This is a genomic window from Curtobacterium sp. CFBP9011, assembly GCF_034045095.1.
Lineage (GTDB): Bacteria > Actinomycetota > Actinomycetes > Actinomycetales > Microbacteriaceae > Curtobacterium.
The window spans coordinates 1-57,671 of the sequence record NZ_JAXCWN010000007.1 but is presented as its reverse complement, the minus strand read 5'-3'; the positions used below and the strand labels follow the sequence as shown (position 1 = coordinate 57,671).

The window sequence follows — 57,671 nt, the reverse complement described above, 5'->3', positions numbered from 1 at the left end:
AGACCGCGAAGGCCGGCGGCGTCAAGCCGATCATCGGGACCGAGGCGTACATCACGCCCCGAACGCACCGCACCGACAAGACCCGTGTGCGCTGGGGCGACGGCGGTGGCGACGACGTGTCCGGCTCCGGCGCGTACACGCACATGACGATGTTCGCCGAGAACACGACCGGCATGCACAACCTGTTCCGGTTGTCGTCGCGGGCGTCGATCGAGGGCTACTACTTCAAGCCCCGCATGGACATCGAACTGCTGCAGGAGTACCACCAGGGCATCATCGCGACGACGGGCTGCCCCTCGGGCGAGATCCAGACGCGCCTGCGCCTGGGGCAGTACGACGAAGCCGTGCAGGCCGCCGCCGACTACCGCGACATCTTCGGCAAGGAGAACTACTTCGCCGAGGTGATGGACCACGGGCTCGAGATCGAGCGGCGCATCATGAGCGACCTGATCCGGCTCGCGAAGGACCTCGACATCCCGCTCGTCGGCACGAACGACCTGCACTACACGCACGCCCACGACGCCACCTCGCACGCGGCCCTGCTCTGCGTGCAGTCCGGTTCGACGCTGAACGACCCGAACCGCTTCAAGTTCGACGCCGACGAGTTCTACCTGAAGACGCCGGCGCAGATGCGGCACGTCTTCCGCGACAACCTCGACGCGTGCGACAACACGCTGCTCATCGCCGAGCGGTGCAACGTTGAGTTCGACACCGCCGCCAACTACATGCCGAAGTTCCCGGTCCCCGAGGGCGAGACCGAGCACTCCTGGTTCGAGAAGGAGGTCGCGAAGGGGCTGGACTACCGGTACCCGGACGGCATCTCGCAAGAGGTCCAGGAGCGCGCCGACTACGAGGTCGGCATCATCAACCAGATGGGGTTCCCGGGCTACTTCCTGGTCGTCGCGGACTTCATCAACTGGTCCAAGAACAACGGCATCCGGGTCGGACCCGGCCGTGGTTCCGGTGCCGGTTCGATGGTCGCGTACGCGATGCGCATCACCGACCTCGACCCGATCCGGCACGGCCTGATCTTCGAGCGCTTCCTCAACCCGGACCGCGTCTCGATGCCGGACTTCGACGTCGACTTCGACGACCGGCGCCGCGGTGAGGCGATCAAGTACGTCACCGAGAAGTACGGCTCCGAGCGCGTCGCCCAGATCGTCACCTACGGCACGATCAAGGCGAAGCAGGCGCTGAAGGACTCCTCGCGCGTCCTCGGCTTCCCCTTCGGCATGGGCGAGAAGCTCACCAAGGCGATGCCGCCACCCGTGATGGGCAAGGACATCCCGCTCACCGGGATCTTCGACAAGGACCACCCGCGGTACAAGGAAGCCGTCGACGTCCGTACCGTCGTCGAGACCGACCCCGAGGCGAAGACGGTCTTCGACACCGCCCTGGGGCTCGAGGGGCTGAAGCGCCAGTGGGGCGTCCACGCCGCCGGCGTCATCATGTCGAGCGACCCGCTGATCGACATCATCCCGATCATGAAGCGGGAGCAGGACGGCCAGATCGTCACGCAGTTCGACTACCCGGCAGCGGAGTCGCTCGGCCTGATCAAGATGGACTTCCTGGGGCTCCGCAACCTCACGATCATCAGTGACGCGCTCGACAACATCAAGACCAACCGCGGCATCGACCTGGACCTCGAGCACATGGGGCTCGAGGACCCCGAGGCGTACGCGCTGCTGCAGCGCGGTGACACCCTCGGCGTCTTCCAGCTCGACGGTGGGCCGATGCGCGGGCTGCTCCGCCTGATGAAGCCCGACAACTTCGAGGACATCTCGGCGCTCATCGCCCTGTACCGCCCGGGGCCCATGGGTGCGAACTCGCACACGAACTACGCGCTGCGCAAGAACGGCGAGCAGGCGATCACGCCGATCCACCCGCAGCTCGAAGAGCCCCTGGCGGAGATCCTCGGCGGCACCTACGGCCTGATCATCTACCAGGAGCAGGTGATGGCGATCGCGCAGAAGGTCGCCGGCTTCTCGCTCGGCCAGGCGGACATCCTCCGCCGCGCGATGGGCAAGAAGAAGAAGTCCGAGCTGGACAAGCAGTACGCGGGCTTCCACCAGGGCATGATCGACAACGGCTACGGCGAAGCGGCGATCAAGACGCTCTGGGACATCCTGCTGCCGTTCTCCGACTACGCGTTCAACAAGGCGCACTCCGCCGCGTACGGCGTGGTGTCGTTCTGGACCGCGTACCTGAAGGCGCACTACCCGGCCGAGTACATGGCCGCACTGCTCACCAGCGTCGGCGACGCCCGCGACAAGCTGGCGCTGTACCTCAACGAGTGTCGCCGGATGGGCATCAAGGTCATGCCGCCGGACGTCAACGAGTCGATCGGGTTCTTCGCGGCCGTCGGCGACGACATCCGCTTCGGCATGGGTGCGATCCGCAACGTCGGCTTCAACGTCGTCGACGACATCGTCGCCGCCCGCAAGGAGAAGGGCGCGTTCGAGTCGTTCCACGACTTCCTCCGCAAGATCCCGATCTCGTCGGCGAACAAGCGCACCGTCGAGTCGCTCATCAAGGCCGGTGCCTTCGACGAGTTCGGCGACAGCCGCCGGGCGCTCGTCGAGATCCACGAGGGCTCGGTCGAAGCGGCCGTCAAGGTGAAGCGTGACGAGGCCCACGGCAACGTCGGCTTCGACTTCGACTCGCTGTTCGCCGAGGTCGCCGAGGAGCACCCCGCGTCCCTGACGGTGTCGCAGGTGCCGGAGCGCCCGGAGTGGTCCAAGCGCGACAAGCTGGCGTTCGAGCGGGACATGCTCGGGCTCTACGTCTCCGACCACCCGCTCGCCGGGCTCGAGATCGAACTCGCGAAGCACCAGTCGGTCACCATCGCGGACCTGCTCGCCGCCGACGACTCGATCGAGGGCGAGACCGTCACGGTCGCCGGGCTGCTGACCAGCGTGCAGCACCGGGTGGCGAAGACGAGCGGAAACCCGTACGGCATCGTCGACATCGAGGACTTCGGCGGCCAGATCGGCGTGATGTTCCTCGGCAAGACGTACCAGGAGTTCGGGCCGTCACTGGTGCCGGACTCGATCGTCGTCCTGCGCGGCCGGGTCAACGTCCGCGACGACGGCAAGGCGCTGCACGCGGTGAGCATGTTCCAGCCGAACGTCGGCGACGCGATGGGCTCCGGCCCGCTGACGCTGTCACTGCCCGAACGACAGGCGACCACGCAGACGGTGACCGAGCTGGCGGCCGTCCTCGGTCGGCACCAGGGGGACACCGAGGTGCGGTTGAAGCTCCTCAAGGACGACGTCGCCCGCACGTTCGAGCTGCCGTTCCCGGTGAACCTGACGCCGGACCTGTTCGGCGAGCTGAAGAGCCTGCTCGGGCCGCGCTGCCTGGTGTAGCGGGGTCCGGGCGGGTCGGCGGTCCTCGGTACGATGGACGCCTCATGATGCAGCGAATCGACCTCCGTGGCGGGCTCCCCGGCCGCGCCGAACTCCTCCGACTCATGCCGCGTGCCGAGGGCGACGTCGGGCACGCGGTGGACGCCGCCCGGGTGCTCGTCGACGACGTCCGCAACCGTGGGGCCGAGGCACTCCGCGAGCAGGCCGAACGGTTCGACGGGGGAGCACCGGAGCACATCCGGGTGCCCGCTGCCGAGATCGACGCCGCGGTCGCCGGTCTCACCCCCGAACTCCGCGCCGCGCTCGACGAGGCGATCCGCCGCGTCCGTGCCGCGAGCGCCGCGCAGGTGCCGTCGCCGTCCGTGACCACGCTCGCCGACGGCGCCGAGGTCCACCAGCGGTGGCAGCCGATGCGCCGCGTCGGGCTCTACGTGCCCGGCGGCAAGGCCGTGTACCCGTCGAGCGTCGTCATGAACGTCGTCCCCGCGCAGGTCGCTGGCGTCGGGTCGATCGCCCTCGTGTCCCCGCCGCAGCGCGACCACGGCGGCGCGGTCCACCCGACGATCCTCGCCGCGGCCGGGCTCCTCGGCGTGCAGGAGGTCTACGCGATGGGCGGTGCCGGCGCGGTCGGTGCCCTGGCCCACGGCGTGGCGGAGATCGGCCTCGAGCCCGTCGACCTGGTGACCGGTCCGGGCAACAACTACGTCGCCGCCGCCAAGCGCCTGGTGCGCGGCATCGTCGGCATCGACTCCGAAGCGGGTGCCTCGGAGATCCTCGTGATCGCCGATGACACCGCGGACGCCGGCAACGTCGCGGCCGACCTCATCAGCCAGGCCGAGCACGACGAGCAGGCCGGCAGCGTCCTCGTCACCACGTCGGAGGCGTTCGCCGATGCGGTGGAGGCCGCGATCCCGGAACGGACGGCGGTGCTCGGGACGGCTGCGCGCCTCCAGACCGCCCTGGACGGGCCGCAGTCCGCGATCGTCCTGGTGGACTCGCTGACCGACGCCGCGACCGTCAGCAACGCCTACGGGCCGGAGCACCTCGAGATCCAGACGGTCGACGACGACGCGGTGCTCGCCGACATCGACGCCGCGGGTGCGGTGTTCGTCGGTCCGAGCACGCCGGTCAGCCTGGGGGACTACCTCGCGGGGTCCAACCACGTCCTGCCGACCGGCGGCCAGGCGCGGTTCGGGTCCGGGCTGTCCGCGTCGACGTTCCTGCGGCCGCAGCAGGTGATCCGCTACACCGCGGCCGCCCTGGCCGAGGTCGCCCCGCACATCGTCGCGCTCTCCACGGAAGAGCAGCTGCCGGCGCACGGTGCCGCCGTGTCCGAGCGCACGAACCGCTAGCCTGAGGGCGCCATGTTCTGCCCCTTCTGCCGCCACCCGGACTCCCGTGTCGTCGACTCCCGGACGAGCGACGACGGAACCTCCATCCGCCGACGCCGCCAGTGCCCGAACTGTGGACGGCGGTTCTCGACGACCGAGACGGCGTCGTTGAACGTGGTGAAGCGCAACGGCGTCCTCGAGCCGTTCAGCCGCGAGAAGATCATCTCCGGCGTGCGGAAGGCCTGCCAGGGCCGGCCCGTCACCGACTCCGACCTGGCGGTGCTCGCGCAGCGGGTGGAGGAGATCGTCCGGTCCTCCGGCGCGAGCCAGATCGAGGCGAACGACATCGGCCTGGCGATCCTCAGCCCGCTCCGCGAACTCGACGAGGTCGCCTACCTGCGCTACGCCAGCGTCTACCAGGCCTTCGACTCACTCGAGGACTTCGAGGACGCCATCGGCCAGCTCCGCATCGACCACCACGGGGTCTCCGGGGCCGACCGGACCGCGGACGGCGCGAGCGCGTGAGCGGCGTCGAGTCCCTGGTCCGCGCCGGGTACGGAGTCGTCTTCCGGAACGTCTTCGCGAAGATGGACCCGGAGCGCGCCCACCACCTGGCGTTCAGCGTGATCCGGCTCCTACCGCACGTGCCCTTCCTCGGCGGTGTCGTCGAGCGGTACGCCCGCCCCTCGGCCGAGGACGGCATCACCACGATGGGGATCCACTTCCCGTCCCGCTTCGGCCTGGCTGCCGGGTTCGACAAGGACGCCCGCGGCATCGCCGGGCTCGGGGTCCTGGGCTTCGGCCACGTCGAGGTCGGCACCATCACGGCACGCGCGCAACCGGGCAACGAACGGCCCCGGCTGTTCCGGCTCATCGCCGACCGGGCGCTCGTCAACCGGATGGGCTTCAACAACCACGGCGCCGTCAAGGCCGCCGGGCGCCTCGAACGCGCCCGCCGGAACCCGGGCCGCCCGGTCATCGGCGTGAACATCGGCAAGAGCCGCGTCGTGTCCGTCGAGGACGCGGTCGAGGACTACCTCGAGTCCACCCGGCTGCTCGCCCCCTTCGCCGACTACCTGGCCGTCAACGTCAGCTCGCCGAACACGCCGGGCCTCCGTGGCCTGCAGGAACTCGACCAGCTCCGCCCGCTGCTCTCGGCCGTGCACGACGCCGCGGGCCGCACCCCGGTCCTCGTGAAGATCGCGCCGGACCTGACCGACGAGCAGATCGACGCCATCGCCGGACTGGCGGTCGACCTCGGGCTCGCCGGCGTCATCGCGACGAACACGACGATCGAGCGCACCGGACTGACGACGCCCGACGCCGAGGTGCAGGCGATGGGTGCCGGCGGGCTCTCCGGCGCACCGCTCGGCGCCCGGTCGCTCGAGGTCCTGCGTCGTGTCCGTGCCGCCGTCCCCGCGGGGTTCTGCGTCATCGCGGTCGGCGGGGTCACGTCCGAGGCCGACGTCCAGGCTCGGATCGCCGCCGGCGCCACGCTGGTGCAGGGCTACACGGCGTTCCTCTACGAGGGACCGACCTGGGCGATGCGCATCAACCGGCTGCGGCGGAAGCGCCTGCGGCGTCGCTGAGGCCGCGCCTGGCAAGTGTCCCGACGGCGGCGCGTCGGAGGTCCGGCGCGCGGTCGGCGAGACGCCTCGTCGTGCCCGGGACACCGCGGTGTGGATGAGACGCCGCCGGATCCGGCGGCGTCGTGCGCACTCGGCGGCGTACCGACGGGGAGGTCCGTGGCGGGGCCGACACGTTCCTCCCGTCCGGCAGTGGGCGGCGAGACGTGGCCCACCCCGCACACACGACGAAGCGCCGCCGACCCGGAGGTCGACGGCGCTCGTGTCGGACGAGGTCAGAGAGTCGGGTGCTGCCCGCGCTTGACCTGCGGCTTCGGCAGGCGGAGGAACCGCAGCTGCCACGCCCGCGTCAGGATGTAGAGGAAGTTGCCGCGCTGGAAGTCCTGTCCGGCCGCCGTGAGCTTGCGACGCAGCATGAACCAGAGGACCGCACAGTCGAGGACGAACAGCAGCACGAACGCCCAGACGAACAGCAGGGAGTACGAGGCGGCAGCGGTCTGTGCGGCGAGGAACCCGACGAGCAGGAACAGGATGAGCACCGGCATCATGACCTCTCCCACGTTCCAGCGGGCGTCGATGGTGTTGCGGATGAACCGGCGCTGTTCACCGCGGTCCTTCGCCGGCAGGTAGCGCTCTTCGCCGTTCGCCATGCCGACGCGGGCACGCTCGCGGTCGCTGTTGAGACGGGTCCGCGCGGCCTTCTTGTCCGCCGGGGTGTTGCCGACGATGGGACGCTTGTTGGCGGCTTCGCGTTCGCGGCGCGACGGCGTGGGGCGACCCTTGCCGTGCGCGACGAGCTCGTCGTCGGCCGGGTTCACGGTCACGTTGGTCTTGGGGGTTGCCTTCGCCACGGTCGTTCCTAACGGCGCTCTGCGTGCTGGACGTCCTCTAGATTACCGGCCATGACCGACACCGAGAAGCACGCCTCCGCAGCCGGGCCCCAGGCACCCGCGACCGACCCCGCTCTGCTGGACGCGCTGCGCGAGCACGTGCAGGGCGCGTTGCCCGCCACGATCGCCGACCTGTCCGCGCTCGTGCGCATCCCGTCGGTGTCCTGGTCGGCCTTCGACCCGGCGCACGTGCGTCGGAACGCGGAGGCCGTGGCCGAGCTGGTGCGCTCCACCGAGGTGTTCGACGAGGTCCGGATCCTGCGGTCCGCGGTCGAGGGCGACACGCCCGCCGACGCCGACACGGTCGTGCCGGGGGAGGAGACCGTCGAGCTCGGACAGCCGGCCGTCCTGGCGGTCCGTCCGGCGCGGAACGGCAAGCCGACCGTCATGCTCTACGCGCACCACGACGTGCAGCCCCAGGGCGACGACGCCCTGTGGGAGACGCCGCCGTTCGAGCCGACACTCCGCGGTGACCGCCTGTACGGGCGCGGCGCCTCCGACGACAAGGCCGGCGTGATGACGCACGTCGCCGCGCTCCGGGCCGTGCACGCGCAGTTCGGCGACGACCTGGACGTCGGCATCGTCCTGTTCATCGAGGGCGAGGAGGAGTTCGGCTCCCGCTCGTTCCGCACCTTCCTGCGCGAGCAGCGCGAGCACCTGGCCGCCGACGTCATCGTCGTCGCGGACAGCGACAACTGGTCGACCGAGGTCCCGGCGATCACCGTCTCACTCCGCGGCAACACCACGTTCAAGCTCACGGTGACGACGCTCGAGCACGCCAGCCACAGCGGCATGTACGGCGGTGCGGCCCCGGACGCGATGATGCCGATGGTCCGCCTCCTGGCCTCCCTGCACGACGACGACGGTGCGGTCGCAGTGGCCGGGCTGACGGCACACGACGCCCCGGTGCCCGAACGGTCCGAGGCGGACTTCGCGAGCGAGGCCGCCCTGGTCGCGGGTGCCCGCCCGGTCGGCAACGGTCCGGTCCTGTCGCGGATGTGGTTCCAGCCGTCGATCACGGTCACGGGCCTCGACGTCCCGAGCGTCGCGAACGCCTCGAACACCCTGATCCCGACGGTCGCCGCGCGGGTGTCGGTCCGGGTCGCCCCGGGTCAGGCCGCGACGGACGCCTTCGCCGCGGTGGAGGCCCACCTGCGTCAGCACGTCCCCTTCGGTGCGCGCATGGAGATCACCGAGGTCGACGCGGGCGACGGCTTCCTGGTCGACGCCACCGGCTGGGCCGTCCAGGAGGCCCGCACGGCGATGTCCGAGGGCTGGGGTGCCGACCCCGTGGAGCAGGGCATCGGCGGCTCGATCCCGTTCGTGTCGGACCTGGCCGCCGAGTTCCCCGAGGCGCAGATCCTGGTCACCGGCGTCGAGGACCCCGACACGCGGGCGCACAGCCCGAACGAGTCCCAGCACCTGGGCGTGCTGCACCGCGCGATCGTCTCGGAGGCGATCCTCCTGGCGCGTCTGCAGGGCCGGGCGTGACGGTCGTCCTCCGGGGCCCGTCCTCCACAGGTCCTGGATCCGGACCCCGTCGGTCGGTGCACGTGCTTAGAATCGACGCGACGGCCGGTGAACGACACCGCCAGCAAGGGAGACGTCGATGAGCGACACCATCACGACCGAAGCAGCGACCGATGCCGAGTCGCACGGTGTGCTGCTGAGCGACGCGGCCTCGGCGAAGGTCGCCAGCCTGCTCGAGCAGGAAGGGCGCGACGACCTGCGTCTCCGCCTCGCCGTCCAGCCCGGCGGGTGCTCGGGCCTCATCTACCAGCTCTACTTCGATGAGCGCCTGCTCGACGGTGACGCCACGGCCGAGTTCGACGGGGTCGAGGTCGTCGTCGACAAGATGAGCGTGCCGTACCTCGACGGCGCCACGATCGACTTCGAGGACACGATCCAGAAGCAGGGCTTCACCATCGACAACCCGAACGCGCAGGGCTCCTGCGCGTGTGGCGACAGCTTCCACTGAGCGCCCGACCAACCGCTCGCCGGTCCTCCGCACACGCGGGGGAGCGGCGACACGCGAACGGGGAGTGACCGACATGGTCGCTCCCCGTTCGCGTTCTCGCATCTCGGTCCCGACGCAGATCGTCGTGGACATCCTCGAGGACGCGGATGACCAGGGGAAACCGCCGCTCGCAGTGCCGTTTCCGTCCACAACGCGTGTCGGTTGTGCGCTCGGTGTCGATGGCTGCGAGTAGGCTAGGAGTGTTCCAACCAAGCTGGGAGTCACCCACGCGTCAGCCCCACGGCTGACCTCGGTGCTCGTCGACGGGGTCACCGTCGGCGCCGGTCGCACGACGACCGGTTCCCGGGCCACGTCTTTCCGAGAGGTAACAGTGCGTTCGAATCGCCGTATACGTTGGGCGGCCGTGCCGGTGGCCGTCGGTCTGGTCATCGCACTGGCTGGCTGCACGCAGCAGCAGATGAACGGATGGCTCCCGGGCACGGAGCAGACGAAGGACGTCACCAACCACACGAGCCGCATCGTCGGCCTGTGGACGACGAGCTGGATCGTGCTGCTCGCCGTGGGTCTGATCGTCTGGGGCCTGATCATCTGGGCCGCGATCGTCTACCGCCGCCGGAAGGGCCAGACCGGCCTGCCCGTGCAGATGCGGTACAACATGCCGCTCGAGATCTTCTACACGATCGTGCCGCTGATCCTCGTCCTCGGCTTCTTCGCCTTCACCGCGAAGGACCAGGAAGCGATCGAGAAGCCGTTCGCACAGCCCGATGCCACCGTGCACGTCTACGGCAAGCGCTGGGGCTGGGACTTCAACTACATCGACAAGAGCAACCCGAAGGAAAGCGTCTACTACCAGGGCATCCAGGCCCAGGAAGAAGAGAACGGTGGCGGCGCCATCGACGAGTCGCTCCTCCCGACGCTGTACCTGCCGGTGGGCAAGAAGGTCGAGATCGAGCTCAGCTCTCGCGACGTCAACCACTCCTTCTGGGTCATCGACTTCCTCTACAAGAAGGACATGCTCCCGGGCCGGACGAACTACGAGTACTTCATCCCGGAGAAGGAAGGCACCTACCAGGGCAAGTGCGCCGAGCTCTGCGGTGAGTACCACTCCCTCATGCTCTTCCAGGTGAAGGTCGTGTCGCAGGCGAAGTACGACGACTACCTCGCGTCCCTCAAGGACCAGGGCAAGGTCGGTCTGCTCGGCAACGAGTACGACACCAACACGAACCAGCCGAACAACGAGACGCCTGCCGAGGCGTCCAGCGAGAAGAAGTAAGGGCGCGTCTCAATGACAACGTCATTCGTCGGCCAGGCGACAACCAGGCCTTCGACGCCGGACTTCCAGGCATCGAGGGTCGGTCGCAAGGGCAACATCATCGTCCGGTGGGCGACCTCCACCGACCACAAGACGATCGGGTACATGTACCTGATCACCTCGTTCCTCTACTTCCTGCTCGCCGGCATCATGGCGCTCGTCATCCGTGCGCAGCTGTTCGAGCCGGGGCTCCAGGTCGTCGCGACCAAGGAGCAGTACAACCAGCTCTTCACGATGCACGGCACGATCATGCTGCTGATGTTCGCGACGCCGCTGTTCTCGGGCTTCGCGAACGCGATCATGCCGCTGCAGATCGGTGCACCGGACGTGGCCTTCCCGCGTCTGAACGGCCTGGCCTTCTGGATGTACTTCTTCGGTAGCGCGATCGCGGTCGGTGGCTTCCTCACCCCGCAGGGTGCGGCCTCGTTCGGGTGGTTCGCCTACGCGCCACTGAGTGACACGACGTTCACACCAGGGCTCGGCGGCACGTTGTGGGTCTTCGGGCTCGGCATGACGGGCTTCTCGACGATCCTCGGTGCGGTCAACTTCATCACCACGATCATCACGATGCGTGCCCCGGGCATGACGATGTTCCGCATGTCGATCTTCACGTGGAACGTGCTCGTCACGAGCCTCCTCGTGCTGATGGCCTTCCCGGTCCTCGCCGCCGCACTGTTCGGCCTCGGTCTCGACCGCGTGTTCGACGCACAGATATTCAACCCAGCCAACGGCGGTGCCCTGCTCTGGCAGCACCTGTTCTGGTTCTTCGGGCACCCCGAGGTCTACATCATCGCCCTGCCGTTCTTCGGCATCGTGTCCGAGGTCTTCCCGGTGTTCAGCCGCAAGCCGATCTTCGGCTACAAGACCCTCGTCTACGCGACCATCACCATCGCGGCCCTCTCGGTCACCGTGTGGGCGCACCACATGTACGTCACCGGCGGCGTCCTGCTGCCCTGGTTCTCGCTGATGACGATGCTCATCGCGGTCCCGACCGGCGTGAAGATCTTCAACTGGGTCGGCACGATGTGGCGCGGGTCGGTCACCTTCGAGACCCCGATCCTCTGGGCCATCGGGTTCCTCGTGACCTTCACCTTCGGTGGTCTCACCGGCGTGATCCTGGCGTCGCCGCCGCTCGACTTCCACGTGTCCGACACGTACTTCGTCGTCGCGCACTTCCACTACGTGGTCTTCGGCACCGTCGTGTTCGCGATGTTCTCCGGCTTCTACTTCTGGTGGCCGAAGTTCACCGGCAAGATGCTCAACGAGCGTCTCGGCAAGATCCACTTCTGGCTGCTGTTCGTCGGCTTCCACACCACGTTCCTCATCCAGCACTGGCTGGGCGTCGTGGGCATGCCCCGTCGGTACGCGACCTACCTGCCGAACGACGGCTTCACCTGGATGAACCAGGTGTCGACGATCGGCTCGATGATCCTCGGCATCTCGTTCCTGCCGTTCATCTTCAACGTCTACGTCACCGCGCGGAACGCCCCGAAGGTGGCCGTCAACGACCCGTGGGGCTACGGCCGCTCGCTCGAGTGGGCGACCTCCTGCCCGCCGCCGCGGCACAACTTCACCTCGATCCCGCGGATCCGTTCCGAGTCCCCGGCGTTCGACCTGAACCACCCCGAGGCCGGCGTGCCGGTCGGTGTGGGTCCGGCGAAGGACGCACCTGACGCTCCGACCTACGACGCCGCGAAGGGCCAGGTGAAGTAGCAGCCATGCGCGCCAACACCAATCTGTTCTGGATCCTGTTCGTCTTCTTCGTGCTCGCGGACGCCGCGTACACGATCTGGTCGATGATCTACTACGGCTCCGTCGAGTGGGTCGGCACCCTGTCGATCGGCCTGACCGGCATCATGTCCGCCTTCATCGCCTTCTACCTGGGCCGCGTCATGTCGGCGCAGGGCGGGGTGCTGCCGGAGGACCGTCAGGACGCCAACATCGAGGACGGCGACGCCGAGCTCGGGCACTTCAGCCCGTGGTCCTGGTGGCCGCTGTTCCTCGCCGCGGCGATCGCGCTCGTGTTCCTCGGGGTCGCAGCCGGTCTCTGGATCGTGCCGATCGGCCTCGTGCTCGTCGCGATCACGCTCGTGGGCTGGGTCTACGAGTACTACCGCGGCAACTTCGGGCACTGACCCACGCCACACACGCTTCGGGCGGCACCATCTCGGTGCCGCCCGAACTGCGTCCGGGGCAGGCGGATAGCCGCCACCGGACGCGTGCATCGAACAACATCTGGAACGGTCCGGGAATCTCCCGGGCACGATGGACCTTGGCTCCTGAGGACCGCATGACCGCGGCCGCAGGTCCTGCGGACCGTCCACAAGCGAAAGGAGTCACCTCCGGTGACTGACAAGCGCACGCTCATCATCTTCGGCGCGACCGGCGACCTCGCCTCACGCCTCCTCCTGCCGGGTCTCGGGACCTTCCTGCAGAGCGGCCGTTCCGTCCCGGTCCAGCTCATCGGCACGGGCCGCAGCGCCCGCAGCGAGGAGCAGTGGAAGGACGTCGTCACGAAGTCGTTCGCGTCGCAGGACGTCGCGGGCCCGGAGGTCGACGCGACCATCGAGTCGACGAAGTTCATCCAGGGCGACCCGACCGACCCGGAACACCTGAAGGCCCTGCTCGACGCGGCCGAGGCCGAGCCGATCCTCTACTTCGCGCTGCCGCCGCAGATCGCGTCCGACATCTGCGAGGCACTCCAGCACGTCGAGCTGCCCGAGGGCACCACCCTGGCGTTCGAGAAGCCCTTCGGCACCGACGTCGCCAGCGCCGAGGCACTCAACAAGACGGTCCTCGAGCTCGTCCCGGAAGAGCGCGTGCACCGCACCGACCACTTCCTCGGTCGCACCACGGTCCTCAACATCATCGGTCTGCGCTTCGCGAACCGCATGTTCGAGCCGATCTGGAACGCCGACAACATCGAGAAGGTCGACGTCTTCTACGACGAGACCCTGGGCCTGGAGAACCGCGCGCAGTACTACGACGAGGCCGGCGCCCTGGTCGACATGATCCAGTCGCACCTGCTCCAGATCCTGGCGCTCGTGACGATGGACGCCCCGGCAGCGATCGACTCGGTCGAGTTCCGTTCGTCGCTGGCGCGTGTGCTCCGCTCGACGCGCCTCAAGGGCGACGATGCGACCATCGCCTCCCGCCGGGCGGTCTACACGGCCGGCACGATCGACGGCAAGGACCTGCCGTCGTACCAGCAGGAGGACGGGGTGGACCCGTCGCGCGAGACCGAGACCCTGGCCGAGATCGAGGTCGAGGTCGACACCGCCCGTTGGGCCGGCGTCCCCTTCACCCTCCGCTCCGGCAAGGCGCTCGGCGCCAGCCGCAAGGAGGTCCTGATCACCTTCAAGCCCGTGACGCGCCTGCCCTCCGGCCTGTCCGGTCGGCCCAAGGCGGACACGCTGCGCATCGTCCTCAACCCGGACGAGATCGAGCTGTCGGTCTCGGCCAACGGCGGCGGCAACCCGTTCGAGATGGGCCAGGTCACCCTGTCGTCCTCGTTCGACGACGGCGAGCTCACCCCCTACGGCGAGGTCCTCAACGGCATCTTCCACGACGACCCGCTGCTCTCCATCCGCGGCGACGTCGCGGAGCGCTGCTGGGAGATCGTCGAGCCGGTCGTGAACGCCTGGAAGTCCGGTGCGGTCCCGCTCGAGGAGTACCGCGCGGGTTCGCGCGGCCCGGCCGAGTGGGTCAGCTCGTCCTGACCGACGCGACCACCGCATGACGGGAGGCCCGGTACCAGCTGGTACCGGGCCTCCCGTCCGTCGTGGCGCACCACGTGCGTGACCGCGCCGGCGTCAGGCCGGTCCGCCGGCCCGCTCGCCGGCACCGCTGACGCTCCAGGTGCCGCCGCCGTGTTGTGCCGCCCGGGTCCGGTGCCCGGCCGCTGCCCCCTTCGCCCGTGCGATCGCGTCGGCCGCGGTGACGAGCGTCAGGTGCGAGAGCGCCTGCGGGGTGTTGCCGATGTGGTGGCCGGTCGCGACGTCGATCTCCTCGGACAGCATCCCGACGTCGTTCGCGAACCCGACGAGCACGTCCATCAGCCGTTCCGCGTCGTCGACCCGGCCCGAGCCGGCGTACTGCTCGACCAACCAGAACGAGCAGGCCAGGAACGGGTGTTCCGCGCCGCTGAGGCCGTCGAATCCGGACGACGTCCGGTACCGCAGCAGCAGCCCGTCGTCGCCGACCCGCAGGTCCTGCTCGATGGCGGCCACCGTGCCGAGCATCCGCGGGTCGTCCGGCGTGCAGTAGCCGATCTGGGGGAGCACGAGCAGGCTCGCGTCGACCTCGTCGGTGTCGTAGTGCTGGCGGTAGGCGCCCCGCTCGGCGTTCCAGCCGTGCTCCTCGATCTCGGCCCGGACCTGGTCGCGCAGGGTGCGCCAGCGCTCCACCGGCCCCTCCAGGCCGAACTCCTCGCAGGCGGCGACCCCGCGGTCGAAGGCGGCCCAGATCATCGCGCGCGAGTGGGTGAAGTGCCGTCGCGGTCCGCGCATCTCCCAGATGCCGTTGTCGGGCTCCTGCCAGTGCGCCTCGACGTGGCTGAGGAGGGCGCGCTGCAGCGACCAGGAGGCGCCGCTCTCCTCGACGCCGAGTTCGCGGGCGTCGTGCAGGGCCGCAAGGACCTCGCCGAACACGTCGCCCTGGTACTGCGTGTACGCCCCGTTGCCGACGCGCACCGGCTTCGATTCGGCGTACCCGGCCAGGTGGTCGAGCGTGCGTTCCGGCAACTCCCGCTCACCGGCGATGCCGTACATGATCTGCACGTCGTCGGGGTCGCCGGCGATCGCCCGGAGCAGCCAGGCCCGCCAGTGCGACGCCTCGTCGCGGTACCCGTGGGCGATGAGGGACGCGAGCGCCATCGACGCGTCACGCAGCCACACGAAGCGGTAGTCCCAGTTGCGTTCGCCGCCGGGGTCCTCCGGGAGGCTCGTGGTCGCGGCCGCCACCACGCCGCCGGTCTCGGCGTGGGTCATCGCCCGCAGGTACATCAGGGAGCTGCGGACGGCGGGGGCGTACTTCCCCTCGGCGCGGGTGCGGGAGGTCCAGTCGTGCCACCAGTCGCGGGTGTGGTGCAGGGCCGCGTCGACGTCGAACGGCTCCGGCGGTTCGCGGTGCGACGGGTACCAGGTGAGGACGGTGTCGAGCACGTCGCCGTCAGCGATCGTCGTGGTGGCGGTGTGCCGGTGGTCGTCGGCCCGGAAACGCGGGCCCCGCACGACGACGGCGTCCGGACCGGCGGTCGCGACGAGGACCGGCTCGTCCGCGTTGCCGACCTGGCGGATCCAGGGCAGGACGGAGCCGTACCCGAACCGGATGCGGAGCACCTGCCGCATCTCGACCGTGCCGGTGAGGCCGCGGACCCGGCGGACGATGGACGCGCGGTGGGCGTCGACGGGCATGAAGTCGGTGACCTCGACGACGCCGGTCGTGGTGGTCCACACGGTCGAGAGGACCAGGGAGTCGCCGTCGTGGCGGCGCACCGGGGTCGCGTCGGGGTCGGCGGGGCGGAGCGACCACTGCCCGTCGTGTTCGTCGCCGAGCAGGGACGCGAACGTCGATGCGCTGTCGAACCGGGGGAGGCACGCCCAGTCGACGTCACCGTCCCGGGTCACGAGTGCGGCGGTGTGACAGTCCCCGATGAGGGCGTGGTCCTCGATGCGCTGAGCCATGCCCTGATCGAACCACCCGGAGGCTGCGGCGCACCTGCGCTGAAGGTGCGTTCAGATCGCTCTCGGCAGCACTTCGGGCGCCGCTCAGTCGAGTTCGGCGATCCCGACGCGTCCGAGTTCGGTCCAGAGACCGGCGCCGTCCGGGGCGTAGACCCACGGCACGGTGGAGTCGCGGGTGCGCTCCTGGGCACGGGAGCGACCACCGGCCAGGACCGCCTCGCTGGTGGACAGCTGCCGGATCGCGACCGCGGCGACGTTCTCCGGGTGCTCCCTGGCGAACTCGCCGTAGAGGTGCTCGTCGTGCTGCCCGTCGTCGCCGACGAGCAACCACTGGATGTCCGGGAAGTCCCGGGCGAGGCGGCGCAGGTTGTCCTGCTTGTGCTGCTGCCCGCTGCGGAAGAACCGGTCGTGGGTGGGGCCCCAGTCGGTGAGCAGCAGGGTGCCGGACGGGTACATGTTCCGGGTCAGGAAGCGCTGCAGCGTCGGTGCCACGTTCCAGGCGCCGGTGGACAGGTACACGGTGGGCGCGCCCGGATGCTGCGCCAGGACGCGTTCGTAGAGGACCGACATGCCCGGCACCGGACGTCGGGCGTGCTCGGTGAGCACGAACGAGTTCCAGGCGGCCAGCATCGGACGGGGCAGGCTCGTCACCATCACGGTGTCGTCGATGTCCGACAGCAGGCCGAAGCGGGTGTCCGGGTGCACCACGAAGACGTCCGCGTCGACGTCGCGCATGCCGCCGGCGGACAGGCGGATCGTCTGCCAGCCGGGTTCGAGGTCGATCGGGACGATGGCGTCGACGACCCCGCCACGGTCGCTCTGCACGGTGTGGGTGCTGCCGCCGGCGGTGATGGTGACCTCGGCGTGGTCGACGGCCACGCTGGTGAAGCTGCGCCAGCCGCGGACGCCCGCGTACGAGACGTCGGAGGCCAGGCCGCGGCGGGTGAGCAGCACCCGGCAGAGCACGCGGACCCACCCCGGTGCGCCGTAGCCCGTGTAGGGGATGACCGTCGGGACCTGACCGCGCTTCCGGGCGTGCTGTTCGCGGTACTCCTGCACGGCGTCCTCGATGCGGGCGGCCCGGTGCAGGATCGGTTCGGGGATCGCGGTCTCCCACTGCTGGATGCCCCAGGGGGACTGTTCGCGCCGGTCGTGCTCGCGTTCCACGGACCGGGCGTCACGGCCCGGAGCTGCGCTGCCCTCGGGCGTCGGGACGGTGTCCCGGGGCGCGGCAGGGTCGGGAGGCGTCGACTCGGGCATCGCACCATCATCCCATGCGGGGTGCTCGCCGGACGGGGCCGGGGACCCGACACCCCGGGAATCGCAGCCAAGACCAAGCCGTCGTCTGCGAGAGTTGCGGTCTCAGCCAGTCAGCCCGCGGTCACCGCGAGAAGGAGTTCACGTGCTCGTCACCGAGGTTTCGAACGCACTGCCGGGGGGATCATCACTGCTCAGGAACGAGCCGGTCCAGGCCCGCAGCTCGGCGCGCCTCGCGGGCCTGCTCGACGCCGCTGCTGCGGTCATCGACGAGATCGGCTTCGAGCGCCTGACGACCGCCATGGTCGCCGAGCGTGCCGGCGCGTCCATCGGCACGGTCTACCGGTACTTCCCGGACCGCATCGCCGTGGTCGAGGCCCTGGCCATCCGCTGCACCCAGCGCCTCGCCGCCCGCTTCGTCGAGACGCTCGACGCCTCGGGTGCCACGACGTGGCAGGAAGGCTGCGACGCGCTCGTCGACATGACGGCGGAGATGTACCGCACCGAGCCCGGCTTCCGGGCCATCCGGTTCGCCGACATCGACACCACCTCCGGTGACGAGGACGCCGACCGGCTCGCCGCGCTCGGCGGGGCCGTCGGCACCGTGATGCGCGAGCGGTTCGACCTGCCGCAGACCGACGCGGTGAACCGCGCGTGGGTCGTCCTGGCGGAGTCGGCGCACGCGGTCCTCGCCCGCGCCCACGTCGACCGCGACCACCCCGACACCGAGCTGATCGCGGCGTACCGCGCGATGAGCCGGCCGTACCTGGAGTCGGTGATCGGGGCCTCCTGACCGGTCGACGGTCGCCACGAGCCGACCCGGAACCATCCGAACGCCCGTTCCTCCGGACAGGAGGAGCGGGCGTTCGTGTCCGAACTGCGCGGACCCGGGGCGGATGTCCGCCAGGCGTCACGATCGGACCCGAGCGAACCGGTATGCGCTCGGGCATGTACTGTTCTCCGGAGTCGGGCTACCTCCACCAAGAAGGGCACCCATGATCGAGTTCCGCTCGGTGCGCAAGACCTACCCGGACGGCACGAACGCCGTCGAGTCGTTCGACCTCGTGATCCCCTCGCGGAGCACGACGGTGTTCGTCGGTTCGAGCGGTTGTGGCAAGACCACGCTCCTCCGGATGATCAACAGGATGATCGACCCGACCGCGGGGTCCGTCCAGATCGACGGCGAGGACATCGCCGGCGTCGACCCGGTGCAGCTGCGCCGTCGGATCGGCTACGTGATGCAGAACGCCGGGCTGCTGCCGCACCGCAAGGTGGCCGACAACATCGCGACCGTGCCGCTGCTCACCGGTGTCTCGAAGGCCGACGCGCGGAAGCGTGCCCTTGAGCTGATGGACACCGTCGGCCTCGACCGGTCGCTCGCCGACCGGTACCCCTCGCAGCTCTCCGGCGGACAGCAGCAGCGCGTCGGCGTCGCCCGCGGGCTCGCGGTCGACCCGAACGTCCTGCTCATGGACGAACCGTTCGGCGCCGTCGACCCGCTCGTCCGCAACGACCTGCAGGACGAGCTGATCCGACTGCAGCGTGAGCTCGGCAAGACCGTCGTCTTCGTCACGCACGACATCGACGAGGCCTTCAAGCTCGGCGACCAGGTCGTGATCCTCAAGAAGGGTGGCGAGATCGCCCAGCAGGGGACCCCCGCCGAGATCCTGTCCGCGCCGGCGGACGACTTCGTCGCGAACTTCATCGGCGTGGGCCGGGGCCGTCGGTCCCTCCGCGTCGAGCAGACCCCGACCGGTCCGGTCGTCGTGGACGGGGACGGTCGCGCCGCCGGCGTCCTGACGGGTCCCGTCGGCGTCGTCGACGCCGCTGCCGCTGTCCGCTCCGAGGCCGGGACGCCCAGCGCCCCGGGTGCTGCGGCGCAGGGTGGGAGCACCCGGTGAACTGGGTGCTGTCGAACCTCGACACGATCGGGGACGACACGGTCGCGCACCTGGCGATCGCGATCCCGCCGATCATCGTCGCGTTCCTGCTGTCGATCCCGATCGGCTGGCTCGTCGTCCGACTCCGCCGGCCCGGTGCGCGTCGGGTGAGCAGCGGTCTGGGTGGCGGCATCGTCACGCTCGCCGGGCTGCTCTACGCCATCCCGTCGCTCCCGCTGTTCATCGCCCTGCCGGGGCTCATCGGCACCGGACTCCAGGACCCGGTGAACGTCGTCGTCGGCCTGACGCTCTACGGCCTCGCGCTGATGGTCCGCTCGACCGTCGACGGCCTCGGCTCGGTCGACCCGGACACCACCTCGGCCGCGACCGCGATGGGGTACTCGGGAGCACAGCGCTTCTTCCGCGTGGACCTGCCGCTCGCCGGCCCCGTGCTGCTCGCCGGCCTCCGGGTCGTCTCGGTGTCGACCATCTCGCTGACCACGGTCGGCGCGGTCCTCGGCATCCAGAGCCTCGGGTCGCTCTTCACCGACGGCATCGGTCGGAACATCCCCGAGGAGATCCTCGCGGGTGTCGTGATGGTGCTCGTCCTGGCGTTCGCGATCGACGGGCTGCTCGTGCTGCTCGGCCGCATCGTGATGCCGTGGACGCGTCGTTCGGCGCCGTCGAAGCGTGCGACCCGCCGCGTGCTCCAGAACGCGGAGGTCACCTCATGATCATCGGACAGGCCTTCGGCTGGGTGTTCGACCCCGCCAACTACGCCGGCCCGGACGCCGTGCCCGAGCGGCTGTGGGAACACATCTGGATCTCGCTGCTCGCCGTCCTCATCGCGTCGGTGATCGCCATCCCGATCGGCTACGCCATCGGCCACACCGGCAAGGCCCGCGGCTTCGCGATCGCCCTGTCCGGCGGCATCCGCGCCCTGCCGACACTCGGCGTGCTCACCCTGGTGGGCCTCATGCTCGGCGCCAACCTGCAGGCACCCCTGCTCGCGCTCGTCGTCCTGGCGATCCCGTCGGTGCTCGCCGGTGCCTACGCCGGCATCGAGTCCGTCGAACCGGTGACCGTGGACGCCGCGCGGGCGCAGGGCATGACTGAGTGGCAGATCCTGACCAAGGTCGAGATCCCGCTCGGCCTGCCGCTGCTCGTCGGTGGCGTCCGAGCCGCCGTGCTCCAGGTCGTCGCCACCGCCACCCTCGCCGCGTACGTCGGCTCCGGCGGGCTCGGTGGCTACGTGTTCCTCGGGCTGAAGACCCAGGACTACGCCATGATGCTCGGCGCCTCCATCCTCGTGATCGCACTCGCGATCGCGTTCGAGATCGTCTTCTCCGTGCTCCAGCGGGCGGTGGTGCCCGCGGGCGTCGCCGACCGTCCGACACGGCGTCGCTCGGGATCGCGTGAGCGGCCCCACACACCCATCCCGGAAGGAACCCCCTCGTGATCACAGCACCCAAGCTCCGCGCCGGCATCGCCGCCGCGGTCGCCGTCGGCGTGGCCGCCGCCCTCGCCGGCTGCTCCTCCAGCAGCCCGCTCGACAGCGGCTCCAGCACCTCCTCCGACTCGAAGACGATCGTCGTCGGGTCGCAGCAGTACTACTCGAACGAGATCATCGCCGAGCTCTACGCCCAGGTCCTCGAGAAGGACGGCTTCCAGGTGAAGCGGAACTTCAACATCGGCCAGCGCGAGGTCTACCTCCCGCAGCTCGAGAAGGGCGCGATCGACGTCATGCCGGAGTACGGCGGCAACCTGCTGCAGTACTTCGACAAGAACTCGACCGCGAAGTCCGAGTCCGAGATCACGGCCGGGCTCGAGAAGGCCCTGCCGAAGGGGCTCCGTGCCCTGGACGCCGCCGAGGCCACCGACCAGGACAGCTACACCGTGACGAAGAAGTTCTCCGAGGAGAACGACGTGACGAGCCTCGCCGACCTGTCGAAGGTCAAGGGCACGCTGACGGTCGGCGCGAACTCGGAGAACCAGACGCGTCCGTACGGTCCGAAGGGCCTGAAGTCCGTGTACGGCGTCACGGTCCAGTCCAAGGCGATCGAGGACTCCGGCGGGGCCCTGACGGTCAAGGCGCTCAAGGACGGCACCGTGCAGCTCGCGGACATCTACACCGCCGACCCGAGCATCAAGGCCAACGACTTCGTGGTCCTCAAGGACCCGAAGAACCTCATCGTGCCGCAGAACGTCACCCCGGTCGTCTCGAGCAAGGTCGACGACAAGGCCGCGGCGGACATCGACAAGGTGAGCAAGGTCCTGACGACCGACGCGCTCATCGACCTCAACACCAAGAGCACCGTCGACAAGGAGAAGGCCTCGAAGATCGCGAAGGACTTCCTGACCGACGAGGGCCTGCTCTAGGCCGCACGAACACCCAGGATCCCGCGTCGTTGCGTGGGACCCACGACGACAGGCGTCGGGCATCGAGCCCGGCGCCTGTCGTCGTTCCGGGGGCACTCGTGCGTGACACTTGTTCCGCACGGTTGTGCCGTGCAAGGGCTTTGCACATTCGTGCACGAGGCCCCTCTACAACTTGTCGAATCGGTGCGGCCGACAGTACCGTCGAAGCATGAACGACCTCCTGGACCCGCTCCTGCTGTCGCGGTGGCAGTTCGGTCTGACGACGATCTACCACTTCCTCTTCGTCCCGCTGACGATCGGCATGGCCGTCGTCGTCGCGGTGTTCCAGACCGCCTGGGTCCGGACCGGGCGGGCGCACTACCTGCAGCTCACCCGCTTCTTCGGGCGCATCTTCCTCATCAACTTCGCGATGGGCGTCGTCACCGGCATCGTGCAGGAGTTCCAGTTCGGCATGAACTGGTCGGACTACTCGCGCTTCGTCGGCGACGTCTTCGGCGCCCCGCTCGCGCTCGAGGGCATCCTGGCGTTCTTCTTCGAGGCCGCGTTCATCGGCGTCTGGATCTTCGGCTGGGACCGCCTGCCGAAGAAGCTGCACCTGGCGAGCATCTGGTGCGTCAGCGCGGGCACGATCATGTCGGCGTACTTCATCATCGCCGCCAACGCGTTCATGCAGCACCCGGTCGGCTACGCGATCAACGCGGCGAAGGGTCGTGCCGAACTCACCGACATCTGGGCCGTCCTCGGCAACAAGGTCGCCCTGGCGGCCTTCCCGCACACGATCTTCGCGTGCTTCATGGTCGCCGCCGGCGTGATCATCTCGGTCGCCGCCTACCACCTGGCGCGCAACCAGAACCTCGAGACGATGATGCCGGCGCTGAAGTTCGGCCTCTGGACGATGGTCGCCGCGGGTGCGCTGACGGTCCTGACCGGTGACCAGCTCGGGCTCACCATGGTCGACACGCAGCCGATGAAGATGGCCGCCGCCGAGGCGCTCTACAACACCGCGACCGGCAAGGACGCCTCGTTCTCGATCTTCACGCTCGGCACACCCGACGGCGTCACCGAACTGTTCTCGATCCGCGTGCCGTACCTGCTGTCCTTCCTGTCGACGCACACCTTCACCGGCACGGTCGAGGGCATCAACGACCTGCAGGCGCAGTACACGCAGGTCTACGGCCCAGGGAACTACAAGCCGATCATCTGGGTGACCTACTGGTCCTTCCGCTGGATGATCGCGCTCGGGATGGGCGCCGTGCTGGTCTCGCTCGCCGGGCTCTGGCTGACCCGCAAGGGCCGCTTCCCGCAGCAGCGGTGGATCTGGCGCATCGCGATCTGGGCGGTGCCGCTGCCGATGGCCGCGATGATCGTCGGCTGGGTCTTCACCGAGATGGGCCGCCAGCCGTGGCTCGTGTTCGGCCTGCTCAAGACGGCCGACGGGGTCTCCCCGAACGTGACGGGCCTCGAGGTCCTCATCTCGCTCGTCGTGTTCACCCTCATCTACGGATCCCTCGCGGTGGTCGAGTTCCGACTCATCAAGAAGGTCGCCCAGGAGGGCCCGGCCGCCCCGGCCGAGGTCGACGCGGAGACCGGCGAGGTCAAGCACGAAGTGACGGTCTACTAGAGATGGAAGCTGCCTGAGATGGACCTGCCCGTTCTGTGGTTCGCGATCGTCGGACTCTTCTTCGTCGGGTACTTCGTGCTCGACGGGTTCGACTTCGGCGTCGGCATGTCCCTGCCCTTCCTCGGCAAGGACGACACCGACCGCCGAGTCCTCATCAACACGATCGGCCCCGTCTGGGACCTCAACGAGACCTGGGTGATCGTCGCCGGTGCCTGCCTGTTCGCCGCCTTCCCCGAGTGGTACGCGACGATGTTCTCCGGCTTCTACCTGGCGCTGCTGCTCATCCTCGCCGCGCTGATCCTGCGCGGGGTGTCGTTCGAGTACCGGCACCAGAACAAGCACCTGGCGTGGAAGCGTCGGTTCGACCTGATGATCGTGGTCGGCAGCGCGGTGCCGTCGTTCCTCTGGGGCGTCGCGTTCGGCAACGTCGTCCGCGGGATCCCGATGGACTCCGGACACAACTACACCGGCACGCTGTTCGACCTGCTCAACCCCTTCGCACTGCTCGCCGGTGCCACCACGCTGCTGGTCTTCTTCACCCACGGCGTCGTGTTCGTGGCGCTGAAGACCGAGGGCGAGATGCGCGAGCGGGCGATGCGCCTGGCGAAGCGCGCCGGCGTGGTCACGATCGTCGTCGCGGCGGTCTTCCTGGTCACGATGGCGCTCGTCCGGTCCACCCCGACGTCGCTCGTGCTCTCCGCCGTCGGCGCCGTGGCCCTGGTCGTCGCGGTCCTCTGTGCCGCACGCGGCCGGGAGGGACGTGCCTTCACCCTGATGGCCGTCACCATCGCGGCAGTCGTCCTGGCCATGTTCACCGCGGTGTTCCCGGACGTCATGCCCGCCACGAACGACCCGGCGAACAGCTTGACCGTCGCCAACGCCTCGTCCGGCACGTACACGCTGACGGTGATGAGCTGGGTCGCGCTGGTCTGTATCCCGCTCGTGCTCGCCTACCAGGCGTGGACGTACTGGGTCTTCCGCAAGCGGGTCTCGCGCGCCACCGTCGCGCAGGCCGCGCACTGACCAGGAGGCACGTGTGAAGCCGCTCGACCCCCGCCTGCTCCGTCTGTCCCGGACGGCACGCGGCTTCGTCGTGGCCGCCGCCGGCACCGGCGCGGTCCGGACGATCGCGACCATCGCGATCGCGTGGGGGATCGCGGCCGCGGTGACCCAGGTCGTCGACGCGGTCCGCGCGGGCGTCGTCCCCGAGACGTTCGCCGGGACGCTCGCGCTGCTCGGCGGGGCGTTCGTCCTCCGAGCGGTCGCGTCCTGGGCGACGGACGACCTCGCCGCCCGCGCGGGTGCTCGCGTGAAGAGCGAGCTCCGCGCCGCCGTGCTCCGGCGCGCGGCCGACCGGGGCCCCGGGTGGCTCGCCGGTCGGTCGAGCGCCGGCTTCGCCACGACGCTCGGCCCCGGGCTCGACGCACTCGACGCCTACTTCGGCCGCTACCTGCCGCAGCTCGCCCTGACCGCGGTCGCGACCCCGCTGCTGCTCGTCGCGATCGGCTCCGGCGACCTGACGAGCGCCGTCGTGATCGTGTGCGCGATGCCGGTCATCCCGGTGTTCATGGTCCTCATCGGGCTCGCCACCCGTTCGCTGCAGCAGCAGCAGGCGGACGCGCTCGCCCGACTCGGCGGGGCCTTCACCGAGGCCGTCGAGGGACTCGCGACCCTCAAGGTCTTCGGGCGGGCCCGCCGTCAGGTCGGGCGCATCGGGCAGGTCACCGACGAGTACCGCCGGGGCACGATCGGCGTGCTCCGGCTGTCGTTCGTCAGCGGCTTCGCCCTCGAGCTCGCCGCGAGCCTGTCCGTCGCGCTCGTCGCGGTGTCGATCGGCATCCGGCTGGTCGACGGCTCGCTCGGCCTCGGTGCGGCGATGTTCGTGCTGGTCCTCGCCCCGGAGGCGTTCGCCCCGCTCCGGCAGGTCGGCGCCGACTTCCACGCGGCCCAGGACGGGGTGGCGGCGTCGCAGGCCGTCCTCGACGTGCTCGACGACCCGGACGGGTCGGCTCCGGAGGGTCCCGCTCCGGTGGGTTCGGCTCCGATCCGGTCGGACTCCGCCGCCCTCGTCCTCGCCGGGCTGACCGTGCACCGCCCCGAGACCGTCGTCGGTCCGGTCGACCTCACCGCCCCGGCCGGCACCGTCGTCGCCCTCGCCGGCCCGAGCGGTTCCGGCAAGTCCAGCCTGATCGCCGCGATCCGCGGCGTGCTGCCCGCCGACGGCACCGTCACCGTGCCCGGCCGCGCCGACCTGCCGGTCCGTGACCGCACCGCCTGGGTCGACCAGCGTCCGCGCCTGGTGCGCGGTACGGTCGCCGAGAACGTCGCGCTCTCCGCCGACCCGGACACGGCCGACGTGCGGACCGCACTCGGTGCGGTGGGGCTGGGAGTCGACCCGGGCCTCCCGGTGGGCAGCGGCGGATCCGGACTGTCCGGCGGCCAGGCCCAGCGCGTCGCCGTCGCGCGTGGCCTGTACCGCGCGGCCCGGCAGCAGACGCCGCTGGTGCTGCTCGACGAGCCGACGTCGGCCCTCGACGCCGAGTCCGAGGCGCAGGTCGTCGCCGCCGTCCGCCGCCTGGCGGCCGCCGGGGTGGTCGTCGTCGTCGCCAGCCACCGTCCGGCCGTCGTGGCCGCGGCCGACGTCGTCGTCGCGATCGGCGCCTCCGGCTCCGTCACGGTCTCGTCCCGGCGATCCGCGCAGGAGGTGCCCGCATGACCGGCACCACCGACCGGGAGGCCCGCACCGGGTCCGTCCTCCGGCTCGCCCTGCCCCGTGGTCGCGGCTGGACCAAGGCCGTCGCCGCCGGCGTGCTCAGCGCGCTCTGCGGCGTCGCCCTGCTCGCGGCGAGCGGGTACCTCATCACCCGGGCCGCCGAGCACCCGCCGATCCTCTACCTGACGCTCGTCATGGTCGGCGTCCGCGCCTTCGCGCTCGGGCGTGCCGTGTTCCGCTACGTCGACCGGCTGGCCGGGCACGACGCCTCGTTCCGGCAGCTCGCCGTCGTCCGCACCGAGATGTACCGACGGCTCGCCTCGGTCGCACCCGCCGGGCTCGGGTCGACCGGGCGTGGCGACCTGATGACCCGGCTCGTCACCGACACCGACCGGCTGCAGGACCTGCCGATCCGGGTCGTCGGGCCGCTCGTGTCGGCGAGCGTCACCGCGCTGCTCTCCGTCGTCGCCGTCGCGTTCGTCTCCGTGCCGGCCGCCCTCGTGCTGCTGCTGGCCCTCGGCGTGGCCGCCCTGGTCGGGACGGTCGTCACCGCGGCCGTCGCCCGACGCTCGGACGTCGAGACCGCGGCCGACCGCGGGCGCGTCGCCGACCTGGTCCTCGACACGGTCCGCACGCTCGACGTCTTCGTCGCCTACGGCACGCTCGAGGAACGACTCACCCACATCGCCCGTCTCGACGAGCAGGTCACCCGGGCGGTCCGCCGCCGGGGTGCCGTCGAGTCGCTCGTCGGTGCGCTCGTCGGGCTGGTCGGCGGGGCGGCGGTCATCGGTGTGCTGGCCGTCGGCGCTCCGGCGGTCGTCAGCGGCGCTCTGGACGGTCCGCTCTGGGCGCTGGCGGTGTTCGTGCCGCTCGCCCTGTTCGAGGTCGTCGGCGGGGTCCCGCTCGCCGTCCTGACGCTCCGGCGTGTCCGGGCTGCCGCCGACCGGGTCGAACAGGTCGTCCCCGCGGAACCGCCGGCCGGGCTGGTGCCGGAACCCGAGGACGCCGCCGACGCCGACGACCTCGTCGTGCCGGCCGCCGTCGCCGTCCGGGTCCGTGACCTGTCCGTCCGTTGGCCGGGCGCGTCGACCCCGGCGGTCGACGGGGTCTCGTTCGACCTGCAGCCCGGCGAGGTCGTCGTGCTCAGCGGCCCGAGCGGGTCCGGCAAGACGACCCTCGTGGACGCCCTCGTCCGCTTCGTCGACCACACCGGCAGCTACACCCTGGACGGGACGGAGGCGCGGGACCTGCACCCCGACGCCGTCCGCGCCCGCATCGGGCTGATCGAGCAGGACCCGTTCGTCTTCGACCAGTCCGTCCGGCAGAACCTGCTCTTCGCGCGCGAGACCGCGACCGACGTCGAACTGCTCGCCGTGCTCGACCGGGTCGGGCTCGGCGACTGGGTCCGCCGACGCGGGGGACTCGACGCCGGAGTGGGGGAGCGCGGCTCGCTCGTGTCCGGTGGACAGGCCCACCGACTCGCACTGGCCCGCGCGCTCCTGCACGCGTTCCCGGTCCTGGTGCTCGACGAACCGACCGCCGACATCGACCCCGACCTCGGCGACAGCGTGCTCCGCGACCTCGTGACGACCGCCCGCGCGGCCGGACGGACCCTCCTCGTCGTGTCGCACGTGCCGGTGCCCGCCGACCTCGTCGACCGGACCCTGCGGATGCGGGACGGACGCCTGCTCGACGGGTGAGCCGACGCACGGACGCGGGACGGGCCTCCCGGCTTGTATCGTTGACGACCGTGACCATCGAGCAGCACGTCGAGGACCCGCACACCTACGACTTCCGGCGCATCCAGCAGAAGTGGCAGGCGCGGTGGGAAGAGCTCGGCCTCTTCACCGCCGACCCCGACGACAAGCGCCCGCGCAAGTACATCCTCGAGATGTTCCCGTACCCCTCCGGCGACCTGCACATGGGCCACGCCGAGAACTGGGCGCTCGGGGACTTCGTCGCGCGCTACTGGCGCCAGCAGGGCTTCAACGTGCTGCACCCGATCGGCTGGGACTCGTTCGGCCTGCCCGCCGAGAACGCCGCCATCAAGCGTGGTGTCGACCCGAAGGAGTGGACCTACGCGAACATCGCGCAGCAGAAGGCCTCGTTCAAGCGGTACGCGCCGTCGTTCGACTGGTCGACCGAGATCCACACCTCGGACCCCGAGTACTACAAGTGGAACCAGTGGCTGTTCCTCAAGATGTACGAGAAGGGCCTGGCGTACCGCAAGGACAGCTGGGTGAACTGGGACCCGGTGGACCAGACCGTGCTGGCGAACGAGCAGGTCCTGCCCGACGGCACCTCGGATCGATCCGGCGCCGTCGTCGTGAAGAAGAAGCTGACGCAGTGGTACTTCGGGATCACGAAGTACGCCGACCGGCTGCTCGACGACCTCAACCAGCTCGAGGGGCGGTGGCCGTCGAAGGTCATCGCGATGCAGCGCAACTGGATCGGCCGCTCGGTCGGCGCGGACGTCGACTTCGTCATCGAGGGCCGTGACGAGCCGGTCACCGTCTTCACCACGCGCCCGGACACCATCCACGGCGTGACCTTCCTGGTCGTCGCCCCGGACTCCGACCTGGCCGCCGAACTCGTCGCGGACCCGTCCGTCGACGACGCCACCCGTGCCGCGTTCCAGGACTACCTGGTCGCGACGCAGAAGACCTCGGACATCGACCGGCAGAACGCCGACCGCCCGAAGACCGGTGTACCGCTCGGCCGCTGGGCGATCCACCCGCTGACCGGGGAGCGCCTGCCGCTCTGGGCCGCCGACTACGTGCTGGCCGACTACGGCCACGGTGCCGTGATGGCCGTGCCCGCACACGACCAGCGCGACCTGGACTTCGCCCGCGCCTTCGACCTGCCCGTCAAGGTCGTCGTCGACACCAACGCCGCCGTCACCGGTGCGATCCCCGTCATCCCGGAGGGGGCGACGCTCGACGACTTCGACGTCCCCACGCTCGACCCGGTCGCCACCGGCGAAGCCCTGACGGGCGCCGGTCGGATGATCAACTCCGGTCCGCTCGACGGCATGAGCAAGCAGCACGCGATCACCGCGGCCATCAGCCTGCTCGACGAGCGGGGCACCGGCCGCGCCGCCAAGACGTACCGCCTGCGCGACTGGCTGATCTCGCGTCAGCGCTTCTGGGGCACCCCGATCCCGATCATCCACGGCGAGGACGGCACCGAGTACCCGGTGCCCGAGGACCAGCTGCCCGTCGTGCTGCCCCCCACCGAGGGCCTCGACCTCAAGCCGAAGGGCACCTCGCCCCTCGGCGGCGCGACCGACTGGGTGAACGTCCCGAACCCGGTCGACGGCACGCCCGCCAAGCGCGACGCCGACACGATGGACACGTTCGTCGACTCGTCGTGGTACTTCCTGCGCTTCCTGTCCGCGAACGACGACACGCAGGCCTTCGACCCGGCGCTCGTCAACAAGTGGGCACCCGTCGACCAGTACATCGGCGGCGTCGAGCACGCGATCCTGCACCTGCTCTACGCGCGCTTCGTGACGAAGGTGCTGTTCGACCTCGGCTACCTCGACTTCACCGAGCCGTTCTCGGCGCTGCTCAACCAGGGCATGGTGCTCTCCGGTGGCTCGAAGATGTCGAAGTCGAAGGGCGGCGTCTCGCTCGGCGACGAGCTCGACGCCCACGGTGTCGACGCGATCCGACTGGTGATGGGCTTCGCCGGACCGCCCGAGGACGACATCAACTGGGAGGACGTCTCGCCGGCGGCCTCCGCCCGGTTCCTGGCACGTGCCTACCGGATCGCCGTCGACGTCACTTCGACGCCCGACGCCGTCTGGTCCACCGGTGACCGCGGCGTCCGGCAGGCGACCCACCGTTTCCTGGCCGACGCCCCCGGGCTGATGGAGTCGTTCAAGTTCAACGTCGTGATCGCACGGCTCATGGACCTGGTGAACGTCACCCGCAAGGCGATCGACAGCGGCCCCGGTGCCGCCGACCCCGCCGTCCGCGAGGCCGCCGAGACGATCGCGCTGGGACTCAGCGTCTTCGCGCCCTACACCGGTGAAGAGATGTGGCAGACGCTCGGGTACGACGCCCCGGTCGCGACGTTCGGGTGGCGGAAGGCCGACCCGACGCTGCTCGTGCAGGAGACGCTGACGGCCGTCGTGCAGGTCAACGGCAAGGTGCGCGACTCGTTCGAGGTGTCGAAGTCGATCGAGGCGGACGAGCTCGAGCAGCTCGCGCGGTCGTCGCACGCGGTGCAGCGGTACATCGGGGACCGGGAGATCGTGAAGGTCATCGTCCGGGCGCCGAAGCTGGTCAACATCGCGATCAAGGGGTAGTCGGCTCGGGGGCTGGTTCCTCGGGGGCCGGTCCTTCGGGGCCGGTCCCGCGTGGGTCGGTGCCGCTGGGACCGGTCCTCGGGGGCTGGTTCCTCCACAGCTGGCGGGGTGCGAGCGCTCTCCACAGCTGCGCTTGACAGTGCCCGGTCGACCGGCCGGGCTCCCTAGCGTCTCGGGACATGTCCCGGTTCACGCTGTCTCCCCGCGCTGCCCTGCTGCTGGTGGGTGTCGTGGGCGTGCTCGCGCTCGGGGTCATCGTCGCCGGGTGGTGGGGCGGCGGTCGTGGGGGTGGCACGGACGAGCCCGGGGTGTCGATCGTCACGGGAGCGCCGACCGCTGGGAACCCGGGTCCGCCCGGGACGGCGTCGGCGCCAGCCTCGGCACCTTCGGCTGCGTCCGGGTCGCCGTCCCCCTCGCCTGACGTCGCCGTGCTGTACGTCGTCGGGGCGGTCGAGCACGCGGGGGTCGTCCGCGTCGCCGCCGACGCCCGGGTCACGGACGCCCTGACGGCTGCCGGGGGAGCGGCGGCGGACGCCGACCTGTCCCGGCTCAACCTGGCGCGCCCGGTCGTCGACGGAGAGCGACTGTACGTGCCGCGGATCGGCGAGGCGGAGGTGCCCGCCGAGTTGCCGCCCGGCGGTGGTGCCGGTGCTGGTGCTGGTGTCGGCGGCTCGGGGTCCGGGGCCGCCGGGGCGGGTGGCGGTGCGGGAGCGGCTGCGCAGGTCGTGGACCTCAACACCGCGGACGCCACCGTGCTCGAGACCCTGCCCGGGATCGGCCCGGCCCTGGCCGAGCGGATCCTCGCCTGGCGCGACGAGCACGGCGGCTTCCGGTCGGTCGAGGACCTGCTCGAGGTCAGCGGCATCGGCGAGGGCCGGTTCGCCGAACTGCAGGACCGGGTGACGGTGTGAGCGCTCCGGCCGCGCTCAGGGCCGTTCCGACGCCGACGCCGACGCCGACTCGGACTCAGACCGTGTCCGGTGCCGCGCTCGGTGGCGCGTTGCGGCCGTCGCTGGCCGACCTCCGGCTCGCCGGGCCGGCGGCGGTGACGTGGATCGTCGTCGCGGTGCTCGTCGGCGACCCGGATGCGGTCGGGCCGGTAGCGGCCTCCGCGGCCGTGGTCGGACTGGCGTCGCTCGTCGTGCTGCTCCGGACCGGGCCGTCCGTGCCGGTGCGGGCGGTCGCAGCGCTGGTGCTCACAGCGGCCCTGCTGGTCGCGCTGACGGCCGCAGCGGTCGCCGCCGGGCAGGAACACCGACTGCCGTCGATCGTGCGGCAGACGGCCGGTCACAGCCTGGAGGCCCGTGTCCGGCTCGACCGCGACCTCACGCCCGGCGACCGGTCCGTGGTCGGGACGATCGAGGCGGTGGTGGGGCGTGCCTCCCGGTCGGACGGCCTGCGGGTGCCGGTCCGGCTCGTCCCCGCGCTGGACGAACCGCGGCGAGCCGTGCTGGCGGCCGGGACGGTCGTCTCCGTCCGCGGACAGCTGCAGCGCGACGACCCCGGTTCCACGACCAGCGTCGTGCTCTTCGCTCGCGGAGTCGTCGCGACGCGGGCCGGACCGACCGGGCTCCTCGGCGCCAGCGCGGACGCCCGAGCGGCGTTCGTCGCCGTCACCGCGGACCTGCCGGAGCCGGGTGGGCCGCTCCTCCGCGGGCTCGCGATCGGGGACCGGTCCGGGCTCGACGCCGAGACGGAGCAGGCGATGGAGACCTCGGCGCTGACCCATCTGACGGCGGTCTCGGGGTCGAACTGCGCGGTCCTGGTCGGTCTCGTGGTGCTGCTCGGTCGGGTGACCGGCGCACCGAGGGTCCTCCGTGCGGCAGCGGCCGTCGTCGTGCTGCTCGGGTTCGTCGTGCTCGTCCGGCCGGACCCGTCGATCACGCGCGCGACCGTGATGGCGATCGTGGTGCTCGTCGTGCACCTCAGCGGACGGCCGGTGCGGGGTGTGCCGCTCATCGCCCTGGCGGCCGTCGGCATGCTCGTCGCCGATCCGTGGGTGGCCCGCTCGTTCGCCTTCGCACTGTCGGTGCTGGCGACCGTCGGCATCGTGGTCCTCGCCGCACCACTCACCGACCTGCTCGCGCGGTGGATCTGGACGCCCGTCGCAGCCGCCGTGGCGATCCCGATCGCAGCGCAGGTGGCATGCTGGCCGGTCACGATCCCACTCGCCCCCGCTCTGCCGACGTACGCGGTCCCGGCGAACCTGCTCGCCGAGGTGCTGGCCCCGGTCGCCACGATCGTCGGTCTCGCCGCGTGCCTGCTCGCGCCGGTGTGGCCGGTCGGGGCCGGGTTGCTCGCGACCGTCGGGTGGGTGCCGGCCGCCGGCATCGGGCTCATCGCACACGGCGCGGCCGGGTTGCCGGTGGCCTCGGTACCGTGGCCGTCGGGACCGGGCGGCGTCGTCGCCGCCGGGGTGGTGAGCGCCGGACTCGCGGGCGGGGTGCTGGTCCGGGCACGGCTCCGACGGGTGCTGTCCGGCGTCGCCGCACTCACGGTCATCGTGGGGATCGGGTCGGTCACCGTGCCTGCGGTCCTGGTCCGGGGCAGTGTGCCGACCGGTTGGACCATCGCGATGTGCGACGTCGGGCAGGGTGACGCCACGCTGCTGCGGAGCGCTGGTCGGACGGCCCTCGTGGACACCGGGGACGACGACGCCCGGCTGACGGCCTGTCTGGCCCTCCTCGGTGTGGACCGGATCGACCTGCTCGTCCTGACCCACTTCGACCGCGACCACGTCGGCGCCGTGGCCTCGGTCGCGACGCGGGTCGAGACCGCCCTGGTCGGTCCGGTCGGCAGGCCGGCGGACGACCGCGTCGTCGGTGACCTGCGGAGCGCCGGGGTCGACGTCCGCCAGGCGGCCGACCGGACCACCGGGCTGCTCGGCGACCTCCGCTGGCAGGTCCTCTGGCCACCGGAGGGCGACGAGCGAGCGGGCAACGCGGCGAGCCTCGTCCTCCGCGTCGATCCCGCGCCGGAGCGCCCCTGCCCGGGGTGCGTCAGCGCGGTGCTCCTCGGGGACCTGGGTGAGGACGCCCAACGTCGGCTGTCGCGGAGCGCGCCGCCGGAGGCCCTGGCGCCGGTGGACGTCGTGAAGGTCGCCCACCACGGCTCGGCCGACCAGGACCCCGAGCTGTACCGGGCGCTCGCTGCCAGGGTCGGGCTCATCGGCGTCGGCGCGGACAACGACTACGGGCACCCGACGGCCAGCGCGCTGGAGATGCTGGTCGCCGCGGGGACGCTGCCGTACCGCACGGACCGGTCGGGGACGATCGTGGTGCGCGGCGGGAGCGAGACGGGGGACCGCGGGGACACCGGGGCCGCGGCGGGCGGGTCGGCCGTCGGCGGTGATGGTCGTCGGTCCGTCGAGGTGTGGACCGAGCGCGACGACGGGGCGTCGGTTGCCGTTCGCAGCGGTGGCGGCGGTGGGGCGTCGGTCGCCGTTCGGAAGGGGGCCGGGGGCGGGGCATCGGCTGCCGCCGGCCGGACTCGCGACGCCGGGGCGTCGGCTGCCGCCCGTAGGATCGGTGCGACGCCGACCGGCACTGCGCCGCCGATGCACGGGCCTGGACGTCGTCGTCGCCCAGCACCACCGGAAGGACCCGCATGCCCGCCAAGAAGCCCGCACGCGCCGCAGCGAAGATCGACCAGATCCCGTGGTCGGCGATCCGCCCGGCCCCGGTCGTCCTGGTCACCGGCGCCGAGACGTTCCTGGCGGAGCGGTCGATCGGCATGCTCCGCGACCTGCTCGTCGGCGAGGACCCGGCGCTCGAGGTGCACGACCTCGAGGCGGACCAGTACGCCCCCGGACTGCTGTCGACCCTGGCGAGCCCCTCGTTGTTCGGCGAACCCCGACTCGTCCGGGTCACGAACGTCGAGAAGTGCACCGACGCCTTCATCACCGAGACGATCTCCTACCTGCAGAACCCGGCCGACGACGTCACACTGGTGCTCCGGCACGGCGGGGGAGTCCGGGGCAAGAAGCTCCTCGACACCATCCGCAGCGGAGTCGGCGGCGGCATCGAGGTGCAGTGCGACGAGATCAAGCGCGACACCGACCGGATCGACTTCGTCAACGCGGAGTTCCGCGCTGCCCGACGCAAGATCGCCCCTTCCGCCGTGCGCACCCTCGTGGCCGCCTTCGCCGACGACCTGGCCGAACTCGCCGCAGCCTGCCGGCAGCTCCTCGCCGACGAGGCTGCTGAGATCACCGACCGCACCGTCGACAAGTACTACGGCGGCCGCGTCGAGACGAACGCGTTCAAGGTCGCCGACATCGCCCTGGCCGGACGATCCGCGCCGGCCATCGTCGAGCTCCGGCACGCCCTGGCGACGGGCGAGGCCCCGGTGCCGATCGTCGCCGCGTTCGCGAGCAAGATCCGCACGATGGCGAAGGTCAGTTCCTTCCGCGGGTCGAGCGGCCAGGCGGCCTCGGCGCTCGGCATGGCGCCGTGGCAGGTACAGCGAGCCCAGCGCGACGTCGCCGGCTGGAGCGAAGCGGGCCTCGCGAACGCCATCATGAGCATCGCGACCGCCGACGCCGCGGTGAAGGGCGGATCCCGCGACGCCCACTTCGCGCTCGAGGTGATGGTCCGCACCATCGCCCGACGTGGCGAGGAGCGCTGACCGGCACCGAGCCTCCCGGCCGTCGGCGGAGCCGCTCCGTCCGCCATGCTGCCCGCGCCTGTCGGCCCCGCATGGTGCCGATCGCCCGCGCCCAACCGGATCCCGCTCGATCCGCGGCATCCCGTGGTTCGGGGTGGTCGCTGTTGGGCGCAGCCGAACGGAACCAGCCGCGGCCGCGGCGCCGCACGCCGCACACGCCCCAGCCGCCCCCGCCCCCTGGGAACGACGAAGGCCCCGCACCATCGGTGCGGGGCCTTCGTCAGCGCCTCAGAACTGTGGCAGCAGGTCGGGACTCAGAGAGCCGAGACCTTCTTCGCGATGGCCGACTTGCGGTTCGCGGCCTGGTTCTTGTGGATGACACCCTTGCTCACGGCCTTGTCGAGCTTCTTCGCCGCGAGCGACAGGGCGGCAACGGCCTTGTCCTTGTCGCCCGTGGCGATCGCCTCGTTGGTGTGGCGGATGTACGTCTTGAGCTCCGACTTGTACGCCTTGTTGCGGTCGGTGGCCTTCTGGTTGGTCTTGATGCGCTTGAGCTGCGACTTGATGTTCGCCATGCGTGTTGCTCCTGGTTTCGTCTCGGACGGGTGGTTGCGATCCCGGGTAGAGGGGCCCTTCGTCGCATCGCGTTCCACCCGTGGGCGACGGAACGCGTAAGCCAGCGACAAACGTTACCAGGCCGACCCGTCCGGACCAAAGCCCGACACGGTCAGCGTGGCGCCGAGTCCGGTGCCGGAACACGAGCGGATACGGTGTCGACATGCCGTCCCTCGCACCCCGCATCGACACCGTCCCGCCGTCGGGCATCCGCCGGGTGTTCGAACAGGCAGCCCTGCTCGACGACGTGACGATGCTCGTGATCGGCGAGCCGGACGTCCCGGTCGCGAAGCACATCGGTGACGCCGCACGTCGCGCGTGGGCCGAGGACCGCACCGACTACGGGCCGAACGGCGGCATCCCGCAGCTGCGGCACGCGATCCAGGACAAGCTCCGTCGCGAGAACCGCGTCGAGGCAGACCTCGAGCAGATCTGGGTCACGGTCGGCGCGACCCAGGCGCTGTTCACGGCGATGACGCTCGTGCTCTCGCCCGGCGACGAGGTCCTGGTGCCGGACCCCGGCTACACGACCTTCACGATGAACGCCCACATCATCGGTGCGGACCCGGTGCCGTACCAGCTGTCGCCGGCGCACGGGTTCGAGCCCGACCTCGCCGCCCTGGAGGCGCGGATCACCGTCCATACGCGCGCCATCATCGTGAACTCCCCGTCCAACCCCCTCGGTACCGTCTTCGGCGAGCAGACGCTGCGGGACCTGTTGGCACTGGCGAAGCGCCACGACCTGTGGGTGATCAGCGACGAGGTCTACGAGTACTTCACCTACGGCACCCGGCACGTCAGCCTGGCGTCCCTCGACGACGACGACCGGGTCTTCTCGGCGTTCTCGCTGAGCAAGACGTACGCGATGACAGGAGTGCGGGTCGGCTACCTCGTCACGCCGAAGGGCCTCGGCCCGACGATGCGGACCGTGCAGGAGTCGATCATCAGCTGCGTCGCCGAGCCCGACCAGTGGGCGGCCCTCGCGGCGATCGTCGGCGACCACTCGTCGGTGCAGGACGCCCGCGAGCACTACCGCGAGAACCTCGAGATCGCGACCGGCGTCCTGGACGCCGCCGGCATCCGCTACAACGACCCGCAGGGCGCGTTCTACCTGTGGATCGACGTCTCGCACGCCACCCAGGGTGACGTCGCCAAATGGGCCCTGGCGTTCCTCCAGCGGGAACGGGTGGCGGTCGCGCCGGGCAGTGCGTTCGGCCGGACCGGTGAGGGCTGGATCCGGGTCTGCCTGGCGGCGTCGGCCGAGGACCTGCGTCACGGCCTCGGCCGGTTGCCCGTCCCCACGGTCGGCACCCGCACGACCGAGGCCTGACCAGGGTCCGCCCGCCCGGTGCGCGCCGCCGAGGCGTGAGCATGGGACAATCGACGGACCGTCCGACCCACCCCGAGGAACCGTGAGCCCACAAGCATCTGCGCCGCTCGAGCCCGCCTCGACGCCGGCCGCCGCGATCCGCAACTTCTGCATCATCGCGCACATCGACCACGGCAAGTCCACGCTGGCCGACCGCATGCTCTCGATCACCGGCATCGTCGAGGACCGGGCGATGCGCGCGCAGTACCTCGACCGGATGGACATCGAGCGCGAGCGCGGCATCACCATCAAGTCGCAGGCCGTCCGCATGCCGTGGGAGCTCGACGGTGAGACCTTCGCGCTGAACATGATCGACACCCCCGGGCACGTCGACTTCTCGTACGAGGTCTCCCGCTCCCTGGCCGCGTGCGAGGGCGCGATCCTGCTCGTCGACGCCGCGCAGGGCATCGAGGCGCAGACACTCGCGAACCTGTACCTGGCGCTCGAGAACGACCTCGAGATCATCCCGGTCCTCAACAAGATCGACCTGCCGGCAGCCGAGCCGGAGAAGTACGCGGCCGAGCTCGCGCAGCTCATCGGCGGCAAGCCGGAGGACGTCCTCCGCGTCTCCGGCAAGACCGGCGAGGGTGTCGCCGAACTGCTCGACCGCGTCGTCCGCACCGTGCCGGCCCCGGTCGGCACCGTCGACGCCGCACCCCGCGCGATGATCTTCGACTCGGTCTACGACAGCTACCGCGGTGTCGTCACCTACGTGCGCATGATCGACGGCTCGATCAAGCCGCGCGAGAAGGTCCAGATGATGTCGACCAAATCGACGCACGAGATCCTCGAGATCGGGGTGTCGAGCCCCGAGCCGACCCCGACGAAGGGCCTCTCGGTCGGCGAGGTCGGGTACCTCATCACCGGTGTGAAGGACGTCCGCCAGTCGAAGGTCGGCGACACGGTCACGAGCGCACTGCGTCCGGCGACCCAGGCCCTGCCCGGCTACACGGACCCGAAGCCGATGGTCTTCTCCGGCCTGTACCCGATCGACGGCAGCGACTACCCGGTGCTCCGCGAAGCGCTCGACAAGCTCAAGCTCTCCGACGCCGCGCTCGTCTACGAGCCCGAGACCTCCGTCGCGCTGGGCTTCGGCTTCCGCTGCGGCTTCCTCGGCCTGCTGCACCTCGAGATCATCACCGAACGGCTGTCGCGCGAGTTCGCCCTCGACCTCATCACCACCGCCCCGAGCGTGGTCTACGCGGTCACGACCGAGGACAACGAGGTCACCGAGGTCACGAACCCGTCCGAGTTCCCGACGGGCCGCATCCTCGAGGTCCGCGAGCCGATGGTCCGTGCCGCGATCCTGGCGCCGAAGGACTACGTCGGCGCGATCATGGAGCTCTGCCAGCAGCGCCGCGGCTCCCTGCTCGGCATGGAGTACCTCGGCGAGGACCGGGTCGAGATCCGCTACGAGATGCCCCTCGGCGAGATCGTGTTCGACTTCTTCGACCAGTTGAAGAGCAAGACCCAGGGCTACGCCAGCCTGGACTACGAGCCCACCGGTGACCAGGCAGCCGACCTCGTCAAGGTCGACATCCTGCTGCAGGGCGACCAGGTCGATGCGTTCAGCGCGATCGTGCACCGCGAGAAGGCGTACGCGTACGGCACGCTGATGACCGAGCGCCTGCGCAAGCTCATCCCGCGCCAGCAGTTCGAGGTCCCGATCCAGGCCGCGATCGGCGCCCGCATCATCGCCCGCGAGAGCATCCGCGCGATGCGCAAGGACGTCCTGGCGAAGTGCTACGGCGGTGACATCACCCGCAAGCGCAAGCTCCTCGAGAAGCAGAAGGAGGGCAAGAAGCGCATGAAGACGATCGGCCGGGTCGAGGTCCCGCAGGAGGCCTTCATCGCCGCCCTCTCCGGCGACGTGGAAGAGAAGAAGAAGTGAGCCGCGGACACCAGCACCGCACGGCGCTGACCTACGGTGCCGTCGGGGCGACGCAGGCGTCGGACCTGATGACCTACCCGCCGGAGGGCTTCGTGCCCGCCGAGTCCCGCGCACGCATCGGGCACGGCGACCAGCGGTTCGAGACCGCCGTCATGCAGGCGCTCACCTGGCAGATCCAGGAGCGCAGCGGCATGGGCGTGCACGTCGAGGACACGCCCGAGGACGACGAGGTCCGCTACAACCCGGTGACCTTCGACGAGCAGGGCGTCCCGATCGCGCCGGCTTCGATCGGCACGCCCCGGGTCGAGAAGACCACGCCCGACGGCACCCCGCTCATCACGGCGGGCACCACGGCGACGCTGACGATGCACGCCTTCGGGCAGACGGTGCAGGCACCGGTCCGGGTCGTCGCGATCATCGACGAGCGCGACCGCAAGGGCTTCGCGTACGGCACGCTCGACGGCCACCCGCTCTCGGGCGAGGAGTCCTTCGTCGTCGAGCGCACGCCGGACGGCTCGGTCTGGCTGCAGGTCCGCCAGTTCTCGCAGCCGGCCAGTCGCAAGTGGCGCTTCGTCGCGCCGCTGCTGCGCCGCCAGCAGCGGGTGATGGCGGAGAAGTACCTCGCCGCCCTGCGCGGCGACTGACCCGACGGCGTGACCGGTCCCGGTGACCGGCCACGTGCCTCCCGGCCTGGAGGCCCGCCCCACGCCCGACAGGCAGCCCCGCGCCCGACAGGCAGCCGCGCGTCCGACAGGCAGCCGCGCGTCCGACAGGCAGCCGCGCGTCCGACAGGCAGCCCCGCGCCCGACCGACAGCCGCGCGCCCGCCGGCCTGCTCAGCCGAGCGGCGCCAGCCCCGCGATCGCCTCCTCGATGAGTCCCGCGTCCTGGACGCAGTCCCGCGCGACGGCCACGGCGCTCGTCGCCCGCAGCGCCGCCACGTTGTACGCGCCGGTCGCGACCGCGACGAACGGGATCCCCACCGCGTCGGCGGCCTCGCCGTCCCGCGGGGTGTCGCCGACGATGACCGCCCGGGACCCGGACAGCGCCGCAGCCGCGACGGCGGTGACGCCGGCCCGCTCGACCTCGGTGTCCCCGAAGTACGAGTGCTCCCAGTCGAAGACGTCCACGTCGAAGCCGGCGCCGAGCAGCTTGACGCGGGCGCGGTAGGCGGAGTTGCCGGTCAGCAGGCCGTTCCGCCACCCCAGGTCGGCGAAGCGCCGGACCAGTGCGAGGGCACCCGGGGCGGGGGTGCGGCGGTCGCCGGACCGGTGCCGTTCCTCGGACAGGTCGCGGAGGTGGCCGCTGACGGTCGGGACCAGGCCGTCGTCGAGCCGGTGGGCGCGGACGTGCTCGACGATGATGCCGGCGTCGGTCCGACCGTGCTGGTGACCGACGAGCTGCGGGAGGTCGCGGCCGAGCGCCCGTTCGAGCGCCAGGTGGTACAGGTTCCCCGGGGACGCGGCGTTGCGCACGAGGGTGCCGTCGATGTCCCAGAGGACCGTGGTGGTGACCGGGTGGTGCTCCATGCCGTCCATGATGACGGACAATGGACTCCATGCCGAGTGCTCTCCCGATCGCCGATCCCGCTCCGTCGGACGGACTGGTCGCACCGGCACCCGGAGCGGGCGACGTCCCGTTCGGCGTCTACGTGCACGTGCCCTTCTGCCGGGTGCGCTGCGGCTACTGCGACTTCAACACGTACACGGCGTCCGAGCTGCGCGGGGTCCGGCGTGACGACTACGCCGGCCACGCCCTGCGGGAGATCGCGTTCGCCGACCAGGTGCTCGAGCGCTCCGGCGTCCCGCGCCGCCCCGTGTCGACGGTGTTCTTCGGCGGCGGCACCCCGACGATGCTGCCGGCGTCCGACCTGGCGATGGTCCTCCGCGCGATCGACGACACCTGGGGGATCCTGCCCGGGGCCGAGGTCACGACCGAGGCGAACCCGGACTCCGTCGACGCGGACTCGATCGCGACGCTGCAGCGTGCCGGTTTCACGCGGATGAGCTACGGCATGCAATCCGCGGTGCCGCACGTCCTCGCGACCCTCGACCGTACCCACGACCCCGAGCGGGTGCCGGTCGTGGTGGACCTGGCGAAGCAGCAGGGCCTCGACGTCAGCCTCGACCTCATCTACTCGACGCCGGGGGAGTCGCTCGACGACTGGCGCACCTCGCTCGACGCGGCGATAGCCTGCGCCCCGGACCACGTGTCCGCGTACTCGCTCATCGTCGAGGACGGCACCGCGATGGGCCGTGCCGTGTCCCGCGGTGAGCTGCCGGCTCCGGACGACGACCTGGCCGCCGACATGTACGAGCTCGCCGACCAGGTCCTCGGCGACGCCGGGTACGACTGGTACGAGGTCTCGAACTGGTCGCGCGGCCCCGAGCACGCCAGCCGGCACAACCTGTCCTACTGGAAGGGCCACGACTGGTGGGGCATCGGCCCGGGCGCGCACTCCGCCGTCGCCGGCACCCGCTGGTGGAACGTCAAGCACCCGGCCGCCTACGCGGGCAAGGTGCTGCAGGACGTGTCCCCGGCCGCCGGTCGCGAGACCCTGGACGACGAGACGCGCTACGTCGAACGGGTCCTGCTCGCCGCCCGCGTCCGCGGGGAGCTGCGGATCGACGAGCTCCGCCGGGAGGCCCGTGGTCGCGTCGCCGGCCTCATCGCACGTGGTCTCGTGGACGGCCGGGCGGCGCTCGGCGGGACGCTGGAGCTGACGCTGTCGGGCCGCCTGCTCGCCGACGCCGTGGTGCGGGACCTGCTCGACTGAGCGGACGGGGAGCGCTGCACGTGCTCCCCACTGCACGTGCTTCCTACCGCTTGATGAACTCGATCGAGAGCGGGTAGCGGTAGAACTGCCCCTGGTTCGCCGCGAGGGCGGCCAGGACGCCGAACACGATCGACACGATGCCGGTGGCCGCGATGACCAGGATCCCGATGCCGAGCACCGAGGTCAGGACGCCGGCGAAGTAGGCGATCGCCATCGTGATGTGGAAGTTCAGCGCCGCACGAGTGTGCTCGCGGACGAAGTTCCCGCGGTCGCGCAGGACGAAGTAGGCGATGACCGGCACCAGGACGTTGGAGAAGATCCCGCCGACGTGCGTCAGCGTCGCCCAGAGGCGCTGGTCCTCGGGGCTCATCGGCTGCGGGGGTCGGTAGCCGGACGGGTACTGGTCCCCGGGCTGCTGCCCGCCGCTGTACTGCCCACCGGGGTACTGGCCTCCCGGGTTCGACCCTCCCGGGTTCGACCCTCCCGGGTACTGCCCACCCGGGTACTGCCCGCCGCCGGGTCCGTGTCCGTCGCTCATGCCCGCAGCGTACCGAGACGCCCGTGGAGAAGTCCCGTCCCGTCGGCGGTCGGGCGTAGGATCAGCACTCGGCAGGTGAGAGTGCCAGCGGGTACGGATCGACACGAGCGGAGGGAACCGATGGTCAGCGAACGGAGCCTCGAGGTCCTCAAGGCCATCGTGCGCGACTACGTGGCCTCCCGCGAACCCGTCGGCTCGAAGACCATCGTCGAACGCCACGCGTTCGGGGTCAGCGCCGCGACGATCCGCAACGACATGGCCCAGCTCGAGGACGAGCAGCTCATCATCGCCCCGCACACCTCGTCCGGCCGGGTCCCCACCGACAAGGGCTACCGGGTGTTCGTCGACCACCTGGCCGCCGCGCGACCGCTCTCGGGGGCGCAGCGCCAGGCGATCGAGACCTTCCTCGGCGCCTCGAACGACCTCGACGACGTCCTCACCCGCACCGTCCGGCTGCTCAGTCAGCTGACGAACCAGGTCGCACTCGTGCAGTACCCGACGATGGGCCACGCACGGGTCCAGCACGTCGAACTCGTCCGGCTCGCCGACACCCGGTTGATGGTGGTCCTCATCACCGACACCGCCCGGGTCGAGCAGCGGGTCATCGAGACCGACGTCCCCTTCGACGAGTCCGCGCTCTCCGAGCTCCGCACCCTGGTCAACGGCGCGACCGTTGGCCTGCTGCTGCAGGACGCCCCGCGGGCCCTCCGCGAGATCCCCGGTCAGCTCCGGCCCGCGGTCCAGCCGCTCGCCGGCGTCGTGGTCGCGAGCCTGGTCGAACAGGTCGCCGCGAACCGGCAGGACCGCCTGCTGATGGCCGGTGCCGCGAACCTGGCGAAGAGCGAGCAGGACTTCTCCGGCGGGCTCTTCCCCGTGCTCGAGGCGATCGAGGAACAGGTCACCCTGCTCCGGTTGTTCGGCGAGATGCAGGTCGACGACATCGCGGTGGCGGCGAGCATCGGGCGTGAGAACGCCGAGTACGGTCTCGACGCCACGAGCATCGTCGCCGGCGGCTACCTGGCCGCCCGCGGTGAGATCGCCCGACTGGGCGTCCTCGGTCCGACCAGGATGGACTACGGCACGAACATGGCCGCCGTCCGTGCGGTCGCCCGCTACCTGTCCCGGCTGCTCGGCGAGAACTGACCGCCGGACACCCCTCCACCCCGTCCACCCACGCACCCCCTGAGGAACACTTGGCAGACCACTACGACGTCCTCGGCGTCCCGCGCGACGCCTCCGACGCCGACATCAAGAAGGCGTACCGGCGGCTCGCTCGCGAACTGCACCCGGACGTGAACCCGAGCCCCGACGCCGCCGAACGCTTCAAGGACGTCACGCACGCGTACGACGTCCTCAGCGACCCGGAACAGCGCCGTCGCTTCGACGCCGGCCCCCAGGACGGCGGGTTCGGCGCCGGTGCCGGCGGGTTCAGCGACATCTTCGACGCCTTCTTCGGCGGCGGGGGTGGCGGTGGCGGCCGGGGGACCGGTCCGCGCAGCCGTGCCGAGCGCGGTGGCGACGCCCTGCTCCGGCTCGAGGTCGACCTCGACGAGGTCGTCTTCGGCACGCACAAGGACCTCGAGGTCGACACCGCGGTGCTCTGCGACACGTGCGGCGGCTCCTGCTGCGCACCCGGCACGAGCCCGCAGACGTGTGACATCTGCGGTGGCTCCGGCCACATCCAGCGCCAGGTCCGCTCGCTGCTCGGCAACGTCGTGACGAGCGCCCCGTGCGGCACCTGCCGCGGTTACGGGACCGTCATCCCGAACCCGTGCCCGACCTGCCAGGGCCAGGGCCGCGTCCGTGCCCGTCGCACCGTGCCGGTCGACGTGCCCGCCGGCGTCGACTCGGGCCTCCGCCTGCAGATGCCCGGTCAGGGCGAGGTCGGTCCGGCCGGCGGTCCTGCCGGTGACCTGTACCTCGAGGTCCGGGTGCGCCACCACGACGTCTTCAGCCGTGACGGCGACGACCTGCTCGCCACGCTCGAGGTCCCGATGACCGACGCGATCCTCGGCGCCACGACGACGATCGACGGGCTCGACGGCCCGGTCGAGCTCGAACTCCGCCCCGGTGTGCAGAGCGCCGACGTCCTGGTCATCAAGGACCGCGGCGTCACGAAGCTCCGCGGCTCCGGTCGCGGTGACCTCAAGGTCGGTATCCAGGTCGTCACGCCCAGCAAGCTCTCGCACAAGGAGCGGCAGCTGGTCGAACAGCTCGCGAAGTCCCACAAGGCCGGTGCCCCCCAGCTGTCCCGCTTCCAGCAGGGCATGTTCGGCAAGCTCCGCGACCGGTTCTTCAACTTCTGATGGCTTCGCTCTACCTCGTCGACACCCTCGACGACGTGACGGTGGGCGGCCAGGTGTCGCTCGACGGCGCCGAGGGTCGTCACGCCGTCACGGTGTCGCGGGTCCGCGTCGGTGAGCAGCTCCGGCTCTCGGACGGTCGCGGCACAGTCGTCGCCGGCACGGTCGCGTCGGTCGGCAAGGACTCGCTCCTGCTGACCGTCGCGTCCGTCGGCGTCGAGCCGGTGCCGCGTCCGTCGCTGACCCTGGTGCAGGCGCTCGCCAAGGGCGGCCGTGACGAGATGGCGGTGCAGGCCGCGACCGAGATCGGTGTCGACCGGGTCGTTCCGTGGGCCGCGGCGCGCAGCGTCTCGCGCTGGGACGGCCCGAAGATCGAGAAGGGTCGCGCCCGGTGGGCGTCGATCGCGCAGGAGGCCGCGAAGCAGGCCGTCCGCGCGCGGGTCCCCGACGTCGTCGCCCCGGTGACGACGGCGCAGCTCGCCGGTGGGGCCGGAGCGGCAGCCGCGGACGACGGCCAGGAGGCCCGGCGCCAGTTGGTCCTGCTCGAACCGACCGCCTCGGTGCGGCTCGCCACCTGGGAGCCACCGACGGACGTCGACGAGATCGCCCTGGTGGTCGGACCCGAGGGCGGCATCGAGCCGTCCGAGCTCGAGCGGCTCGAGGCGGCCGGTGCGGTCCGGGTCCGACTCGGCGACACGGTGCTCCGGACCTCGACCGCGGGACCTGCGGCGCTGGCCGTCCTGCAAGCCCGACTCGGCCGCTGGTGAGCCGGTCCGGCGTGGATCGGAGCATCGGGGCGGACCGGGAAGGCGCGGCGTCGGTCGCGCGTTCTACGATGGTGCCCATGACCAGCACCGAGCCCAGCGTCTTCACGAAGATCGTCGCGCGCGAGATCCCGGCGACCATCGTCGCCGAGGACGACCGCGTCATCGCGTTCGAGGACATCGCCCCGAAGGCACCCGTCCACGTGCTGGTCGTGCCGAAGACCCAGGCGTACGCGAACGTCGGCGAGCTCGCAGCAGCCGACCCCGACCTGCTCGCGCACGTCGTCCAGACCGCCCAGCGCATCGCCGACGAGCGCGCCGGCGGACAGTTCCGACTCGTGTTCAACACCGGCGAAGCCGCCGGACAGACCGTGTTCCACGTGCACGCGCACGTACTCGCAGGAGACCTGCAGGAAGGCACCCTTGCCAGCTGACGAACCAGCCACCACCGAGCCGCAGTCGGCCTCGGAGCCCGTCTCGACCTCCGAACTCACCGTCGACGGCATCGCGATGGTGCAGTTGCTCGGACCGCAGGACCGCCTGCTGAAGACCGTCGAACGCCAGTACCCCGCGGTCCGGGTCCTGGTCCGCGGCAACCAGGTCACGCTGGCCGGACCGGAGCGCGACGTCACGCGTGCCCGGGCCCTGGTCGACGAACTCGTCGGCATGGTCCGCCGTGGGCAGGACATCGGCCAGTCGGACATCCCGACCTCGGCGCGCATCATCGACGAAGAGCGCAGCCCGTCGAACGTGTTCGGCACCCCGATCGTGTCCAGCCGGGGCAAGTCGGTGCGTCCGAAGACCGACGGCCAGCGTGCCTACGTCGACGCCATCGACGAGAACACCATCACGTTCGGCATCGGCCCGGCCGGTACCGGCAAGACGTACCTGGCGATGGCGAAGGCGGTGCAGGCCCTGCAGCGACGCGAGGTCTCGCGCATCATCCTGACCCGTCCCGCGGTCGAGGCTGGCGAGCGGCTCGGGTTCCTGCCCGGCACGCTGACCGACAAGATCGACCCGTACCTCCGCCCGCTGTACGACGCGCTCAACGAGATGATGGACCCCGAACTGGTCCCGAAGCTCCTGGCCGCCGGCACGGTCGAGGTCGCCCCGCTGGCGTACATGCGTGGCCGCACGCTCAACGACTCGTTCGTCGTGCTCGACGAGGCGCAGAACACCACCCCGGAACAGATGAAGATGTTCCTGACGCGTCTCGGCTTCGGCTCGAAGATGGTCATCACGGGCGACATCACCCAGGTCGACCTGCCGGGCAACGTCTCGGGTCTGCGCCTGGTGACGCGGATCCTGGACGAGGTCGACGACATCCACTTCGCCCGCCTCGGCAGCGAGGACGTCGTCCGCCACACCCTGGTCGGCCGGATCGTCGACGCGTACACCGTGTACGACGAGGAACGTCTCGTCGAGCAGGCCGCCAAACGCCCCCACCAGCAGGACGACCGCCGAGGAGGCACCCGGTGAGCATCGAGCTCAACAACGAGTCCGGTGTGACGGTGGACGAGGACGTCGTGCAGCGTCTCGCCGCCTTCGCGCTCGACGCCATGCACGTGCACGCCGACGCGGAGCTCGCGATCGTCTTCGTCGACGAGGGGGCGATGGAGCAGCTGCACATCCGGTGGATGGACGAGCCCGGCCCCACCGACGTGCTGAGCTTCCCGATGGACGAGCTCCGTCCGGGCACCGAGGACGAGCCGACGCCCGCCGGGTTGCTCGGTGACATCGTGGTCTGCCCGCAGGTCGCCGAGGAACAGGCGAAGACCGCCGGGCACTCGACGCTCGACGAGATCCTGCTGCTCACGTGCCACGGCATCCTGCACCTGCTCGGCTTCGACCACGCGGAGCCGGAGGAGAAGGCCGAGATGTTCGGTCTGCAGGGCGAGATCCTGACGGCCTTCGCCGCCCAGCGCCGGGGGCGGTGACCGCAGTGCTGCTCGTCGCCGGTCTGCTCGCGGTGGCGTTCCTGCTGGTCGTCCTCGGCGGCCTGCTCGCGGCCGCCGACTCCGCCCTGTCGGTCCTGTCGCGTGCCGACCTCGAGGAGATCGCCCGCGGCAGCAAGCGCCGTCGCGCGATCGAGGCCCTGGCGGACGACCCCGGCGCCCACGTCAACGCCCTGAACTTCTTCCGCGTCCTGGCCGAGACGGCAGCTGCGGTGCTCGTGACCATCGCCCTCGTGACGGTGTTCGACACGTGGTGGGTCGCCCTGATCGTGTCCGCGGCCGTGATGACCGCGGTGTCCTTCGTGCTCGTCGGGTCGAGCCCGCGCAGCGTCGGACGCGCCCACGCCGAGGGCATCATCGCCGCCACCGGGGGACTGGTCCGCGGTGTCCGCATCGTGCTCGGTCCGCTCGCGGGGCTGCTCGTCGCGATCGGTGACCGGGTCACGCCCGGACGCGTCCGCAGTGCCTCGAGCGTCTCGAGCGAAGAGCAGCTGCTCTCCCTGGTCGACGAGGCGACCGAGAGCAACGTGCTCGAGGCCGACGACCGCGAGCTCATCCACTCGGTCTTCGCGTTCAGCGACACCCTGGTGCGCGAGGTCATGGTGCCCCGCACCGACATGGTCACCGCGGACGCCGGTGACACCATCGCCGCCGTGATGGAGCAGTTCCTGGCCACCGGTGTCTCCCGGATGCCGGTGATCGGCCGTGACAGCGACGACGTCCTCGGTGTCGTGTACCTCCGCGACCTGGCCCGGGGGCTCTACGAGCGTCCCGAGGTCGGCACCCGCCCGGTGCGCACGATGCTCCGACCGGCGGAGTTCCTGCCGGAGTCGAAGCCCGCCGACGAGACCCTGCGTCACATGCAGCTGGCGAAGAACCACCTGGTGCTCGTGGTCGACGAGTACGGCGGGGTCGCGGGCCTCGTCACGATGGAGGACCTCATCGAGGAACTCGTCGGCGACATCTCGGACGAGTACGACCGCGCCGTGGTCGACCGAGCCGAGATCGAACCCGGTCGCTGGCGCGTCTCGGCCCGGCTGCCCATCGACGAGCTCGGCGACCTGTTCGGCATCGAGCTCGACGACGACGACGTCGACACCGCCGGTGGCCTGCTCACCAAGGAGCTCGGTCACCTGCCCTCCGCCGGGGACACCGTCACGGTCTCCGGGGTCCTGCTCATCGCGGACCGCGTCGAGGGCAAGCGACGCCACCTCATCACCGTGGTCGCCGAGCGGACCGCCGACCTGGCGTCCGCCGAGCAGGCCTTCGGCGACTCCGACCACTCCACGACGGGAACACGAACGCCATGACCGACTCCGGACCCGACACCGCCCCCGAGGCGACGACCCCCTACCGTGCGGGGTTCGTCTCCTTCGTCGGTCGCCCGAACGTCGGCAAGTCGACGCTGACGAACGCCCTGGTCGGCCAGAAGGTCGCGATCACCTCGTCGAAGCCGCAGACCACCCGACGCGCCATCCGCGGCATCGTGCACCGCCCGCACGGCCAGGTCATCGTCGTCGACACCCCCGGCGTGCACCGTCCGCGCACGCTCCTGGGCGAGCGCCTGAACGACCTCGTGCAGTCCACCCTCGGTGACGTCGACGTGATCGGCTTCTGCGTGCCGGCGAACGAGCCGATCGGGCCGGGCGACCGGTTCATCAACGACACGCTCGACCAGTACCCCCGGGCGAAGAAGATCGCGATCGTCACGAAGATCGACCGCTCGGGCAAGGAGAAGATCGCCGAGCAGCTGCTCGCGGTCTCGCGCCTCCGTGAGTGGGACGCGATCATCCCGACCTCGGGCACCGAGGGCCTGCAGCTCGAGGACCTGATCGACGAGGTCGTGTCGCTGCTGCCGGAGTCCCCGCAGCTCTACGACGACCTCGCCGTGACCGAGGAGACCGACGAAGAGCGGATCGGCGAACTCATCCGCGAAGCCGCACTCGAGGGCGTCCGTGACGAACTGCCGCACTCGCTCGCCGTCGTCATCGAGGACATGGTCGAGCCGGACGCCGACGACGACCCGAACGGACCGCTCCGTATCTTCGCGAACCTGTTCGTCGAGCGGGACAGCCAGAAGTCGATCGTCATCGGGCACAAGGGCGGCCGACTCAAGGACGTCGGTACCCGCGCCCGGGTCGAGATCGAGGGCCTGCTCGGTCGGCACGTCTACCTGAACATCCGCGTGAAGGTCGCCAAGGAGTGGCAGCGCGACCCGAAGCAGCTCGGCCGCCTGGGCTTCTGACCCGGGTCATCCCACGGTCGGACGCGCCGAGCGGCCGTGCGCCGTACCGTGGGGTGGTGTTCCGTCCCGTCCTCCGCACCCAGCTCGCCGTCGACATCGGTACGGCGCTGCTGCTCGGCGGCGTGGTCGCCGTCCTCTGGGCGCAGGGTGGCGAGGGTCCCTGGAGCCTCGTGACGACCGGTGTCCTCACCCTGGCCCTCGCACTCCGCCGGGTCGCTCCGGGGCTGGCCCTCGTGATCGCCTGGATCGGTGCCGTCCTGCAGATGGTGACGCTGCAGACCACCAACGTGGCCGACCTCTTCATCCCCGGTGTGCTCTACACCACGAGCGTCTACGGCACCCGACGCATCCGGATCGCCGGCCTCGTCTCCGCGATCGTCGGGGCAGTCGTCGCCGGTGTGTTCTACGGCTTCCAGATCTACGGCGTCCGGGGGATCGGCGGCGAAGAGACGCTGAAGGGCGCCGTCCAGTACGGCGCGATGTGGTTCGTCGTCGTCCTGGCCGTCCTGCTGCTGCCGTGGCTCGCCGGTCTGGCCGTCCGGGCCCGGCGGTCGGCGCGGATGAGCCGGGAGGCCCAACTGCTGGCCGAACGCGACGCCGCCCGGGCCGACCGGAACGTCGCGATCGAGCAGGAGCGGGTCCGCATCGCCCGGGACATGCACGACATCGTGGCGCACTCGCTGGCCGTCGTGATCGCCCAGGCCGACGGCGCACGCTACGCCCTCCGCGCCGACCCCGCGGTCGCAGACGAGGCGCTCGACACGATCGGCGCGACCGCCCGCCGTGCCCTCGGCGACGTCCGCGAGCTGCTCGGGGCACTCCGACACGAGCAGGGCACCGCGCCGACCCCCGACGTCGACGACATCGAGCGGCTGGTCGGGCAGATGCGTGACGTCGGACTCGAGGTGCAGGTGGAGCGCGAGGGTGACCCGTCGACGCTGCCGACCACCACGCAGCTCGCCGTCTACCGGATCGTGCAGGAGAGCCTGACGAACGCCTACAAGCACGGCGCTCCCGGCAGCACCGTCCGGGCACGCCTGACCTACCGGCCCGACACCGTCGAGATCGACGTCGTGAACCGCCGCGCCGAGGACGACCGGCCCGGCCCCGGCACCGGCCACGGCCTGGTCGGCATGCGGGAGCGTGCCACCATGTCCGGCGGGAGCATGACGGCCGGACCCCGGGGCGAGGACTTCGCGGTGGCGGTCCGGATGCCGGCGCAACCGTCGACGGGGCAGATGCCCCGCAACACGATCCCGACCCACTGATCCCGCACCACGATCCCGACCCACTGATGACGAGCAGGCGATGACCGACACGAGCACGAGCACCCCCGCAGCGGCACCCATCCGCGTCGCCCTGGTCGACGACCAGGCCCTGTTCCGCACCGGCATCCGGATGCTCATCGGGTCCCAGCCGGACCTGCAGTTCGTGGGGGAGGCCGGCGACGGCGCCGAGGGCATCGAACTGGTCCGCCGGAACCGTCCGGACGTCGTGCTCATGGACATCCGGATGCCGGTGAAGGACGGCATCAGTGCCACCGCCGACATCGTCTCGAGCGGGTCCGACGCCAAGGTGCTCGTCCTCACCACGTTCGACTTCGACGAGGCCGCCGCCAAGGCCATCCGTGCCGGAGCGAGCGGGTTCGTGCTCAAGGACGCCGACCCGGAGTTCCTGCTCGCGGCGATCCGCACCGTGCACGCCGGCACGACGGTGTTCGCCGCCTCGGCCACCCGCGAACTCCTCCGCCGCTACGAGGACCCGGCCGACCTGCGCTCGACGGTGCCCGCTGCCTTCGCCGGACTGACCCCGCGCGAGCGCGAGATCTTCGACCTGGCTGCCCGGGGGCTCAGCAACGCCGAGATCGCCGCCCACGAGTACGTCAGCGAGGCGACCGTGAAGACCCACATCTCGCGGGTCCTGACGAAGCTCGAGCTGCGCGACCGGGTACGGCTCGTCGTGTTCGCGCACGAGCACGGCCTCGTCACCAAGGGCGACTGACCCTCATCCGCTCGGCGGACCCCGACGCGGGATGCCCACCGCGGGGATGACGGACCGGAGCCGGACGGCGGACGCGGGACGGGCCTCCCGGACGCGATCGTGGAGTCATGACCAACCACGCTCCGATCATCCGTCTCGACCATGTCTCCAAGCACTACGGGGACGCCGCGCGCCGGGTGACGGCGCTGGACGAAGTCAGCGTCGACATCGGGATCGGCGAGTTCACCGCGGTGATGGGCCCCTCCGGTTCCGGCAAATCCACGCTCATGCACGTCGCCGCCGGCCTCGACCAGGTCACCGCTGGTCGCATCACGATCGACGGCACGGACATCACCGGGCTCGGCGACCGGGAGCTCACCGAACTCCGTCGCCGACGCCTCGGCTTCGTGTTCCAGTCGTTCAACCTCGTCCCGACGCTCGACGTCAGCGAGAACATCCGCCTGCCGTTCCTGCTCGGCGGGCACAAGCCGGACCGCGACGAGACCGCGTGGATCGACCGCCTGGTCGAGATGCTCGGGCTCGGCAACCGCCTGACCCACCGGCCGCACGAGCTCTCCGGCGGCCAGCAGCAGCGCGTCGCCATCGCCCGCGCCCTCGCTTCGCGTCCGGCCGTCGTCGTCGCGGACGAGCCGACCGGTGCCCTCGACTCGCGGACCGGGCGGGACGTGCTCGCGATCCTCCGCGGTGCCGTCGACGAGTGGGGTCAGAGCGTCGTCATGGTGACGCACGACCCGGTCGCCGCCGCGAACGCCGACCGGATCCTGTTCCTCGCCGACGGCCGCGTCGTCGACGACCGGCCCCGGATGGGCGCCGCCGAGATCTCCGCCACGATGCTCGGGATGGAGGCGGCAGCGTGACCGGCAGCATGAACGGCGTCCGGCAGTTCGCCCCGACCATCCTGGTCGCCGCCCTCGGCACCACCTTCGGCTCCGCGCTCGTCATCGCCCCGGGGATCGTCACCGAAGCGATGACCGCCACCGGCCTCGACGACATCAGCTCGGTCAAGGCCGTGCTGTCGGTGATCGGCTGGCTGGCCCTCGGCATCGCCCTGTACGTCGGGGCGATCGTCACCGCGAACACGTGCGCGACGCTCATCGCCGGGCAGACCCGCGTGATCGCGCTGCAGCGGCTCGTCGGCGCGACCGGTGCCTCGCTCCGTGCCCGGATCACCCGCATCGGACTCGTCGTCGGCCTGCTCGGTGGGCTCGTCGGCGCCGTCGTGGGCACCGGGCTCGCCGCGCTGTTCGTCGCCGTGCTCCGCGGCAACGGCTTCCTGCCCGACCGCTCCTACACGCTCCTGCCGTGGGAGCTCGTGCTGCCCGTGGTCGCCGTCGTCCTCGCCACCTGGGGAGCCTTCGCCGCCGGCTCCCGACGCGTGCTCACCGTCACCCCGCTGCAGGCGCTGTCCTCGAGCGTCGAGCCGAGCCACGAGGACGTCCGCACCGGCACCGCCCGGAAGGTCTGGGCGATCCTGCTCATGGCCGCGGGAACGCTGCTCGCCCTGGTCGGACTGGCCCTCAGCGCGGCGACGCCCCTGGCGGTCCTGCCCGCGGCACTCGGCGGCTTCGTCTCGTTCGCCGGGGTCGCGGTCGGCGCCACCATCGTGATGCCGCCGGTCCTGCAGGCGATCGGGCGGATCGGGTCCCACGACCCCGTGGTCCTGCTCGCCGGCCGGAACGCGATGCGCGCCCCGGCACGCACGGCCCGCGCCACCATCGGGCTCGTCATCGGCGTCACGCTGCTCGTCACCTTCGCCGTCGCGCTCGGGATCATGCAGCACGTCACCGAGTCCGCCCTGTCCGGGCAGAGCGGCATCACGCCCGCGATGCTCGCCGAGCAGCGCAGCTTCTTCGTGCAGCTCGATGCCGTGGTCAGCGTCATCGTCGGGTTCTCCGCCGTGATCGCCGCGGTCGGGGTCGTCAACGCCCTGGCCCTCGGCGTGCTGCAGCGTCGCCGGGAGCTCGGGCTGCTCCGTGTCCTCGGACTGACCGGGGCGCAGGTCCGGCGGATGATCGTCACCGAGGCCGTCCAGATGGTCGTCGCAGCCGTCGCGACCGGGCTCGTGCTCGGCACCGCGTACGGGTGGCTCGGCGGGCAGACACTCCTCGGCACGATCCGTGCCACCACGCCGGTGCTGCCGCCGACCACGATCGCGGTCGTGGTGGTCGGGGCGCTCGTCCTGGCGGTCGTCGCCACCGTGGCGCCGGTCCGGCGTGCGATGCGCGTACCGCCGACGGAGGCGCTGGCGGTCGACTGAGTGGCGACCGCCGGTGAGGTCGCCGTCACCGTGGGGGTGACGGCGACCGGGTCCGGTCGCCGCGGCCGTGGGGGTGGCGGCGGCCACCAGATGGGAGGCACGGTGCCAGCGGGTGCCGTGCCTCCCGTCCGTGACGTGGTCCGTCCGTCACACGGTGCACCGTTCGGGCGCTCCGGTGCTAGCGTGAACCCGATGTACTCGGCACTCCTCCTCCTTCGTCGCCGCGACGAGGCCTGACAACCGGCCCACCTCGTCGCGGAGTCCGTCGTGGCCGCACCGCAACCACACCGACGAAAGCGAACCGATGCAGAACGCGCAGCGCCCCTCCGGGATGCCGATCCACAAGTACGTCCCCTTCTCCGAGCAGATCACCGTCGACCTGCCCGACCGCACCTGGCCCACGAAGCAGATCGACCGTGCGCCCCGCTGGTGCGCCGTCGACCTGCGTGACGGCAACCAGGCACTCATCGACCCGATGGACGCCGAACGCAAGCGGGCCATGTTCGACCTGCTCGTCCGGATGGGCTACAAGGAGATCGAGGTCGGGTTCCCCAGTGCCTCGCAGACCGACTTCGACTTCGTCCGGTCGCTGATCGACGAGGGCGCGATCCCCGACGACGTCACGATCCAGGTCCTGACCCAGGCGCGCGAGCACCTCATCGACCGCACGTACGAGGCGATCGACGGCGCGAAGCAGGCCATCGTGCACCTCTACAACTCGACGAGCATCGTGCAGCGCGAGGTCGTGTTCCGCACCGACGTGCAGGGCGTCGTCGACATCGCCGTCGCCGGAGCGCACATGTGCAAGGCGGCCGAAGCACGGCTGCAGCACGACACGACCGTCTACTACGAGTACTCGCCGGAGTCCTACACGGGCACCGAGCTCGAGGTCGCGGTGCAGATCTGCAACGCCGTCCTCGAGGTCTTCGAGCCGACGCCCGAGCGCCAGGTCATCATCAACCTGCCCGCGACCGTCGAGATGGCGACCCCGAACGTCTACGCCGACTCGATCGAGTGGATGTCGCGCAACCTCGCCCACCGCCAGGACGTCATCCTGTCGCTGCACCCGCACAACGACCGGGGCACCGCCGTCGCCGCTGCCGAGCTCGGCTACATGGCCGGCGCCGACCGCATCGAGGGCTGCCTGTTCGGCAACGGCGAGCGGACCGGCAACGTCGACCTCGTCGCGCTGGGGATGAACCTGTTCACGCAGGGCATCGACCCGCAGATCGACTTCTCGGACATCGACCAGGTCAAGCGCACCGTCGAGTACTGCAACCAGCTGCCGGTGCCGGAGCGCCAGCCGTGGGCCGGAGACCTGGTCTACACGGCCTTCAGCGGCTCACACCAGGACGCCATCAAGAAGGGCCTCGAAGCGCTCGAGGCCCGCGCGGCCGCCGAGGGCGTCGGCGTCGACGACGTCGTCTGGGCGGTGCCGTACCTGCCGGTCGACCCGAAGGACATCGGCCGCTCGTACGAGGCCGTCATCCGTGTCAACTCGCAGTCCGGCAAGGGCGGCGTCGCGTACCTGCTGAAGACCGACCACGCGCTCGACCTGCCCCGCAAGCTGCAGATCGAGTTCAGCGGTGTCGTGCAGCAGCGCACCGACGCCGAGGGCGGCGAGTTCACCTCGGAGCGCATCTGGGACCTGTTCCACGACGAGTACCTGCCCGCCCACGTCGACGACGACAAGTGGGGCCGGTACGAGATCACGAAGACCGCCACCTCGAGCGACTTCGACGGCACCACCAAGCTGTCGGTCGCGATGCGCGTCGACGAGGGTGCGGTCACCGCCGAGGCCGTCGGCACCGGCCCGATCGACGCGTTCCTGTCCGTGATGGCAGACCAGGGCGTCTCGGTCACGCTGTACGACTACTCGGAGCACACGATGAGCGCCTCGGGTGACGCGCAGGCGGCGTCCTACGTCGAGCTCGACGTCGACGGCGTGCGGCTGTGGGGCGTCGGGATCGACGCCGACATCGCGACCGCGTCGCTCAAGGCGATCGTCTCCGCCGTCAACCGCGCGGTCCGCGCGGGCGCGGCCTCGGGTGCGCCGGAGCTCGTCTCCGCCTGACCCGCGTCCGTCCAGTGGCCGCGACCAGATCTGCGAAACACCGGTGTTCGTCTTTCGAACACCGGTATCGTGCGGTGTTCCCCACGAACACCGGTGTTCTGCAGGGGGCAGGGGGCAGGGGGCCGAGGTGTCGGCGGGGCGGGGGATACTTGAGGCATGCCGCTGTACCGGGACGAGTGCGTCGTGTTGCGCACCCACAAGCTCGGTGAGGCCGACCGCATCGTCACGATGCTCAGCCGGGAGCACGGCAAGATCCGCGCCGTCGCGAAGGGCGTGCGCCGGACCGCGTCGAAGTTCGGCTCGCGGCTCGAACCCTTCATGGTCGTCGACGCCCAGTTCTACGAGGGCCGCTCGCTCGACATCGTCACGCAGGCGGAGTCCCTCGGCGCGTACGGAGCCCGGATCGTCGCCGACTACGGCGCGTACACCGCGGCGAGTGCGATGGTCGAGACCGCCGACCGACTGAGCGAGGCGGACGCGGGGCTGCAGCAGTACCTGTTGCTCGTCGGAGCGCTGCGGTCGCTGTCGCGCGGGGAACACCAGCCGAGTGCGACCCTCGACTCGTACCTCCTCCGCGCGATGAGCATCGCCGGGTGGGCACCCTCGTTCAGCGACTGCGCGGTCACCGGGGAGCCCGGGCCGCACTCGGCGTTCGTCGTGCAGCTCGGTGGGGTCGTGGCGGACTCGGCCGCGCCTCCCGGCACACCACGGCTGGACCCGGCGACGCTCGCCGTCCTCGGACAGCTGCTCGCCGGGGACTGGGGGAGCGTCGACGTGACCGACGAGCGGACGAGATCGCGGGCCTCCGGCGTGGTCGCGGCGTACGCGCAGTGGCACCTGGAACGATCGCTCCGTTCGTTGCCGCACGTCGACCGCACCGAGCACCCGTCACCGCTCGCCCCGCACCCCGGTGGTGTGCCGGCGGCGGTCGCAGCGGTGCCGGCGCCTGCCGTGCCGACACCGGACGACCACGACCCCGCCCTCGGAGGAACCCGCGCATGAGCCCTCGCCGTCCCGCTGCCGAACCGGGCCCCTTCCTGCCGGTCGACTGGACCGGCGAGCAGCCCCCGGCGATCCCGAAACGCTTCGTGCCCGGCCACGTGGCGATCGTGATGGACGGCAACGGCCGGTGGGCGAACCAGCGCGGCCTCACCCGGATCGAGGGACACAAGGCGGGTGAGGCCTCGTTGCTCGACGTCGTCGCCGGTGCGATCCAGATCGGTGTCACGCACGTGTCCGCGTACGCGTTCTCGACCGAGAACTGGAAGCGCTCACCCGAAGAGGTCCGGTTCCTCATGGGCTTCAACCGTGACGTCATCCGCCGTCGCCGGGACCAGCTGCACGAGTGGGGTGTGCGGGTCCGTTGGGCCGGGCGCACCCCGAGGCTCTGGCGCAGTGTCATCGACGAGCTGCAGACCGCCGAGGAGATGACGGCCGGCAACGACGTCCTGACGCTGACGATGTGCGTCAACTACGGCGGCCGGAACGAGATCGCCGACGCGGTGCGCTCGATCGCGGACGACGTCGCCGCTGGACGCCTCAAGCCGAGCCAGGTGACCGAGAAGACCCTGGCGAAGCGGCTGTACGTGCCGGAGCTGCCGGACGTCGACCTGTTCCTCCGCAGTTCGGGGGAGCAGCGGACCAGCAACTTCCTGCTGTGGCAGTCGGCGTACGCCGAGATGGTGTTCCTCGACCGGCTCTGGCCCGACTTCCGACGCACCGACCTGTGGGGTGCGATCGAGGAGTACGCCAGCCGCGACCGTCGCTACGGCGGCGCGGTCGACACGCCGACGGCGTAGCGCGGCGGGCGGCTGCCCCGGCCGGCCACCCGCGCGGCCGAGGTTCGGCCCCGCGGACATGTTGCGCCGTTCGGAGGCCGCAATGTATCCGCTCAGCCGAGGCTCGGCGCGCGCCCGGGTGACGGCGGGCGCGGCTGGCCGCGCGGCGGCGCGGCCGGCGTGCGCCCGG

At 70.9% G+C, this 57,671-nt stretch carries 47 protein-coding genes and 2 pseudogenes (1 of these 49 running past the window's edge); 42 read left to right on the top strand and 7 right to left on the bottom strand.

Annotation, left to right across the window (positions count from 1 at the left end):
* The 4 genes in view from dnaE to SOM35_RS14270 are tightly spaced (at most 44 nt apart) and all read left to right on the top strand, a layout consistent with a single transcriptional unit that may run on beyond the window.
* Nucleotides 1-3,368, top strand: the 3' portion of a protein-coding gene (gene dnaE / locus SOM35_RS14285; protein ID WP_414648578.1) for a DNA polymerase III subunit alpha. Its footprint begins 115 nt before the window's first position; 3,368 of the gene's 3,483 nt are visible here — the last part of the coding sequence; the start codon falls outside the window, past its left edge; it ends in the stop codon at nucleotides 3,366-3,368.
* A gap of 44 nt (nucleotides 3,369-3,412) precedes the next feature.
* Nucleotides 3,413-4,720 (top strand): histidinol dehydrogenase, encoded by a 1,308-nt coding sequence (gene hisD, locus SOM35_RS14280; protein WP_320515910.1) that lies wholly within the window; start codon nucleotides 3,413-3,415, stop codon nucleotides 4,718-4,720.
* 12 nt (nucleotides 4,721-4,732) lie between these two features.
* On the top strand, nucleotides 4,733-5,224 hold the full coding sequence (gene nrdR / locus SOM35_RS14275) for a transcriptional regulator NrdR (RefSeq protein ID WP_290157879.1): 492 nt from the start codon (nucleotides 4,733-4,735) through the stop codon (nucleotides 5,222-5,224).
* Nucleotides 5,221-6,288, top strand: a complete 1,068-nt coding sequence (locus SOM35_RS14270; protein WP_221850018.1) for a quinone-dependent dihydroorotate dehydrogenase — start codon at nucleotides 5,221-5,223, stop codon at nucleotides 6,286-6,288. Before nrdR ends, SOM35_RS14270 begins: the two co-directional genes overlap by 4 nt.
* A 272-nt stretch (nucleotides 6,289-6,560) precedes the next feature.
* Here the strand turns inward: SOM35_RS14270 and SOM35_RS14265 are convergent, their stop codons facing one another.
* Complete coding sequence (locus SOM35_RS14265) at nucleotides 6,561-7,136, bottom strand: DUF3043 domain-containing protein (RefSeq protein ID WP_320515909.1); 576 nt, start codon at nucleotides 7,134-7,136, stop codon at nucleotides 6,561-6,563.
* 51 nt (nucleotides 7,137-7,187) lie between these two features.
* Between SOM35_RS14265 and SOM35_RS14260 the strand changes: the two genes are divergently transcribed.
* From SOM35_RS14260 to SOM35_RS14235, 6 genes are all read left to right on the top strand, one after another.
* Nucleotides 7,188-8,666 (top strand): dipeptidase, encoded by a 1,479-nt coding sequence (locus tag SOM35_RS14260; protein ID WP_320515908.1) that lies wholly within the window; start codon nucleotides 7,188-7,190, stop codon nucleotides 8,664-8,666.
* Nucleotides 8,667-8,784: 118 nt separating this feature from the next.
* Nucleotides 8,785-9,153, top strand: a complete 369-nt coding sequence (locus tag SOM35_RS14255; RefSeq protein ID WP_221850016.1) for a HesB/IscA family protein — start codon at nucleotides 8,785-8,787, stop codon at nucleotides 9,151-9,153.
* Between the two features lie 370 nt (nucleotides 9,154-9,523).
* A complete protein-coding gene (gene ctaC, locus SOM35_RS14250; RefSeq protein WP_111076124.1) occupies nucleotides 9,524-10,426 on the top strand; it encodes an aa3-type cytochrome oxidase subunit II in 903 nt (300 codons plus the stop codon).
* Between the two features lie 12 nt (nucleotides 10,427-10,438).
* Nucleotides 10,439-12,178, top strand: a complete 1,740-nt coding sequence (gene ctaD / locus SOM35_RS14245) for an aa3-type cytochrome oxidase subunit I (protein ID WP_181439353.1) — start codon at nucleotides 10,439-10,441, stop codon at nucleotides 12,176-12,178.
* 5 nt (nucleotides 12,179-12,183) lie between these two features.
* Entirely contained in the window at nucleotides 12,184-12,600 is a 417-nt protein-coding gene (locus tag SOM35_RS14240) for a cytochrome c oxidase subunit 4 (RefSeq protein WP_110903122.1), read from the top strand.
* Nucleotides 12,601-12,810: 210 nt separating this feature from the next.
* Nucleotides 12,811-14,184 (top strand): glucose-6-phosphate dehydrogenase, encoded by a 1,374-nt coding sequence (locus SOM35_RS14235; RefSeq protein WP_253462699.1) that lies wholly within the window; start codon nucleotides 12,811-12,813, stop codon nucleotides 14,182-14,184.
* Nucleotides 14,185-14,277: 93 nt separating this feature from the next.
* Here SOM35_RS14235 and SOM35_RS14230 read toward each other — a convergent pair.
* A pseudogene (locus SOM35_RS14230) lies at nucleotides 14,278-16,152 on the bottom strand (glycoside hydrolase family 15 protein); the annotation flags it as partial.
* Nucleotides 16,153-16,233: 81 nt separating this feature from the next.
* Complete coding sequence (locus tag SOM35_RS14225) at nucleotides 16,234-17,409, bottom strand: App1 family protein (protein ID WP_320515907.1); 1,176 nt, start codon at nucleotides 17,407-17,409, stop codon at nucleotides 16,234-16,236.
* 142 nt (nucleotides 17,410-17,551) lie between these two features.
* Between SOM35_RS14225 and SOM35_RS14220 the strand changes: the two genes are divergently transcribed.
* The 11 genes from SOM35_RS14220 (at nucleotide 17,552) to SOM35_RS14170 (ending at nucleotide 31,222) form a co-directional block, all read left to right on the top strand.
* Nucleotides 17,552-18,199, top strand: a complete 648-nt coding sequence (locus SOM35_RS14220) for a TetR/AcrR family transcriptional regulator (RefSeq protein ID WP_221850012.1) — start codon at nucleotides 17,552-17,554, stop codon at nucleotides 18,197-18,199.
* Between the two features lie 202 nt (nucleotides 18,200-18,401).
* Nucleotides 18,402-19,307 carry an ABC transporter ATP-binding protein gene (locus SOM35_RS14215; protein WP_111076119.1) on the top strand — a complete coding sequence of 302 codons (906 nt, stop codon included), beginning with the start codon at nucleotides 18,402-18,404 and terminating at the stop codon, nucleotides 19,305-19,307.
* Nucleotides 19,304-20,020 carry an ABC transporter permease gene (locus SOM35_RS14210; RefSeq protein ID WP_111076118.1) on the top strand — a complete coding sequence of 239 codons (717 nt, stop codon included), beginning with the start codon at nucleotides 19,304-19,306 and terminating at the stop codon, nucleotides 20,018-20,020. The genes SOM35_RS14215 and SOM35_RS14210 overlap by 4 nt, the downstream gene beginning before the upstream one ends.
* Nucleotides 20,017-20,745, top strand: a complete 729-nt coding sequence (locus tag SOM35_RS14205; RefSeq protein WP_111076117.1) for an ABC transporter permease — start codon at nucleotides 20,017-20,019, stop codon at nucleotides 20,743-20,745. The genes SOM35_RS14210 and SOM35_RS14205 overlap by 4 nt, the downstream gene beginning before the upstream one ends.
* Nucleotides 20,742-21,665: an ABC transporter substrate-binding protein gene (locus tag SOM35_RS14200; RefSeq protein WP_320515906.1), complete on the top strand. Its 924-nt coding sequence runs from the start codon at nucleotides 20,742-20,744 to the stop codon at nucleotides 21,663-21,665. Before SOM35_RS14205 ends, SOM35_RS14200 begins: the two co-directional genes overlap by 4 nt.
* A gap of 208 nt (nucleotides 21,666-21,873) precedes the next feature.
* Entirely contained in the window at nucleotides 21,874-23,286 is a 1,413-nt protein-coding gene (locus SOM35_RS14195) for a cytochrome ubiquinol oxidase subunit I (protein WP_111076115.1), read from the top strand.
* Nucleotides 23,287-23,304: 18 nt separating this feature from the next.
* Nucleotides 23,305-24,309 carry a cytochrome d ubiquinol oxidase subunit II gene (gene cydB / locus SOM35_RS14190; RefSeq protein WP_320515905.1) on the top strand — a complete coding sequence of 335 codons (1,005 nt, stop codon included), beginning with the start codon at nucleotides 23,305-23,307 and terminating at the stop codon, nucleotides 24,307-24,309.
* Between the two features lie 13 nt (nucleotides 24,310-24,322).
* Nucleotides 24,323-26,002, top strand: a complete 1,680-nt coding sequence (gene cydD / locus SOM35_RS14185; RefSeq protein ID WP_320515904.1) for a thiol reductant ABC exporter subunit CydD — start codon at nucleotides 24,323-24,325, stop codon at nucleotides 26,000-26,002.
* A complete protein-coding gene (cydC, locus tag SOM35_RS14180) occupies nucleotides 25,999-27,699 on the top strand; it encodes a thiol reductant ABC exporter subunit CydC (RefSeq protein WP_253462707.1) in 1,701 nt (566 codons plus the stop codon). The genes cydD and cydC overlap by 4 nt, the downstream gene beginning before the upstream one ends.
* Nucleotides 27,700-27,749: 50 nt before the next feature.
* Nucleotides 27,750-30,311, top strand: coding sequence for a leucine--tRNA ligase (gene leuS, locus SOM35_RS14175; protein WP_320515903.1), 2,562 nt, complete (start codon nucleotides 27,750-27,752; stop codon nucleotides 30,309-30,311).
* A gap of 179 nt (nucleotides 30,312-30,490) precedes the next feature.
* Nucleotides 30,491-31,222 carry a ComEA family DNA-binding protein gene (locus tag SOM35_RS14170; RefSeq protein WP_320515902.1) on the top strand — a complete coding sequence of 244 codons (732 nt, stop codon included), beginning with the start codon at nucleotides 30,491-30,493 and terminating at the stop codon, nucleotides 31,220-31,222.
* A gap of 55 nt (nucleotides 31,223-31,277) precedes the next feature.
* On the opposite strand, the gene SOM35_RS14165 is transcribed toward SOM35_RS14170, so the two are convergent.
* Complete coding sequence (locus tag SOM35_RS14165) at nucleotides 31,278-31,511, bottom strand: hypothetical protein (RefSeq protein WP_320515901.1); 234 nt, start codon at nucleotides 31,509-31,511, stop codon at nucleotides 31,278-31,280.
* On the opposite strand from SOM35_RS14165, the pseudogene SOM35_RS17410 reads away from it, so the two are divergent.
* Nucleotides 31,429-33,072: pseudogene (locus tag SOM35_RS17410) on the top strand (ComEC/Rec2 family competence protein); the annotation flags it as partial. The gene SOM35_RS14165 and the pseudogene SOM35_RS17410 overlap by 83 nt on opposite strands.
* 845 nt (nucleotides 33,073-33,917) lie before the next feature.
* A complete protein-coding gene (gene holA / locus SOM35_RS14160) occupies nucleotides 33,918-34,937 on the top strand; it encodes a DNA polymerase III subunit delta (protein ID WP_111076109.1) in 1,020 nt (339 codons plus the stop codon).
* A gap of 293 nt (nucleotides 34,938-35,230) precedes the next feature.
* Here the strand turns inward: holA and rpsT are convergent, their stop codons facing one another.
* On the bottom strand, nucleotides 35,231-35,491 hold the full coding sequence (rpsT, locus tag SOM35_RS14155) for a 30S ribosomal protein S20 (protein ID WP_111076108.1): 261 nt from the start codon (nucleotides 35,489-35,491) through the stop codon (nucleotides 35,231-35,233).
* A 203-nt stretch (nucleotides 35,492-35,694) separates the two neighbouring features.
* Here rpsT and SOM35_RS14150 point away from each other — a divergent pair, with 203 nt between their 5' ends.
* The 3 genes from SOM35_RS14150 to SOM35_RS14140 all read left to right on the top strand — a co-directional run bounded on the left by SOM35_RS14150 (nucleotide 35,695) and on the right by SOM35_RS14140 (nucleotide 39,435).
* Nucleotides 35,695-36,861 carry a pyridoxal phosphate-dependent aminotransferase gene (locus SOM35_RS14150; protein ID WP_320515900.1) on the top strand — a complete coding sequence of 389 codons (1,167 nt, stop codon included), beginning with the start codon at nucleotides 35,695-35,697 and terminating at the stop codon, nucleotides 36,859-36,861.
* Nucleotides 36,862-36,943: 82 nt separating this feature from the next.
* Nucleotides 36,944-38,791: a translation elongation factor 4 gene (lepA, locus tag SOM35_RS14145; protein ID WP_111076106.1), complete on the top strand. Its 1,848-nt coding sequence runs from the start codon at nucleotides 36,944-36,946 to the stop codon at nucleotides 38,789-38,791.
* Nucleotides 38,788-39,435: a DUF1990 family protein gene (locus SOM35_RS14140; RefSeq protein ID WP_258376789.1), complete on the top strand. Its 648-nt coding sequence runs from the start codon at nucleotides 38,788-38,790 to the stop codon at nucleotides 39,433-39,435. The genes lepA and SOM35_RS14140 overlap by 4 nt, the downstream gene beginning before the upstream one ends.
* A gap of 191 nt (nucleotides 39,436-39,626) precedes the next feature.
* On the opposite strand, the gene SOM35_RS14135 is transcribed toward SOM35_RS14140, so the two are convergent.
* A complete protein-coding gene (locus tag SOM35_RS14135) occupies nucleotides 39,627-40,319 on the bottom strand; it encodes an HAD family hydrolase (protein WP_320515899.1) in 693 nt (230 codons plus the stop codon).
* A gap of 29 nt (nucleotides 40,320-40,348) precedes the next feature.
* Here SOM35_RS14135 and hemW point away from each other — a divergent pair, with 29 nt between their 5' ends.
* Nucleotides 40,349-41,566: a radical SAM family heme chaperone HemW gene (hemW, locus tag SOM35_RS14130; protein ID WP_253462732.1), complete on the top strand. Its 1,218-nt coding sequence runs from the start codon at nucleotides 40,349-40,351 to the stop codon at nucleotides 41,564-41,566.
* 43 nt (nucleotides 41,567-41,609) lie between these two features.
* On the opposite strand, the gene SOM35_RS14125 is transcribed toward hemW, so the two are convergent.
* Entirely contained in the window at nucleotides 41,610-42,104 is a 495-nt protein-coding gene (locus SOM35_RS14125; RefSeq protein ID WP_320515898.1) for a DUF4870 domain-containing protein, read from the bottom strand.
* Nucleotides 42,105-42,224: 120 nt separating this feature from the next.
* Between SOM35_RS14125 and hrcA the strand changes: the two genes are divergently transcribed.
* From hrcA to SOM35_RS14050, 15 genes are all read left to right on the top strand, one after another.
* Nucleotides 42,225-43,247 carry a heat-inducible transcriptional repressor HrcA gene (hrcA, locus tag SOM35_RS14120; protein ID WP_111076103.1) on the top strand — a complete coding sequence of 341 codons (1,023 nt, stop codon included), beginning with the start codon at nucleotides 42,225-42,227 and terminating at the stop codon, nucleotides 43,245-43,247.
* 50 nt (nucleotides 43,248-43,297) lie between these two features.
* Nucleotides 43,298-44,410, top strand: coding sequence for a molecular chaperone DnaJ (dnaJ, locus tag SOM35_RS14115; RefSeq protein ID WP_111076102.1), 1,113 nt, complete (start codon nucleotides 43,298-43,300; stop codon nucleotides 44,408-44,410).
* Complete coding sequence (locus SOM35_RS14110) at nucleotides 44,410-45,174, top strand: 16S rRNA (uracil(1498)-N(3))-methyltransferase (protein ID WP_320515897.1); 765 nt, start codon at nucleotides 44,410-44,412, stop codon at nucleotides 45,172-45,174. The genes dnaJ and SOM35_RS14110 overlap by 1 nt, the downstream gene beginning before the upstream one ends.
* A 77-nt stretch (nucleotides 45,175-45,251) precedes the next feature.
* Nucleotides 45,252-45,605 carry a histidine triad nucleotide-binding protein gene (locus SOM35_RS14105; RefSeq protein WP_111076100.1) on the top strand — a complete coding sequence of 118 codons (354 nt, stop codon included), beginning with the start codon at nucleotides 45,252-45,254 and terminating at the stop codon, nucleotides 45,603-45,605.
* Nucleotides 45,595-46,650, top strand: a complete 1,056-nt coding sequence (locus SOM35_RS14100) for a PhoH family protein (protein ID WP_111076099.1) — start codon at nucleotides 45,595-45,597, stop codon at nucleotides 46,648-46,650. Before SOM35_RS14105 ends, SOM35_RS14100 begins: the two co-directional genes overlap by 11 nt.
* Nucleotides 46,647-47,108 carry an rRNA maturation RNase YbeY gene (ybeY, locus tag SOM35_RS14095; RefSeq protein WP_111076098.1) on the top strand — a complete coding sequence of 154 codons (462 nt, stop codon included), beginning with the start codon at nucleotides 46,647-46,649 and terminating at the stop codon, nucleotides 47,106-47,108. Before SOM35_RS14100 ends, ybeY begins: the two co-directional genes overlap by 4 nt.
* On the top strand, nucleotides 47,105-48,436 hold the full coding sequence (locus SOM35_RS14090) for a hemolysin family protein (RefSeq protein WP_308202953.1): 1,332 nt from the start codon (nucleotides 47,105-47,107) through the stop codon (nucleotides 48,434-48,436). The genes ybeY and SOM35_RS14090 overlap by 4 nt, the downstream gene beginning before the upstream one ends.
* Nucleotides 48,433-49,371, top strand: a complete 939-nt coding sequence (era, locus tag SOM35_RS14085; protein ID WP_111076096.1) for a GTPase Era — start codon at nucleotides 48,433-48,435, stop codon at nucleotides 49,369-49,371. The genes SOM35_RS14090 and era overlap by 4 nt, the downstream gene beginning before the upstream one ends.
* A gap of 56 nt (nucleotides 49,372-49,427) precedes the next feature.
* On the top strand, nucleotides 49,428-50,639 hold the full coding sequence (locus SOM35_RS14080; protein WP_320515896.1) for a sensor histidine kinase: 1,212 nt from the start codon (nucleotides 49,428-49,430) through the stop codon (nucleotides 50,637-50,639).
* A gap of 40 nt (nucleotides 50,640-50,679) precedes the next feature.
* On the top strand, nucleotides 50,680-51,372 hold the full coding sequence (locus SOM35_RS14075) for a response regulator (RefSeq protein ID WP_290158321.1): 693 nt from the start codon (nucleotides 50,680-50,682) through the stop codon (nucleotides 51,370-51,372).
* A 107-nt stretch (nucleotides 51,373-51,479) separates the two neighbouring features.
* Nucleotides 51,480-52,229: an ABC transporter ATP-binding protein gene (locus SOM35_RS14070; protein ID WP_320515895.1), complete on the top strand. Its 750-nt coding sequence runs from the start codon at nucleotides 51,480-51,482 to the stop codon at nucleotides 52,227-52,229.
* A complete protein-coding gene (locus SOM35_RS14065) occupies nucleotides 52,226-53,629 on the top strand; it encodes an ABC transporter permease (RefSeq protein ID WP_320515894.1) in 1,404 nt (467 codons plus the stop codon). Before SOM35_RS14070 ends, SOM35_RS14065 begins: the two co-directional genes overlap by 4 nt.
* Before the next feature lie 304 nt (nucleotides 53,630-53,933).
* Nucleotides 53,934-55,703, top strand: a complete 1,770-nt coding sequence (leuA, locus tag SOM35_RS14060) for a 2-isopropylmalate synthase (protein WP_253462744.1) — start codon at nucleotides 53,934-53,936, stop codon at nucleotides 55,701-55,703.
* A 156-nt stretch (nucleotides 55,704-55,859) separates the two neighbouring features.
* Complete coding sequence (gene recO, locus SOM35_RS14055) at nucleotides 55,860-56,705, top strand: DNA repair protein RecO (RefSeq protein WP_204608116.1); 846 nt, start codon at nucleotides 55,860-55,862, stop codon at nucleotides 56,703-56,705.
* Nucleotides 56,702-57,502: an isoprenyl transferase gene (locus tag SOM35_RS14050; protein WP_111076089.1), complete on the top strand. Its 801-nt coding sequence runs from the start codon at nucleotides 56,702-56,704 to the stop codon at nucleotides 57,500-57,502. The genes recO and SOM35_RS14050 overlap by 4 nt, the downstream gene beginning before the upstream one ends.
* Nucleotides 57,503-57,671: the final 169 nt, after the last annotated feature.

Excerpts from the sequence above, each read along its gene's own strand:
- hisD (WP_320515910.1), top strand. The coding sequence starts at position 3,413 with ATGATGCAGCGAATCGACCTCCGTGGCGGGCTCCCCGGCCGCGCCGAA.
- nrdR (WP_290157879.1), top strand. The coding sequence starts at position 4,733 with ATGTTCTGCCCCTTCTGCCGCCACCCGGACTCCCGTGTCGTCGACTCC.
- SOM35_RS14260 (WP_320515908.1), top strand. The coding sequence starts at position 7,188 with ATGACCGACACCGAGAAGCACGCCTCCGCAGCCGGGCCCCAGGCACCC.
- SOM35_RS14255 (WP_221850016.1), top strand. The coding sequence starts at position 8,785 with ATGAGCGACACCATCACGACCGAAGCAGCGACCGATGCCGAGTCGCAC.
- ctaD (WP_181439353.1), top strand. The coding sequence starts at position 10,439 with ATGACAACGTCATTCGTCGGCCAGGCGACAACCAGGCCTTCGACGCCG.
- SOM35_RS14240 (WP_110903122.1), top strand. The coding sequence starts at position 12,184 with ATGCGCGCCAACACCAATCTGTTCTGGATCCTGTTCGTCTTCTTCGTG.
- SOM35_RS14225 (WP_320515907.1), bottom strand. The coding sequence starts at position 17,409 with ATGCCCGAGTCGACGCCTCCCGACCCTGCCGCGCCCCGGGACACCGTC.
- SOM35_RS14215 (WP_111076119.1), top strand. The coding sequence starts at position 18,402 with ATGATCGAGTTCCGCTCGGTGCGCAAGACCTACCCGGACGGCACGAAC.
- SOM35_RS14205 (WP_111076117.1), top strand. The coding sequence starts at position 20,017 with ATGATCATCGGACAGGCCTTCGGCTGGGTGTTCGACCCCGCCAACTAC.
- SOM35_RS14195 (WP_111076115.1), top strand. The coding sequence starts at position 21,874 with ATGAACGACCTCCTGGACCCGCTCCTGCTGTCGCGGTGGCAGTTCGGT.
- cydB (WP_320515905.1), top strand. The coding sequence starts at position 23,305 with ATGGACCTGCCCGTTCTGTGGTTCGCGATCGTCGGACTCTTCTTCGTC.
- cydC (WP_253462707.1), top strand. The coding sequence starts at position 25,999 with ATGACCGGCACCACCGACCGGGAGGCCCGCACCGGGTCCGTCCTCCGG.
- SOM35_RS14170 (WP_320515902.1), top strand. The coding sequence starts at position 30,491 with ATGTCCCGGTTCACGCTGTCTCCCCGCGCTGCCCTGCTGCTGGTGGGT.
- holA (WP_111076109.1), top strand. The coding sequence starts at position 33,918 with ATGCCCGCCAAGAAGCCCGCACGCGCCGCAGCGAAGATCGACCAGATC.
- rpsT (WP_111076108.1), bottom strand. The coding sequence starts at position 35,491 with ATGGCGAACATCAAGTCGCAGCTCAAGCGCATCAAGACCAACCAGAAG.
- SOM35_RS14150 (WP_320515900.1), top strand. The coding sequence starts at position 35,695 with ATGCCGTCCCTCGCACCCCGCATCGACACCGTCCCGCCGTCGGGCATC.
- SOM35_RS14135 (WP_320515899.1), bottom strand. The coding sequence starts at position 40,319 with ATGGAGCACCACCCGGTCACCACCACGGTCCTCTGGGACATCGACGGC.
- hemW (WP_253462732.1), top strand. The coding sequence starts at position 40,349 with ATGCCGAGTGCTCTCCCGATCGCCGATCCCGCTCCGTCGGACGGACTG.
- SOM35_RS14125 (WP_320515898.1), bottom strand. The coding sequence starts at position 42,104 with ATGAGCGACGGACACGGACCCGGCGGCGGGCAGTACCCGGGTGGGCAG.
- hrcA (WP_111076103.1), top strand. The coding sequence starts at position 42,225 with ATGGTCAGCGAACGGAGCCTCGAGGTCCTCAAGGCCATCGTGCGCGAC.
- SOM35_RS14110 (WP_320515897.1), top strand. The coding sequence starts at position 44,410 with ATGGCTTCGCTCTACCTCGTCGACACCCTCGACGACGTGACGGTGGGC.
- SOM35_RS14105 (WP_111076100.1), top strand. The coding sequence starts at position 45,252 with ATGACCAGCACCGAGCCCAGCGTCTTCACGAAGATCGTCGCGCGCGAG.
- era (WP_111076096.1), top strand. The coding sequence starts at position 48,433 with ATGACCGACTCCGGACCCGACACCGCCCCCGAGGCGACGACCCCCTAC.
- SOM35_RS14075 (WP_290158321.1), top strand. The coding sequence starts at position 50,680 with ATGACCGACACGAGCACGAGCACCCCCGCAGCGGCACCCATCCGCGTC.
- SOM35_RS14070 (WP_320515895.1), top strand. The coding sequence starts at position 51,480 with ATGACCAACCACGCTCCGATCATCCGTCTCGACCATGTCTCCAAGCAC.
- leuA (WP_253462744.1), top strand. The coding sequence starts at position 53,934 with ATGCAGAACGCGCAGCGCCCCTCCGGGATGCCGATCCACAAGTACGTC.
- recO (WP_204608116.1), top strand. The coding sequence starts at position 55,860 with ATGCCGCTGTACCGGGACGAGTGCGTCGTGTTGCGCACCCACAAGCTC.
- SOM35_RS14050 (WP_111076089.1), top strand. The coding sequence starts at position 56,702 with ATGAGCCCTCGCCGTCCCGCTGCCGAACCGGGCCCCTTCCTGCCGGTC.